The following is a 55,454-nucleotide window of genomic DNA, read 5'->3' on the forward strand; positions in this document are numbered from 1 at the left end:
AATCTGGAATGGGCGCTTTATGCTGATGGGGTAGACCCGGAAGATATCTATGAAGTGCTCAGCACTCCAGAAGGTGTGGACCGTGCCTTTGCCAAGCTTGACACGATCAAGGATCACATCATCTTCTGGACAGAAGGTGCGCAGGCACCACAGCTTCTGGCTGATGGCGAGGTTGCGTTTGCGACCGGTTATAACGGCCGTATGTTCGATGCTATCGAAGTCGAAGGTATGGACGCGGACATCATCTGGGATGGTCAGGTCGTCGAATGGGACGGCTGGGTTGTGCCTGCTGATGGCCCGAATGAAGAACTGGTGATGGAATACCTGTATTTCGCAACAGACACACAGCGTCTGGCAGATCAGGCCAAATTCATCAGCTACGGTCCAGCACGCGCGTCTTCGGCCGGTCTGGTGGGTGAGCATGCCGATCTGGGCATTGACATGGCACCGCATATGCCAACTGCGCCTGAAAACTATTTCGCGCCGATCGTTCTGGATAACGATTTCTGGGTCGACTATGGCGACGAACTGCGCGAGCGTTTCGCGAACTGGATGCTTCAGTAATCTGAGCAACCTTCAGCAGGGCGCGCTTTTGTGCGCCCTGCCTTCCTGCCTGATGAAAGGCAGCCTCTAGTTTTCACATTATGCTGCAAGGAGCGCAGACATGGCGATTCAGAGCGCAACTTCTGAAGAAGGTGCCATCGGGACGGCGACTGATAGTCGCGGCAGATTGGTGACTTCGGACGGCACGCCATTGCGCCGCGCGCTTGAACGCGCAAACAGACGCCGCAAACTGACCGCACTCGCACTGGTCGCACCGCTGCTTGCCTTTATCCTGATTTTCTTCGCCTTTCCCATTGCACAGATGATGTGGCGATCCGTCGATAACCCGCAGATCGTGAACGCCTTGCCGCGTACCCTTGTTGCGCTGGAAGACTGGGACGGGCAGGGTGTGCCCGATGAGCCGGTCTTTGCCGCGCTTCATGCCGATATGATGGAAGATCTTGACCGCCCGCGCCGTGAACAGGCAATCGGTCCGCTTGGTATCCGCCTAAATTACGAATTGAGCGCAGCGCGCAGTGCGATTTCACGCACGGCCCGAAGCGTTCCAAACTTCGAAGAACCCTACCGCGACGCGTTCACCGATGCGCACAGGCTATGGGGACAACCCGAATTATGGCAGATCATCAAACGCGAAGGGCGACCACTGACCCTGTCCTATTACGTGGCAGCGCTTGACCGTGAATATGATGCAGATGGCAATATCGTAAAACGCCCCGAAAACCGCCAGATCTATGTCTCGTTGTTTGGGCGCACCCTGGCGCTCAGTGTTGCGATCACTTTCATGACCTTCATTCTGGGTTTTCCGATTGCCTATTACCTGTCCACCTTGCCGATGCGCTATGCAAATCTGCTTATGATTGCTGTCTTGCTGCCGTTCTGGACTTCGCTGCTGGTGCGAACCTCGGCCTGGATCGTGCTATTACAACAACAAGGGGTCATCAATAATGCACTGGTTGGCATGGGCTTCATTGGCGATGATGGGAGGTTCAGTCTGATCTACAATCAGACTGGGACAATCATTGCCATGACGCATATCTTGCTGCCCTTCATGGTTTTGCCGCTGTATTCTGTAATGCGCACCATCCCGCCCAGCTACATGCGCGCCGCCAAGAGCCTTGGCGCACGGCCATGGACCGCATTCCGCCGCGTATATTTCCCGCAAACATTGCCGGGGATCGGGGCAGGGGGTGTTCTGGTGTTCATCATTTCTATTGGCTACTACATCACGCCCGCGCTTGTGGGGGGACAATCCGGGCGCATGATCTCGAACGAGATTGCCCGCCATATCCAGCAATCCTTGAACTGGGGCTTGGCGGCCGCGCTTGGGACCATGCTGCTGGTTGGCGTGCTGGTGTTGTACTGGCTGTATAACCGGCTTGTCGGCGCTGACAGCCTGAAACTCGGGTAAGGGAGAAACGCAATGTCCATGCCCGCCTATTACACGGTAAAAGACAAGATTTGGCATTACACCTTTCGGGTGATCTGCTATGCAATCTTCTTCTTCTTGCTTGCGCCGATCCTGATCATGATCCCGCTCAGCTTCAATGCGCAACCTTTCTTCACGTTCACGCGTGAGATGCTGACCCTGAACCCGGATGGTTATTCCCTTCGCTGGTATCGGGACTTTCTTGGCTCTGAAAGCTGGATGCGGTCTATCCGGAATTCGTTCAGCATCGGGATTGCCGCAACCATCGTGTCAACGACATTGGGAACATTGGCCGCCCTTGGCCTTTCCCGTTCGGAAATGCCCGCCAAGGGGCTGATCATGGGGATCCTGATTTCCCCGATGATCGTACCGCTGATTATTTCGGCGGCCGGGATGTTCTTCTTTTTCTCGTCGATCAACATTGCCCAGACCTATCTGGGGGTGGTGCTGGCCCATGCTGCACTGGGTACGCCCTTTGTGGTGATAACCGTGACGGCAACGCTGGTGGGCTTTGACCAATCGCTGATCCGTGCTGCGGCCAATCTTGGGGCCTCGCCGACGCGGACATTCTTCAAGATCACCATGCCGCTGATCCTGCCGGGTGTTGTGTCGGGTGCGCTGTTTGCCTTCATCACCTCCTTTGACGAGATTGTGGTGGTGCTGTTTGTTGCCGGTGTAGAACAACGCACGATCCCACGGGAAATGTGGTCCGGTATCCGCGAGGATATCAGCCCGACTATTCTGGCTGTGGCGACTATTCTCGTGATGATCTCAATCGCGTTGCTGACAGTGGTCGAATTGTTGCGTCGCCGTGGCGAAAGATTACGGGGCGTGACGCCCGGATAGATCTGGGACTATCAAATCAGACCAAGAAAATGCCGGGCAATCTGCCCGGCATTTTCTTTGTCTGAATGGTGTATTGCGCGAAGAAATAGCGGATGCCGGGGCAAGCCCGGCATCGCATTAAAGCAGGGACTTGACCTTTTCGGCCACAGCCTGCGCCGTAATGCCGAATTGCTTGTATAGTTCCGGTGCTGGGGCAGAAGCCCCGAAATCATGCATCCCGACGAAGCCGGATTTCTCGCGCCGGCCACGTTCACCATACAGCCACCGATCCCAGCCAAAGCGAATGCCTGCCTCAATCGCGACCCGCACAGGCCCTGCGGGCAGGACCTTGCGGCGATAGGCCTCTGGCTGATCCTCGAACAGCTCCCAGCAGGGGAAAGATACGACGCGCGTGCCAATACCTTCGGCCTGTAGCAACTCTCTCGCCTGCATCGCAATCTCGACCTCGGAACCCGTTGCCATCAGCAGCGCCTGACGCTTGCCCTCTGCATCGGCCAGAACATAGGCACCCTGTGCCGTCAGGTTCTTGACCTTATGCTCGACCCGGTAGGTCGGCAGGTTCTGACGTGTTAGCGCCAGAACCGACGGGGTGCGCTCACTTGTCAATGCCAGTTCCCAGGCCTCGGCCGTCTCGACCGTGTCGCAGGGGCGGAATACATGTGTGTTCGGTGTCGCACGCAGCATGGCCAGATGCTCGATCGGCTGGTGGGTTGGGCCATCTTCGCCAAGCCCGATGGAATCGTGGGTCATGACATAGGTGACCGGCACACCCATCAAGGCAGACAACCGCATCGACCCGCGCGCATAATCGGTAAAGCACAGGAAGGTTCCACCATAGGGCTTCACGCCACCATGCAGCGCCAAGCCGTTCATGGCGGCTGCCATGCCATGTTCGCGGATGCCGTAATAGACATAGCGGCCCTTGCGATCCTCAGAAGAGAAGACACCCAGACAACTTGTCTTGGTATTGTTGGAACCCGTCAAATCGGCGGAACCGCCCAGTGTTTCAGGCATGACCTGATTCACCACTTCCAGCACCATTTCTGATGATTTGCGCGTTGCCACGCTGGGGGCGGTTTCCGAAATCTGCTTTTTCAACGCGCGGATGGCGGATTCGAGCTTTTTCGGGGCCTGACCTGCCATCCGGCGGGTGAATTCGGCCTGCTTGGTGCCTGACAGCTTGGCGAACCGCTCTTCCCATGCCGCGCGTGCAACGCCGCCGCGTGCACCAATGCTGCGCCACGCTTTAAGCACCTCATCAGGGATTTCGAATGCCCCATAGGGCCAGCCGTAAATCTCCTTGGTGACCGCAATTTCTGCATCGCCAAGGGGAGAGCCATGCGCCCCGGATGTGTCGGCCTTTTTCGGGCTGCCAAAACCGATGATCGTCTTGCAATCGATCAATACGGGGCGGTCAGACCCTTTCGCTTCCGTCAGGGCGCGGTCAATATCTTCCGGGTCATGCCCGTCACAGGCCAGGACCTTCCAGCCCGCTGCAGCAAAGCGCGCGCGCTGGTCAGTGCTGTCGGACAGGCTGACGCGGCCATCAATGGTAATGTCGTTGTTGTCCCACAAGACGATCAGGCGACCAAGTTTCTGATGTCCGGCAAGGCCAATCGCTTCATGGCTGATGCCTTCCATCAGGCAACCATCGCCCGCGATGACATAGGTGTAGTGATCGACCACTTTCGGTCCGAATTCCGCACGCAGTTTTTCTTCGGCCATGGCAAAGCCGACCGCGTTGGAGATGCCTTGTCCCAGAGGGCCGGTTGTCGTCTCGACGCCTTTGACATGGCCGTATTCCGGGTGCCCTGCCGTGATTGCGCCCCATTGGCGGAAATTCTTGATCTGATCGAGGGTCATGTCTTCGTACCCGGTCAGATACAGCAGCGCATAAATCAGCATTGAGCCGTGACCAGCGGACAGGATAAAACGGTCGCGATCGGCCCAGTCAGGGGCGGCAGCGTCGAATTTCAGATGCCGCTCAAACAGTACAGTTGCAACATCCGCCATTCCCATCGGCATGCCGGGATGGCCAGAATTTGCGGCCTGAACTGCATCCATCGCCAAAGTGCGAATAGCGGTTGCCTTGTTCCAGTGATCGGGGTGCGCATCTCTCAGGGCAGCAATATCCACGTTGGGTGTTCCTTGTCTGGCCAATCTTTGCGGCGTCATACCAGCCCCAGCGGCAAGTTCAAGCAAAGCGATGCCGTCACGCGACTCAATTCATGACAGCTTGTTGGAAAGCGACAGGTTTGAGGTTAGGCTAAGAGCGCTTGCGTCTTGTGTCACTGGTGTGGTGATTCGGGATTGCGGCTGGTCAAAAGTGCATTGAAGCAGGAAGCGATAAACGCATGAGCAATGTGTCAGACCTCGAGCGCCGCCTGGGTCGCGCGCTTGATCGGATTGCGAAGAGTGCCCAGAAGCTTGGCGCAGCCCCCACGGAGCCAGAGGGTTCCGCTGAAGTTGATGAACTGCGTCAAAAGCTTGAGGCAGAGCGCGCAAAAACCGCGCAACTGTCAGAGCGTGTGAATGCGGTTCGTAATCGACAGGAAGGGTCTTTTGCAACCCTGGAGCGCCGCTTGGCGCGGATGACAGAACAGCTGGATTTGCAAAGCCTTGAAATGCTGCGCCTGAAAAAGGCGAATACAAAACTGATCGAGGCAAATCGTCAGCTGCGCGAAGGGTCCGAGGCAAAAATCATCGAACCCAGCACCATCAACCGCTCTCTGTTGGCAGAACTGGAGGCGCTACGCGCTGAACGCGCCGCTGAAATGGCCGAGATGGAAGATGTGCTTGGCGAATTGAAGCCGCTGATTTCCTCGGAGGATGCAAATGCCTGATCAGATCATAACCATCGGTCACAAGGAATTTACGGTTGCCTGCCAGCCGGGGGAAGAGCAATACCTGATTTCCGCTGCTGAAATGCTGGATGCCGAAGCGCGGACGCTTCTGAACCAGATTGGCCGCGTCCCCGCTGAACGCATGTTGCTGATGTCAGGGCTGATGCTGGCCGACAAGACCGCAGAAGCCGATGACAAGCTCAAGGCCGCGCAAGCTGAAGTCGCGTCACTTCGTGAAGAAATATCGCGCCTTCATTCGCGCCCTGACCCGCAGCCACGACGGGTTGAGGTGCCTGTAATCCCCGCAGATGTGACCGATGCGTTGACAGAACTCGCTGCGCGGGCGGAAGCTGTTGCCGAAGATCTGGAAGCGCGCGCGAAAGTCTAGTCAGACACAGCCGAAAGGGCATTGCGCAATTCACCCGGGAATTCCGGGTGTGAATAGATGTCGTTATGTCCGGCCTGAAGTCGCGATATTGCTGCAATGGCACGGTCGCGCGCTTGTAGCCCATCAATCAGCGCTTCGGCGCGGGCAGGCGGGATCACCTCGTCTCGGCTGGCGAGGATGAGGGCGACCGGCGCAGGCGAGGTTTTTAACGCCTCCAACGTGTTCATTTCATGCCGGAACAGCAACCGGATCGGCAGCCAGGGCATGGTCTGCTTCCCAACGGCAACAAGGCTGTCAAATGGTGTTACAAGCACGGCCCCATCTATAGGCCGCTCCGAACTCAGATATGCTGCAACGCCGCTGCCAATACTGAATCCTACTGCAATCATGCCATTGGGTGCATCCGGCGCAAGATGGTCATGCAAGGCCAGCGCATCCGCTTTCAGCGCATTCGCTGACGGGCGTCCCGTGCTGGGCGCGTAGCCGCGGAAATGGAACGCCGCAACGGGGTATTCGGGAGCGATGCTATGCACGAACAAGGCAACTGCATCGGCATTCCAGGCATTGCCTCCAAAGGCCAGGATCAAAGGCTTGGTTGGATCTTGGCCGGGGATAAGGCTGCCTTGCAAAACGCTCCCATCGGGACGTGTCAGGCTAAGCTGTCTGCTCTCTTGCGGCAGTGATGGTGATGGCCCGACAAGGCTTCGTGGAAACACAATCGCACCCTGCATCACCGTGAATAGCAGCGCTACAAAGACATATAGACCCGCAACTGAGAGTGCAAATTTAACCAGCCAAGGCAATATGTTACCTCCTGATCTTCAGTCGGGAACGCGGTCGGCTTGTGGCATATGCGGTTTGATGTCAATCAGCGGTGTTCCGTCAATCGCGTCAATGGCATCAATGCGGACAACCCCTTGCGAGGCGTCAATCCCGAGCACTTTCACAATCCCCATCCCAATCGGGTTCGGTCGTGCGGGCGAGCGCAGGTTGAAGGTTCCCGTCCCCTCACTTCGGTGGCGCGGTGTCTGATGGATAAGGTCGCGGGGGGCTTCACTCATCCAGTAGAGTAGAACCAAAGCGTCACCAGCCTCGATCCCTGATAGTCCGGGTCGAAACAGCGGATCAATGTGCACTGTGGCGTCTTGTCCGGTTTCGCGCGCTTGCCTCAGGTTCTTGGGGCAGTCCTCCAAGCTCCACGGGCTGGTGATATGACCGATAAAAGTGACCTGCGCGTGGAAAGCGGGCTGCGCATCAAGGCGTCTTTCACCTTGGCGTGTGTCGAAACGCCCTGTCATTCCTCTGCGCCTTTGGGTAGACCTCTGAACCCTTGCGCAACAACATATTTCTCTGAACTATCTGCACGGCTGGCCGGGGGCTTCACATTGGCGACTTTGCGGAAATGCTGCTTCAGCAGGCGTTGCAAATCGCCTTCGGCACCGCCGGCCAGAACCTTGGCGACGAATGTGCCGCCTTCATCCAGCACGTCAAACGCGAAATAGGCCGCCGCCTCGCAGAGCGCCATGATCCGCAAATGGTCGGTTTGCTTATGCCCGGAAGAGGCGGCCGCCATATCCGACATAACGACATCGGCCTTGCCACCAAGCCACTCCTTGACCTTTTCTTCGGCGCCATCGTCGAGGAAATCAAGCACATGCGCCTCTGCACCGGCCAGTGGTTCCACCTCTTGCAAATCTACCCCAAGCACAGAACCTACGCGTTTGCCCGACTTCTCACCCAAGGCGTTCACACGCGCGACCGCGACTTGCAGCCACCCACCGGGCGCACAGCCCAGATCGACCACGCGCGCACCGGGCACCAGAAAGCGGTATTTGTCGTCAAGTTCGATCAGCTTGTAGGCCGCCCGACCGCGATAGCCGTCACGCCGCGCTGCCAGCACATAAGGGTCATTCAACTGCCGTTCCAGCCAGCGGGTGGAACTGAGCTTGCGCCCGCGTGCCGTCTTGACCTTGACCTTCAGCTCTCTTTGGCCGCGCCCGGATGTATTTTTAATTTTCATGGTGTTACGGGTTTCTCTTAAGGTATAAGGTTAAGTGCGCCATCGCTGCTCATTTGCGCGAATAGCAGTCCCTCGCGCAGTCCGCGATCCGCGACAGACATTCTGTCGGTTGGCCAGACGCGCATCAGGGCCGTCAGGATGGCCGCACCAGACATGATCTGGGTGTGCCGTTCCCGCCCGATGCGCGGGTCCTGACGTCGGCCAATTGGCCCAAGCGCCAGATATTCCCGGATCACACTGTCGACTTGGTCCGAATTCATGACAAGCCCATCAACCTTGTTCCTGTCATAGCGTTTCAGCCGAAGATAGGACGCAGCCACTGTCGTGATGGTGCCAGAAGTGCCGATAACCTGAAATGCCCTATGTGCCTTGGCATCACGATAGGGGGTGAAGGCTTCGAGTTGTTCCTCGAAATACCAACTCATCAAGGCAAAGCGCGCGGCGTCATCATCAACCTCGCGGAAATAGTCCTTCAAGGTCGCAACCCCCAGCGGCACGCTGATCCAGTCCACGACCTGCGGCTTGTCATCCTCCGGCTCCCCCATGAACGCGCCGCGATGCATCGACATGATGGCATTGCGCCGCTTTTCAGGCGCGACGCGCGACAGGTCGATCCAGACAAGTTCGGTAGAGCCGCCGCCGATGTCTATGACCAGCAACTGCTCTGTCTCGGGCGCGACAAGCGATGCGCAAGACACCACCGCAAGGCGCGCCTCTTCCTCTGCGGTGATGATTTCCAGCTTCAAGCCGGTCTCCATCTGGGCGCGCCGAATGAAGTCAGGGCTGTTTCGCGCGCGGCGGCATGCCTCTGTCGCAACCAGCCGCATCTTGCGCACATTGTGCTGATCCAGTTTCGACCGGCATATGCGAAGTGCTTGCAACGTGCGTTGCATCGGGCGATGCGACAGCATCCCCGAAGTTTTCAATCCGGTTCCAAGCTCTACAGCCTTGGAAAAACTATCCACCACTTCGAAATGCCCGCCCGCTGGGCGCGCAATCAACATGCGGCAACTATTTGTTCCCAGATCAAGCGCCGCATAGAGTTGCGGGTCTGACCCAGGTCGGCGCGCGGCCTTTACCGATTTCGGGGCAGCACCAAAGGGGCGTCTGCCAATATCATTCGGGGAAGCGGCCACGCCTGTGGGACGCTCGGGCGTCATAATCGCCCTCCAATTTCGTGTTACATTTGAAGGTAATCAACACGGCTGGCATAAGCAAGCTTTGACATGCGTGAAAAGCGATGACTGAGGTTCTTGTCATAATGAACTTGAGGAAAATGACGCTGGCGCACTCTCGTCTTATGGGGGGAGAATGCTGTATCTGTGCGTCGTGATCCCTTGGCGAGGTGTCGGTTTTCACGCGGGCATACGTTGGATTCACGCCTAAATGGATATCGTTGTCCAAACAAAAGGTGGCATATGGCGCAGCTTGTGATTGTATATTGGCGGGATATTCCGGCGCAAGTGATCGTGGGCAAGGGGCGCCGCGCTCACAAGATCCAGTTGTCAGAACGGTTCGAGCAAGCCATCGACCGATGTGCAATGAAGGTCGGTGCCAGGGATGCAGACGCCTATCTGGGCGAATGGCGCAAGGCTGCGCCGGTCGAGGTCGCTGGAAGTGATGAAGATGTCGCGAAAACCACCGCAGCGCGGCTGGAAGCAGAGTATGACGCGGACAGGTTGAAAGCGTTGATCGCCAGTAATGGCTGGGCATAAGGAGCTTTCAAGTGTGACCCGACCCCGTCTGATGGAGCGTATCATGTCGCTATTGAATTTTCGCCGCACTTCCCCGTCCACTGCGCCACAGAATGCACAGGTCGAAGCTCTGCTACAGGGGTTCTCGATAGAAGTGATGCCGCGCACGGCAGATAAGATTGCTGATTTCCGCGCAGTCCTGCCCGCCGGAACGCGTGTTTATATCGCGCATATAGATGGTACGCCTATCGCCGATATGGTTGCAACTGCTGCCCGCCTGCGCGCAGAAGGCATGGAGCCGATGCCGCATTTCCCAGCGAGAATCATCGCCAACCGTGCTGAATTGGCAGATTGGATTGCGCGTTATCAGGGCGAGGCAGATATTCGTGAGGCGCTAATGTTGGGCGGGGGCGTCGCGACCCCAAAAGGCGATTATGACAATTCCATGCAGTTGCTTGAAACTGGTTTGTTCGACGGCTTTCGCCGTCTGCATGTTGCCGGGCATCCAGAGGGCAATCGCGATATTGCCGCAGACGGGGGGCAGGAGATCATCCTGAATGCCTTGCAATGGAAGCAGGATTTCGCCCGCGAGAAAGGTATCGAGATGGCAATCGTTACCCAGTTTGCGTTTGAGGCGCAGCCGATCATTGCATGGGTGCAGCGCTTGCGCGATCAGGGAATCGAACTGCCTGTGCATCTGGGTGTGGCAGGGCCAGCAAAGTTGCAGACATTGATCAAATTTGCGGTCGCTTGTGGCGTTGGCCCATCGCTCAAGGTTCTGCAAAAACGCGCGAAAGATGTCTCAAAGCTGCTTGTTCCGTTTGAGCCGACTGGGCTGGTCACTGATATTGCGGCCTATAAGGCAGATCACCCGGATTTCGGTGTCGAACGGCTGCATTTCTTCCCGCTTGGTGGGATCAAGACGAATACAGACTGGACCATCGCACAGGGCGGCGCATCTGGTCGGCCTGCGATTTAACCTAGAACTTCTGGAGAGAATATGACCCGTACTGTCCTTGAATCCGCGACCAAAACTGTCGTGATCGGTTTTGACGAACCGTTTTGCGTCATCGGTGAGCGCATCAATCCGACTGGCCGCAAGAAACTGGCTGCTGAACTGGAGCTGGATGATTTTTCGACAGTCGAGCGTGACGCCTTGGAGCAGGTTGCTTGCGGGGCGATGGTTTTGGATATCAATTCTGGGGCCGTATTCTCGAACAAGATGGCCAAAGACCCGCGCTATGCAGACAACAACTTTGTCGAACCACCACTGATGCGCGCCTTGTGTGAACGCGTGCAGGCGCTGGTCGATGTGCCGCTTTGCATCGACTCTTCAGTGCCAGAGGCGCTGAAAGCCGGGCTTGAAGCCTGCAATGGCCGCCCCTTGCTGAACTCCGTCACAGGCGAGGAGGAGCGGCTGGAAGCGATCCTGCCGCTGGTCAAGAAATACAACGTCCCGGTTGTCGCCATTTCGAATGATGACACAGGTATCTCTGAAGATCCTGAAGTCCGCTTTGCCGTTGCGAAGAAGATTGTTGAGCGTGCCGCCGATTTCGGCATTCCCGCGCATGACATTGTTGTTGACCCACTGGTAATGCCAATTGGCGCAATGGCAACGGCCGGGCAGCAGGTCTTTGCGCTCGTGCGTCGTCTTCGTGATGAGTTGGGGGTCAATACCACCTGTGGCGCGTCGAATATCAGCTTTGGCTTGCCAAACCGCCACGGGGTGAATGCAGCTTTCCTGCCGATGGCCATTGGTGCCGGTATGACCAGCGCGATCATGAACCCTGTCCGCTCGGTCGAGATGGAGGCCATTCGCGCCGCCAATATGCTGATGAACCATGACCCGAATGGTGGTGCGTGGATCGGGCTTTCAAAGGTGCTGGAAGCGGTCAAGGATGGGGTCAGCTTTGCCGAAGCCTCGCGTGCGGCAATGGACGCGGGCGCACGCACTGGTGGGCGCCGCGGCGGACGGCGCGCACGCGGATAAGCTGTTCAGGGCGATGACAGATAGAAAGGCGGGGGAATCCCCACCTTTTTGCTGTGTAGGGCGGGGTATTGCAGGACAAGAAAAAGGGGGCACAGGCCCCCTTCATTGTTTTGTGACCGAGCCCGAGTCGTCAGCCGACACTCGCGGCTGCTTTCTTTGCGTCGGCATAGATGATCAGCGGTTTTGCTTCGGAGTTCACCGCTTCTTCATTCACCACGACCTCGCTGACATTTTCCAGCCCGGGCAGATCGAACATGGTATCCAGCAGGATATCTTCCATGATCGACCGAAGGCCGCGCGCACCGGTCTTGCGGGCAATCGCGCGCTTCGCAATCGCGCGCAGCGCCTCGTCCGTAAAGGTCAGATCAGCACCTTCAATGTCGAACAGCTTCTGATACTGCTTGACTAACGCATTCTTCGGCTCTGTCAGAATGGTAACAAGGGCATCCTCGTCCAGATCCATAAGCGTTGCGACAACGGGCAAACGCCCCACAAATTCAGGTATCAGGCCAAATTTCAGCAGGTCTTCGGGTTCAAGCTGCTTGAGCGAGTCGCCAATTGTCTTCTGGCTTTCGTCTTTCACATCCGCTCCGAAGCCGATTGCCGACCCTTTGCCGCGCATATTGATGATCCGATCCAGACCGGCAAACGCGCCACCACAGATAAACAGGATATTCGTGGTATCGACTTGCAGGAATTCCTGTTGCGGATGCTTGCGGCCACCCTGAGGGGGAACACTTGCGACAGTGCCTTCCATCAGCTTCAGCAGCGCTTGTTGCACCCCTTCGCCCGAGACATCGCGCGTGATCGAGGGGTTGTCTGATTTGCGCGTGATCTTGTCGACCTCGTCGATATAGACAATCCCGCGCTGCGCACGTTCGACATTGTATTCAGACGCCTGCAACAGCTTCAGGATGATGTTTTCAACATCTTCCCCGACATAGCCCGCCTCGGTCAGTGTTGTGGCGTCTGCCATTGTGAACGGCACATCGAGGATGCGCGCAAGGGTTTGCGCCAGCAGGGTCTTACCACAACCTGTTGGCCCGATTAGCAGGATGTTTGATTTTGAAAGCTCAACCTCGCCAGCTTTGCCAGAGTGGTTCAGGCGCTTGTAATGGTTGTGCACCGCAACAGACAAAACGCGTTTTGCCTGAAGCTGGCCGATGACATAATCATCCAGCACATCGCAAATCTCGCGCGGTGTGGGCACTCCGTCTGTCGCTTTCAGCCCGCCGGACTTGGTTTCCTCGCGGATGATGTCCATGCACAGCTCAACACATTCATCGCAAATAAAGACGGTGGGTCCGGCGATCAGTTTGCGAACTTCATGTTGGCTCTTGCCACAGAAGGAGCAGTACAGGGTGTTCTTGCTGTCGGAATCGGATGTCGGCATTTCAAACCTCTGTGGTCTTTACTGCGGCAGGCATGGCCCAGATAGGGAAGTGACGGCCTTGATTCATTAAAGGGTAGGTCAGAGCGGAAGCAGGGACAATGCAAAACTGCACTCTGTTTGACATTTCCCTGCCTCGTCTGCCCTGATATCCTTAGCTTGTGCCTGTTTCAGCGCGTGAGGTCACGATATCGTCAATAAGACCCCACTCCTTGGCCATCTCTGCAGTCATGAAATTGTCACGCTCCAGCGCGTCTTCGACCTTTTTCAGGGTCTGGCCTGTGTGTTTGACATAGATCTTGTTCAGCCGCTCTTTCAGTTCCAGAATCTCGCGCGCGTGAATCGAGATATCTGTTGCTTGCCCCTGAAAACCGCCTGATGGCTGGTGAACCATGATGCGCGAATTCGGCAGTGAGAAGCGCATACCTTTCTCGCCCGCACAAAGCAGCAATGACCCCATAGAGGCGGCTTGCCCCACGACCAGAGTCGAGACTTTCGGTTTGATATATTGCATCGTGTCATAGATCGACAGGCCGCTGGTCACGACACCACCGGGCGAGTTGATATACATCGAAATCTCTTTCGATGGGTTTTCTGCCTCAAGGTGCAGTAGCTGCGCCACGATCAGGCTGGCCATACCGTCATGTACCGGGCCGGTCACAAAAATGATCCGCTCCTTCAACAGGCGCGAAAAGATGTCATAAGCCCTTTCGCCACGGCTGGTCTGTTCGACCACCATGGGCACCAGGTTCATATAGGTATCAATCGGATCTTGCATGTGCCTGCCTTTATTTACTGACCAGTCTGGTCGGTTGATATCTCAAAACTCTTGAGGGAATCTTAGTGCTACGATTTGGGAGCCGCAAGGGGCGGGCAGGAATTTGTCTTAGCCCTCACTGCCCAGTGCCTTACCCAGACGCGGCAGTTTCGCGCGTTTCAGTAGCGGTCGCACAGGCTGCGCGCGCCCCGATGCGGCCTCTGTCGCGTGTTGCGCCTCTCGTACAGCGGCCTCCACGATGTCGTGCGCGCTTAACCACATCTCCATCAGAAAATCATCCGGGCTTTGGGCGCGCAGTCCTTCAGAAGCGAGGGTGCGCGCGGGAAAATCCTTGAGGTTCAGTGTAACAATTCTGTCAGCCTGCGCTGAAATCGCAGTGGCCAGAACATGCGCATCTGCAGGGTCAGGCAGCCACAAGCGGACTTCCAGCTTCATATCGGCAGGTATTTCTGCACGTGCCCACTGGCTGCGAAGGCGCACAATCTCACCCGTGGCGATTGCGGCGGCCTCTGCGCCCAAGCGGCTGGCCGCGCGTTGCCACTCGCCTAGAATGCGCGCGGACCACAGCGGCTCATATCCGCCGCGCGCTGCGACACCAATCAGGATTTCGCGCAGAACACTGGGAAAAAGGACACAGGCGTCCAGCACGACCTTCATGCGTTCAGGCGGAAGAAAACGGCCTTGAGGTAGCCGCTTTCGGCCAGTTGTGGCAGTTGCGGGTGGTCCGGCCCAGCGAAACCTGTGTGAATCATCTGTGCCTTGCGCCCCGCGCGCCCGATGCCGCGCGCGCTGGCATTGCGAAACGCCCCAAGGTCAGCAGCATGAGAGCAAGAGCACAGGCCAAGATAGCCGCCCGGTGCCACCAACGGGGCCGCAAGCTTTGCAACCCGCTCATAGGCGCGCAACCCTGCATCAAGCGCCTGCTTGTTGGGCGCAAAGGCGGGGGGATCGCAAATCACCAGATCAAACTGCGCATTTTCTTGATGTAGCGCTTCCATCACGGCGAAAGCATCGCCCTGACGGGTCTCGAGTCGTGCCGCCACATCACTGGCTTGCGCGCCGCGCGTTGCCAGTTCCAGCGCAGGGGCAGAGCTGTCGACAGCCAGCGCATGAGTTGCGCCCGCCGCCAGTGCTGCAAGGGAAAACCCTCCAACATGGCTGAACACATCGAGCACGCGTGCGCCATGTGCAAGGCGGGCCGCGAAGGCATGATTTGGTCGCTGGTCGAAAAACAGGCCTGTCTTCTGCCCGCCCAGCAGGTCGGCCATATATGTCGCCCCGTTCATCAGCACGGGCACAGGCCCGTCAAGCGAACCTTGCAGGACTGAGGTGTCTTCGCCCAACCCCTCAAGGCTGCGGGCACGGCCGGAGCCATTCTTGACGATACATGTGACCCCCGTCACGGACTGCAAGGCATCGGCAAGAAGCGCGATATGCGTTTCTGCCCATGCCGCGTTGGGCTGAATGACAGCAGCCTCTCCGAAACGGTCTATCACAACACCGGGCAGGCCATCTGCTTCGGCATGGATCAGGCGATAATAGGGCGTGTCATGCAGTCGGGTGCGGTGTTCCAGCGCACGGCGCAGCCTTGCGCTGATCCAGTCCTGATCAATGGCAGTTGCCGCGTTGCGGTCCATCATCCGGCCAATGATCTTGGATCCGGGGTTGACCGTGACCAGCCCAAGCGCGCGGCGCTCTGCATCCTCAAGCACTGCAAACGTCCCGGGTGTCAGCGCGCGGGTGCGCCTGTCTGTGACCACCTCGTCAGCAAAAACCCAAGGGAAGCCGTGGCGAATGGCGCGGGCTTCGGCCTTGGGTTTCAGGCGAATCGTCGGGTAGTCGGGCATGATGGCAATCCTTGATGGCTCTGGACCGTGCAATAGGCCAGTCGCCACCGTTTGGAAAGCCTGCCTCTTGCTATGTATCAGCTGCGGGCGGTTGTCCCGAATGCACCGGCAAGCAAGCGCGCGATTTTTTGCCCTAGGGCCGACAGCCCCTGAGCGACGACTTCCGCACGCATCCGGCGCGCTTCTGCTTCGATTTGAAGTGTGTCGATGATGATCGGTTCTGATTTTGTCATGTCATACATGGGTTTTGCTTTCGTTTTTTCCTGACCCCAAAATATGTGCTGCGCTGCAGCATCGCCATAATTAATTCGGAAACTCCGTCATGCGATTTCTGCATGGCTTCAGGGTGATTGAATTGTTAGCGCTAACTGGCTATATGCAGCCCAAGCCGAGGATTCATCTTGCACGATGGAGGAGCCAATCATGCCCCTGAACCCCAGAATAGAAGCCGTCACAGAGCGTATACGCACGCGCTCGGCGCAGCGCCGAACAGCGTATCTGGACCGAATGCGTGCCGCCGCGCAGGCAGGGCCTGTACGCGCGCACCTGAGTTGTGGGAACCAGGCACATGCCTATGCGGCGATGGAGGCGGATAAATCCACCCTCGCGGAAGGGCGCGCACCCAATCTTGGCATCGTCACAGCCTATAATGACATGCTCTCGGCGCATCAGCCTTTCGAGCATTACCCAGAGGTTATCCGCCGCGCAGCGCGCGGGGCAGGCGGGACGGCGCAGGTTGCGGGCGGCGTTCCCGCCATGTGCGACGGGGTCACCCAAGGGCAGCCGGGGATGGAATTGTCCCTGTTCTCGCGCGATGTGATTGCGCTTTCGGCGGGGGTGGCCATGTCGCATAACTGTTTTGATGCGGCAGTGTGGCTCGGGGTGTGTGACAAGATCGTGCCGGGCTTGGTCATTGCGGCGGCGACTTTTGGCCATGTGCCTTCGGTTTTTATTCCGGCGGGGCCAATGACCAGTGGTCTGCCCAATGACGAGAAAGCAAAGGTGCGCCAGAAATTCGCCCAAGGCGAGATCGGGCGAGAGGAGTTGATGGCCGCTGAAATGGCCAGCTATCATGGTCCCGGCACCTGCACGTTCTACGGCACTGCGAATACCAATCAGATGTTGATGGAATTCATGGGGCTGCACATGCCGGGCGCGGCCTTCATCAATCCAGGTACACCCTTGCGCGAAGCGCTGACCGTAGCTGCGACCGAGCGCGCGCTTGCGATTACCGCCTTGGGCAATGATTACCGACCGGCCGGACAGGTGCTGGATGAACGTGCCTTTGTGAACGGGATTGTCGGGCTGATGGCCACGGGGGGGTCTACCAATCTGGTCCTGCACTTGCCTGCCATGGCGCGTGCGGCCGGGATCGAGCTGACGTTAGAGGATTTCGCCGAGATTTCGGAAGTCGTGCCCCTGATGGCCAAGGTCTATCCGAATGGTCTGGCAGATGTGAACCATTTTCATGCGGCGGGCGGCCTGGGCTATATGATCGGTGAATTGCTGGGGGCAGGCTTGTTGCATGACGATGTCAGCACCATCGCGGGCGACGGGCTGCGCCGCTATGCGCAGGAACCCAAATTACGAGACGGGGCGCTGGTCTGGGAAGACGGTGCCGGTCAAAGCCTCAATGATCGGATATTGCGCCCGGCCGCGGACCCGTTTCAGAACAGTGGCGGGTTACGCCAGCTTGCGGGCAATCTGGGGCAAGGGGTGATCAAGACATCTGCGGTGGACCCGTCGCGCCATGTGATCGAGGCGCGCGCACGCGTTTTCCACGATCAGATCAGCGTCAAGGCGGCCTTTCAGGCTGGTGAAATCACTGAAGATACCATTGTCGTCGTGCGGTTTCAGGGGCCGGCGGCGAACGGGATGCCGGAACTGCATTCGCTTACCCCCATTCTGTCGGTCTTGCAGGATCGCGGGCTGAAAGTCGCGCTTGTAACAGACGGGCGCATGTCAGGTGCCAGCGGCAAGGTGCCCGCCGCCATCCATGTCGCCCCAGAGGCCGCCAAGGGTGGCCCGCTTGCACGGCTGCGCGACGGTGACAGGGTTCGGCTTGATGCGGTTGCGGGGCGACTGGATGTGCTGGAGAGCGACTTCGAGACACGCAGCGCGGTTCAGGCGGACCTCAGCGCAAATGAATTCGGGATTGGGCGCGAATTGTTTGCAGCCTTCCGCGCGACAGTTGGCGATTCTACCGAAGGGGCCGGAGTGGTGGTCTGATACGCGCGCAACCGGAGGGTGCTAGTCCCGACGCGGCCCGCCGCCCCCTCAATGGGGGCAAGGGGCGCGCCCCTTGTTTGGCTTCTAGCCCTCGGGTGACAGCTTCCAGCGCTGTTCGTTTTCCTCGATTGCGCGAATGCGCTCTTCCGATTTGGGGTGGCTTAGCAGCCAGGCTGGCGCGCCACCGCCCATCCCGACCAGTTTTTCAAGTTTGCGAAACAAGGATTTCTGCGGCTCCAGCCCGATACCTGCCTTGACCAGCAGAGCGGAGGCATAGGCATCCGCCTCATATTCATCGTCGCGGCTCAGCCGCGCCATGAGCAAGGTTGTGATGAAATTGGCGATGATCACACCCAGCCCGGGAATGAAGCGGTTGAACACTGTCGCAAGTGCCATCCGGATCGCGTTGGTGCCCGAAAAGTCGATCATCCGTTTGCGGGTGTGGCCAAGGGCGACATGTCCCAACTCATGCGCAATGACACTCGCCATCTCTTCGGCGGACACTTCGCCTTGACGGTATTTGTTGTAAAAGCCGCGCGTGATAAAGATGCGCCCGTCTGGGGCTGCCAGCCCGTTCACAGGCTCAATCTCATATATATGCACAACAACCCGGTCCACGCCCACGGCCTCTGCCATGCGGTCTGTCAGCTTTTTCAGGCGCGCATCTGCAAGCGGGGATGATTTCGTGTCCAGTTCCTGCTTGGTGCGCCAGGCAGAGAACCAGTACATGACCAGACCATAGGCCAGTAGGATCAGGAAGGGGGTCAGTTTCAACATGCGCCAGATATGGGGCAGGGCAGGGCGCAGGGCAATGGCTGATTACCCTAAAACCAGTGTGACCCCCATCATTGCAGTAAAGGCCAGCGTGACGATCACGCCGACATTCGCGCTTTCGACCCCTTCAGTCGCTTCGGGCAGCAATTCCGAAAAAATCATCCACAGCATTGCGCCCGCCGCCAGCCCCAGTCCGACAGGCAGGACCGGCGCAAATGCAAGAACGAACAGAAAGGCAGGAACGGCCAGCAGCGGTTGCGGGGCAGAGGACAGAATTGCCCACCACCCGGCCTTGGCCACACTGGCCCCGCGCGGCACCATGACCAGTGCAATCGCCAACCCTTCGGGCACGTTGTGCAGCGCAATTGCAATGGTGATGAAATCGCCCAATTCGCGCCCGCTGCCATAGGCGACCCCGACCCCCACGCCTTCGGCGGCGGAATGCACGGTCATCACGCCCATGATCAGCAGGATCTTCAGGGCATCAGCGCCATTTGTATTGGCAATTGACACATCATCCTTGCCGTCAAGATACATCTTTGCCAGCCAGATGCCGCCCAAGCCAAGCAGCAGGCCAAGGATGGTGCGCGGACCGGAGAATTCGAACCCCTCGACCACCAGCGAAAACGTCGCAGCTAGCATCAGGCCTGCGGCGACCGCATTGCCATAGGCCAGCGCGCGCGGTGTCACCTCTCGAAGCGCCAGAAGGGGTAGGGCACCCAGGCCTGTCGCGATGGCGGTAATCGCGGCTGCGATCAGCACAAGAAGAACTGTCGGGTCTGACATGGCACACCTTTTAGAATAATTCTAAAATATGTGCCGGATGCGGCAAGTCAAGCGTGTTTGTACTTTGTTATATAGCGGGCATGTGTGCCGGTGAAATGCTACCCGCGTCCCACAAAGGGCATATCTGTCGCCATGATGGTGCTGAATAGCACATTCGCCTCGGGCGGGAGGGCTGCCATATGTGCAACCGCGCGGGCGACATGGGCAACATCCATCACCGGCTCGCTTCTGCGCGAGCCGTCAGGTTGCAAGACACCCTCAACCATCGCTTCAGTCATATCGCTGGCGGCATTGCCGATATCTATCTGGCCCACGGCGATCCCGTATGCGCGCCCGTCCAGTGCGGCCGATTTTGTCAGGCCGGTCATTGCGTGCTTTGTCGCTGTATATGGTGCAGAATGTGGTCTTGGCGCATGGGCCGAGATAGAGCCGTTATTGATAATACGTCCGCCGCGCGGGTCTTGCGCTTTCATCACGCGAAACGCAGCTTGCAGGCAATAGAACGCAGCATTCAGGTTGACATCCACCACTGCACGCCATGTCGCTAGGTCAAGCTCCTCAAGCGGGACGACAGGTGGAAAGACGCCCGCATTGTTGAACAGCAAATCAACCCGGCCCCACTGTGTCACCACCGACTCGAAAAGCTGCGCCACCGCCGCCGGGTCGGTCACATCCGCAGCATGGACCAGTGTCTCGCCTTTTGTTGCCTGCGCAGTTTCTTCAAGCGCTGCCTGTCTGCGCCCGGTCAGGGCCACGGACCAGCCCTGAGCTGCCAGTTCCAGCGAAACCGCACGCCCAATTCCACTGCCCGCGCCTGTTACAATTGCGGTTTTTCGCATTCTTTACCTCTGCTTTGATCCGGCTGGCATAGTCTGTGGTGAATATTGTGTAAAGTGAAGCACGAGATGTTATCCGCGCGGTGATGGTATAGGCATCAGTTGAATGTTATGTTCCGTGTTCTGGTGCCGGATCCCTGCCAGTGCTAGCAACCAGACGAAAAGTTCCTGCGCCACACGCGATGCTTTCACGAGGGGCGGCTATGCGGGACTTTGCCGTCATTCGGTTGTGCGGAATCGAGGCCGAAGGCCGCCGCGACTCAAAGGGCCGCCCCCACGGCACGGCGATTTGGCTGCCCCAAGCGCAAATATCTGATCTTTCGCGGATTTGGCCAGTATAAAGCGCTACAGATTTGACCGTGGATCGCCGCACCGCGGCCCAACGCTGCGCGGCTTGTCAAAACCTTCCACCGACCGCAAAACCGCCCCAAGCAGTAATCAGGTATCTTGTGTCTGGTGGCAAACACCAGGTTGCTGCGATAGACTAGGGGCCGCGCGACCTGATTTATTGTGCAGGCGCGGATTGACTGAATTTCGTCACATATTTGTATCGCTTTGGCGCAATGCCGCAACGGCTCTGGCAAGTTTTCGCCCGACCAGATATAGCAGGATATTTATTGATATAATGAGGTTGCCTTGAGCCTTCCTGCCACCCCTGACACTGCTTTGCGCGATGATCGCGCTGCTGCCAAGGTGCGCGTGACGCGCGACGGTCAGGGCTGGGTCTTGTCGGGGAGTGTGACAGTCAGGAACCTGAGCGATGCGGCGTCTGCATTGCGCCAGATTGAAGGTTCGGGCGATATCGAGCTTGATTTGTCGCAGCTCGAATCTCTCGACACGGCAGGCGCTTATGCGCTGCAAAAACAACGCCAGAAGCTGGCGGCGGTCGGCGCTGCCTTGCAATTCGTTAACCTGCGGGCGGATCACCAGGCGCTGATCGACCGCGTAGAAGCGGCTATGCCGAAACCAGAGTCTGTGCCAGCCGCGCGGCTCTCCGTAATCGACCTGCTGGAGAAGCTTGGCCGCACAGTTACGGGGGCTGGCCGGTTCTTGATCGATCTGGTCGCCATGCTGGGTTTGTTTCTGGCGCGTCTGGGCTATTTGCTGCGTCACCCGTCCGAGTTTCGCGTCACTGCGCTGGTGCATCATTGCGATCAGGTCGGCTGGAAAGCCGTGCCTATCGTCGCCTTGATGGGGTTTTTGATTGGTGTGGTTCTGGCCTTTCAGGGCTCGGTGCAACTGCGCCAGTTCGGGGCCGAGATTTTTGTAGTCGATCTAATTGCCATCTCGATCCTGCGCGAATTGGGAATCCTGCTGACAGCGATTATCGTGGCAGGGCGCACGGCGTCCAGTTTCACAGCGGCCATCGGGTCCATGAAAATGCGCGAAGAGATTGACGCCATGCGCACCCTGGCAATTGATCCTGCGACAGCGCTTTTTGTCCCGCGCATTCTGGCATTGCTGATCACGCTGCCAATTCTGGGCGCAATTGCCAATGTCATGGGGTTGTTTGGCGGGGCCATGATGGCATGGATCGAGCTGGGCATTTCGCCAGGCATGTTCCTGACCCGCCTGCTGGAAGATACCAGCGTCGACCATGTGCTGGTCGGTTTTGTGAAAGCGCCTGTCTTTGCCATGATCATCGGCGTTATCGGCTGTCATGCGGGGATGCAGGTGGGCGGCAATGCCGAAAGCCTTGGCGCGCAGACCTCGGCGGCTGTGGTGCGTGCGATTTTCATGGTCATCGTGGCAGATGCGCTGTTCTCGGTCTTTTTTGCGATCATGGGGATCTGATGACGCGTGAAGTGGTCATATCGCTGCGGGGCCTGCGCAACCAGTTCGGCGCGACCGTCGTGCATGAGAATCTGGACCTTGATGTATACCGGGGTGAGGTTCTGGGCGTGGTTGGCGGATCGGGGACAGGCAAATCGGTCCTGTTGCGCTGCATCGCAGGTCTGCGCCCACCGCAAGGTGGCCAGATCGAGATTTTTGGCAAGGAAGCGCTGAATTGCTCAGAGGCTGAACGCCGCGCGATAGATCAGCGCATGGGCGTCATGTTTCAGGACGGGGCGCTGTTTTCCAGCCTGACAGTGCGGGAGAATGTCGAAGTCCCCATGCGGACCTTACCGGGCCTTGATGCGGGAATGCGACGCGAACTTGCAGACCTGAAGATTTCCATGTCGGGCCTGCCCTATGCTGCGGGCGACAAATACCCTTCCGAATTGTCGGGCGGTATGCGTAAGCGTGCCGGACTTGCGCGTGCGCTTGCGCTGGACCCCGAGATTGTCTTTCTGGACGAACCGACAGCAGGGCTGGACCCGATCGGCGCGTCTGCTTTTGACGAATTGATTAGCGCCTTGTCGGAAACGCTTGGTCTGACTGTTTTTCTGGTCACGCACGATCTGGACACACTGCACGCGACATGTGATCGCATCGCGGTTCTGGCAGAAAAACGTGTGCTGTATACAGGGACAATGGCTGATATGTTAACAATCGAACACCCTTGGGTGCATGAATATTTTCATGGGCCGCGCGCGCGCGCCGCCGTCGAAGCACAGGAAAGGACAGGCTGAGGCATGGAGACTCGGGCCAATTACGTTCTGATCGGTATTTTCGCTTTGCTGGGGTTTCTTGGGGTGCTGGGTTTCTTCCTTGCCTTCGGGAAATTTCAGCTGGACCGGCAATTCGCATATTATGATGTAAGATTTGACGCCGTTTCGGGCCTGTCGCGGGCCGCTGATGTCCGGTTTGCAGGGCTACTGGTTGGACAAGTTGTCGATGTGCGCTTGTCCCCCGATGGCGATGGCACGGTACTGGTGCGGCTGGAAGTGGACCGCGATACACCTGTGCGCGCCGACTCTGTTGCAACCGTCGACAGTTCGGGCATTACGGGGGTGTCTTTCGTGGCCATTTCCACCGGCACGCAAGCCGCGCCCCTTATCAATGATCGGACCGATATCCCGGAGCTGGAAGCCGGCCGCTCGACCATCCAGTCGCTGACCGAAGGGGCACCACGCATTCTTGCCGAAACGCTTGAAGTTCTCGAACAGGTCAACCGACTGCTGGGAGAGGAGAACCAGACCAAGGTTTCGAACATCCTGACAAATGTCGAAAGCTCGACCGGGGAATTGTCGCGCGCGCTGGATAACTTCTCTGGCTTTACGGACACGATCGCCGAAGCCACGGAAACATTCGCCGAATTCAGCAATAATCTGGAACCGATCCTGTTGCAGGCGGAAAAAACTGTCGAAAGCCTGCAATTTGCGATTGATGAATTCGCGCTTCTGGCGACGGAGTCGCGCATCACCTTTGAGACGGGCACGGCCACATTGCAAACTGTCGAGACTTTTGTTGAAACCGACCTTGACGCGATGGTGACTGATTTGCGCAGCGCGGCCGATCTGGTCGGGCGCGAGATCGAAGCCTTCTCGCGCGAGGCACAGACCATGTTTGGCGAATTCAGCCGCACAGGCGCGGCTGCGACGCAGCGTATTGAAGCACTTGATCCGGCCTTGGCACGGTTGGAGCCGTTGCTGGCGCGCGCCGATACGACATTCGAGACGGTCGAACGCATGGCTGGCAATGTTGATACGCTGGTATCCGGGGATGGGGCGGCGCTTGTGGCCGAAGCACGCGAGATGGTGGCGCTTGCGCGGGATGCTGCGGCGTCAGTGGCAACTGTGGCAGAGAATGACCTGCCGGTCATTATGGATGATGTGCGCGCGGCTACAGCCGATATCCGGCAGGTGGTCAACACAGTTGGCGAAGATCTGTCACAAGTGTCTGGCCGCGTTGAAGAGTTGAGCGCGGGTGGCCTGCGCACGCTGGATCAGGTGACCGAAACTTTTGCAAATGCCAATACCACGCTGGGCGCTATCAACCGGGCGCTGGAAACCAGCGAAGGGGCCATTCAGGCGGCAGAGCGCGCCTTTATCGGGGCTGACCGTGTGATCAATGAAGAAGTGGGCCAGATCACGGAAGACCTGCGCGATGTGCTTGGGCGGCTGGGGCGTGCGGTGGATTCGGTGTCCGAGGATATTCCGGAAGTTACCGCCGATCTGCGCCGCACGGCGGAGTCTGCGGCCCGCGCCTTTGATGATCTGGGACGCCTTGTGCGCGAAAGCTCTGGCCCGGTGCGCGACTTTACCACTTCAGGCTTGCCCAATATCACCCAGCTTGCCCGTGAAACACGCGGCCTAATCACAAACCTCGACCGGCTGACCCGCCAGATCGAACGTGATCCCGCGCGCTTCCTTCTCAATCGCCAGACGCCGGAGTTTAGAAGATGACAGTGACACGACGTAATTTTGTAATCGGGGCAGGGTCTATGGGGCTGCTGTCTGGCTGTGGGGCATTATCCGCAATTGGCGATGCCACAACACCGCTGGACGCTTACGAATTGCGCGCGCCTGCCTTGCCACAGGCTGGGCGGATGCTGGCGCGCGCGCTTAGCGTCGAGCTGCCCACCTCTTCTGGCGCGTTGGAAACCGACCGCATCCTGATTAAACCCAATCCTGTGCAATCGCTGTATCTGCCCGGCGCGCGCTGGTCCGATCAGGCACCTGCAATGTTTCAGACCGTGATGTTGCGCGCCTTCGAGGATACGGGCGCGCTGTCCTATGTCGGGCGCAGACCCCTGGGGGGATCAGGCGATTTCGCCCTGATTTCCGAGATCACGGATTTTCAGGCCGAACTGTCCGAAGATGGCAATTCTGCCATTGCCCGCATTCGTCTGACCGCGCGCATGGTGCGCGAATCCGATGCGCGCGTGATGGCGCGGCGCAGTTTTCAGGCATTGGCACCCGCCCCATCCACCGAAACACTGGATATTGTGCAGGCTTTCAATGTAGCCTCTGACGAGGTGCTGGGGGATCTGGTCCGCTGGGGGCTAGAGGTGATCGGGCTTCGCTTGCCAGTGAGTTGATCTGATGGCGGTCGGGTGCCAGCATGTAACGAATTGATTGGATGATCAGGCGTGTTGCGCTCGCTCTACGATTGGACACTTTCGCTCGCACGCCATCCGAACGCCTTGTGGGCGCTGGCCGTGATTGCGTTCGTCGAAAGCTCTGTTTTTCCGATACCGCCGGATGTGTTGATGATTGCCATGATCGTGGCACGTCCGTCGCAGGCCTTTGTCATCGCAGGGGTGGCGACAGTGGCTTCGGTAGCAGGCGGTCTGGCTGGATATTGGATCGGTTATGGCGCTTTCGAGACATTGGGCCGACCTGTGCTGGAGTTTTATGGTAAGGACGCCTATTTCGCAGAGTTTCAGGCGCGCTACAATGAATGGGGGGCCTGGGCAGTTTTGATCGCGGGGGTAACCCCATTTCCCTACAAGGTGATTACAATCCTGTCCGGCGCAACGGCCTTGTCGCTGCCGGTGTTCATGCTGGCCTCGGTCGTGGCGCGCGGATTGCGGTTTTTCATCGTTGCGGCCCTGCTGCGCAGATATGGCGCACCAATTCGTGATTTCATCGAGAACCGCCTTGGGCTTGTGTTTAGTGTCTTCATGGCGTTGCTTCTGGGCGGATTCGTTCTGACGAGGTATTTGTGATGCGCAGGCAGTTGCAGATTCTGGCGCTTCTGGGTTCGGTCGGGCTGCTGCTTGGCGCGTTGGCTTTTGAATACATTGGCGGCATGGCACCATGTGCGCTGTGCATCTGGCAACGTTGGCCGCATGTCGTGGCGCTTGCCGGGGCTGGGGCGCTGGCCTTGCCTGGAGTGTTCTGGCCGCTGATCGGGGCAGGGGGGGCAGCCGTGTCCGGGGCGATCGGCGTGTACCACACCGGGGTGGAACGGGCATGGTGGCCTGGACCGACGTCATGCAGCGCAGGCGGTGACCTGAGTGGCATGAGCGCCGAGGAATTGCTGGCCCAGATCATGGCCGCGCCTGTGGTGCGCTGCGACGAGGTGCCGTGGGAAATGCTGGGCCTGTCCATGGCAAGTTGGAACGCAGTCGCGTCATTCGGGATTGCCGGTCTTTGGCTGCTTAGCCTGCGCCAAGGGGGCAAGTGGTCGTTCGCTGCTCAGAAATAGGCCCGCATGCTTTGAGGATTAATCCGCTTGAGCTTTTCTTTTCGTAGCGGGCATACAATCCGTCACTGGGACCGAACGCACGCATTAGCAAAATGGGTTCTGACGTCTTCAATTCAGGCGCATGCTGCGCTTGTTGAATTTGCCGACTTCAAACTCACCGACAACATTGCGCCACTGCCCGGCATCCAGTCGTTTCCTATGCGTAAACCGCACCGAATGCAGCGGCCCGTCAATACTGTCCTGCCAGAACTCTATGAATTTGAACAGGCGGGGATAATCAGGCGCAAGATCATAGTCCTGCCATACGAAGGTGTTCAGCACATGAATATGGTCAGGCATTCGATAGATCATTTCCGCTGTCGTCAGCCCATAGCCCTTCAGCATCAATTCGACCGGGTGTTTTTCCATATGGGACCTCTTCTTGTAGTTCCTGAAAAAATCATGCCAGAGCGAAGAATATTTTCAATAAAAACATGCTGTTGGCACCTTGGTGGCGTGGCTGCCAAATGATTGTCAGCACGACCATTGCACCCCATATCATGGTTCTGATAAAGTGCCTTCAACCATATCTAGAGTGGTGTGAACAGACGTGAGGGCCATGTGAGCGACAGTCCGGAAACCCCTGAAAACATGGATGAAATTCCACCATCAGGCCCTTCGGGGCCAAGCGTTTCCATCACGCATGAAATGCGCGCCTCGTATCTCGATTACGCGATGAGCGTGATCGTCAGCCGGGCAATCCCTGATCTGCGCGATGGCCTAAAACCTGTGCATCGGCGCATTCTTTATGCGATGCATGAGGCAGGCAATACGCATGACAAACCGTACCGCAAGTCAGCGCGTGCGGTGGGCGATGTGATGGGCAAGTATCACCCGCATGGGGATTCGGCGATTTATGACGCGCTGGTGCGGATGGCCCAGCCGTTTTCCATGTCTCTCAAGCTGCTGGACGGGCAGGGCAATTTCGGGTCCATGGACGGTGATAACGCCGCTGCCATGCGCTACACCGAAGTGCGCATGGACAAGGCCGCCGCTGCACTTCTGGCCGATATTGACAAGGATACCGTTAATTTTCAGGACAATTATGATGGCCGCGACAAGGAACCCACGGTTCTGCCCGCGCGCTTTCCCAATATGCTGGTCAACGGTGCGGGTGGTATCGCAGTTGGTATGGCCACCAATATCCCGCCGCATAACCTTGGCGAAGTGGCCGATGCGACCCTTGCCCTGATCGAGAACCCGGACCTGACCTCAGAAGATCTGATGGGCTATGTCCCGGCCCCGGATTTCCCCACTGGCGGTCTGATCCTTGGCCGTTCGGGCGCGCGAAAGGCTTATCTGGAAGGGCGCGGATCGGTCATCATCCGGGCGAAAACCCATATCGAGGAAGTGCGCAAGGACCGTTTCGCGATCATTATCGACGAAATCCCCTATCAGGTAAACAAATCGACGATGGTCGAGAAGATTGCCGATGCCGTGCGCGAAAAGCGGATAGAGGGGATTTCCTCGGTCGCGGATGAATCTGACCGGACTGGTGTGCGTGTGGTGGTCGAGTTGAAGCGCGATGCCACGCCGGATGTAGTGCTTAACCAGTTATTCCGTTTTACGCCGATGCAGACCAGTTTCGGCTGCAACATGCTGGCGCTGAATGGCGGGCGCCCAGAGCAACTGGCGCTGCGCGATTTCCTGACGGCCTTTGTCGGTTTCCGCGAAGAAGTCGTGACCCGGCGCACGGCGTTTGAGTTGAACAAGGCGCGCGAACGCAGCCATGTGCTGTGCGGTCTGGCTGTAGCGGTTTCGAATGTTGATGAAGTTGTGGCGACCATCCGCAGCTCCGCTGACCCGGCTGAAGCCCGCGAAAAGCTTATGACGCGGCGTTGGCCTGCGATGGATATCGCGCCCTATATTCGGCTGATTGATGATCCAAGCCATACGATGAATGACGATGGCACCTATAACCTGTCCGAGGTTCAGGCCCGCGCCATTCTGGAACTGCGCCTGCAACGCCTGACCGCAATGGGCGTCAAAGAAGTCACGGACGAGTTGGAGGCGCTGGCCGCCAAGATCAAGGATTATCTTGATATTCTGCGCTCGCGCGCCCGCGTGATGGAGATCATCTCGACAGAATTGCGCGATGTGCGCGATCAGTTTGCCGTGCCACGCCGGACCGAGATTGTCGACTGGGCGGGCGACATGGACGACGAAGACCTGATTGAGCGCGAAGACATGGTCGTGACCATCACATCGGGGGGGTATATCAAACGCACCCCGCTGGCCGATTTCCGCGCCCAACGTCGCGGTGGCAAGGGTCTGTCGGGCATGTCCACCAAGGATGATGATGTCGTCACCACCTTGTTTGTCGCCAATACCCATACGCAGCTTCTGTTTTTCACCACAGATGGCATGGTCTACAAACTGAAGACCTGGCGCTTGCCGCTTGCGGGCCGCAATGCGCGCGGCAAGGCAATGGTCAATATTCTGCCGATTGCCAGTGGTGTCAGCATCGCGGCCATCATGCCTGTAGAACGGCCAGAGGAAGAGTGGGAAAACCTGCAAATTGTCTTTGCCACTTCGGCAGGCGATGTGCGGCGCAACGCCTTGTCAGATTTTGTGAATGTCATGCGCAATGGCAAGATCGCCATGAAGCTGCCCGAGGGTGTCAGCCTTGTGAATGCGCGCATCTGCGATGAAGATGATGATGTGATGCTGGTCACAGCGTCCGGCCGTGCGATCCGTTTCCGCAGCACTGATGTGCGCGTCTTCAAGGGGCGAGATTCCACAGGGGTGCGCGGGGTCCGCTTGGGCGAGGGCGACAGCGTTGTCTCTATGGCCGTCATCCGCCATTTCGAGGCAACACCGGAAGAGCGCGCCACCTATCTCAAGATGCGTCGCGCCATGGCGGGTGTCACCGAGGACGATGGCGAAGACGAAGAAGACGCAGCCGAAGGCGCATTGTCGCCCGAACGCTATGCGGAAATGTCAGCCTGCGAGGATCTGATCCTGACCATTTCCGAAAAAGGCACTGGCAAACTGTCCTCCAGCCACAACTACCCTGTGCGTGGGCGTGGCGGCATGGGTGTGGCGGCGATGGACCGCGCCATGCGCGGCGGCGCGCTGGTCGCGTGCTTTCCGGTCGAAACATCGGATCAGATCATGTTGGCCACGTCCAAAGGGCAATCTATCCGTGTCCCGGTGGATGGAATATCGTTTCGCTCGCGCTCTGCTGGCGGGGTCAAGGTTTTTAACACGTCGAATGGTGAACATGTCGTATCGGTTGCGCGGATCGCAGAAACCGGCGACGAATCTTCCACCACCTTCGATGAGCCCGGCTCGGACAGTCTGGAACCATGACCGAAGAGGTGTCAGTGCGGCTTGAGGCCGCGCTGAACGATCTGGTGCAGCGCCGCCAATGCATCACTTACGGGGCGTTGGCGGCTCAGATCGGGTTTGATGGGCCGGGGCGCATCAGGCACCTGACAAACCTGCTTGAAGCGCTGATGGAAGTCGACATGGCGCAGGGCCGCCCCTTTCGGGCCGCAACAGTTATAAGCAGGGCGTCTGCTGGTTTGCCCGCACAGGGCTTTTTTATCAAGGCCAGCGCTTTGGGCCTTTGCCCGTACCCGTTGCCGCCCGTGGCCGCAAAAGCATTTCATGATACACAGCTAGAGGCACTCTTTTCTGGGATGTGACTGACTTGCGTAAAGCTTTTGGCAGGGTTTCGCTGCCAAGTTCAACGCTCTCAAATCCGAGGGTGTCATGACAACTTACCACTGTATGATCGATCTTAAACCCAACGCAAATGCGCTTGCATTCGCGCATGCCGTGAATCATTGGTTTGCTGCGCTGAAGGATGCTGGCAAGATTTCTGGTTGGCATCTGCAACGCCGCAAGCTGCATCTGGCAGGGCCCGGCTTCGGGGATTTCCTGCTAAGCATTGATGTGTTGGATCTGGCCCAACTTGATCTGGCCTTTGCACATCTTGGCGCGCGGGATGACAGCGCAACCCGCGCCTATGACCAGATGCATGGCATGATCGACAGGTTTGAGGTGGGCCTGTATCGCAGTTTCCCAGATCCGGTGCAGGCGGAGTGCCTTGCCTTGATCTGATCAGGCGCAACGCTCAACGCGTCCCCCGGTCCAGTGCGTCTTGCAGCACAAATACCCGGATCGCAGAGGCCAGACCAATATCACCGCGCGCAGCGTCAATCTCGCTTGCAAGCTGGTTCAGAGGTTGGCCGCGCGCTTCGGCAATGCGCCGAAATTCGCGCCAGAATTCATCCTCCAGCGAGACAGAGGTTCGATGACCGCGCAAAGTCAGCGAATGCTTGACCGGGCGCGCAATCATGGTTCGCGCCGGTGCGCATCCAGATGTGTTTCCAGCCTTGCGACCGTATCGGCATCGCGGCTGCGTTCGGCCTTGCTGCGCCCATGACGCGCGGCATTGGCATCGGCTTCGCGCCTTTTGTCCTGACGCGCGATTTGTTTCTTCACCGTCCTCAGATTGGTGATCTTGCTCATGGCCCGGCTCCGGTACAGATTTGCGGTCGCATATAGGCGCGCCCAATCACAGGCAAGCGCAGACCAAAGCAGAAAACAAGCGCCTCGTGTGACATCCATGTTCATTTTCTTGCTAAAATACTCAATACACGCTTGGACCAGTACGGACAGGTCAGTTTTTCTAGGGCTCTGCGTCGCCAATAACCATACTGCGCCCGGCTGCCCAGTTATCTATTTCACAAAAATCTCGCGCGGTGTCGTGCAAAGTGGCTCTGGTCCTTGCTCGGTGATCAGCACCGGCTCGGTAATCTCCAGCCCGCCATCCTCCAGCCAGAGGGCAGGCATGAAATGGATCACCATGCCCGGTTTCAATTCGGTCATGTCGCCGCGCCGCAAGGACAAGGTCCGCTCGCCCCAGTCTGGCGGATAGCTTAACCCGATCGAATAGCCGCAGCGGTTGTCCTTCTCGAATCCGCGCTTGTTCAGCGCGGCGTTGAACGCGTTGGCCACGTCCTCTGCCCTTGCGCCGGGGAAGCATTGTGCGAGCCCTGCCTCGGTTGCCTCAAGCACTGCTTCTTCGGCATGACGATACAGGTCAGGAACAGCGCCAAAGAACAGGGTCCGCGATTGCGGGCAATGGTAGCGACGGTGCACACCTGCAATCTCGAAAAAAGTCGCCTCGCCCGCGCGCATGGGGCGGTCATCCCATGTCAGATGCGCGGCTGTTGCATCCAGCCCGGAGGGGGCCATTGGCACGATTGCCGGGTAGTCGCCCCATTGTCCGTCCGCGCCTTCAATCCCGGCCTTGGCAATCTCGGCGACAAGCATGTTTTTTGCCATGCCCGGTTCGGCCACTTCAAGGATGACATTATGCATCCGCTCGACGATTCGCGCGGCGCGCCGCATATACAACAACTCGGATTCCGACTTGACCAGACGCTGCCAGTTCACCATGCCGGTCGCATCTTCAAACCGGGCTTCGTGCAGATGGTTGACAAGGGTCTGGTGGGCTGCGGCGGAATAATAGTAGTTATCCATCTCGACGCCGATCCAGCCCGTATTCCAACCCCGGTCGATGATCAGCGCTGCCAGCGCTTCCATCGTGTGTTTCTGCGGGTTCTGAACATAGGTGTCATCATAGGACACGATGCTTTCCGCCCGGCGCATGAAGACGGTACGCTTCGCGCCCGCCTCGTCAATACCGCGCCCCCACCAAACCGGTTCACCCTCCAATGGAAGCAATACCGCCTGATGCACATAGAACGACCATCCATCATAGCCGGAAATCCAGTTCATGTTGGACGGGTCAGAGATGATCAGCAGATCAATGCCGCGCTTTTCCATTTCGGCGCGGGTGCGTGTGATGCGCCCTTCATATTCGGCATCGGTAAAATTCGGGTTGGTGGTGGTCATGGCGCGGGGTCCGGCAAAAAGAGCATAGAAAAAAGGCCCCGCCGTTTTGGCGGGGCCGGTGCATTACATTGCGCCTGTCACGGCATCCAGCGCGTCGCGCGTGACTTCGACAACCTTGTCGGCTTCGGCTGGTGTCATGCATAGCGGCGGTGCAAAGCCGATGATCTCGCCCTGTGGCATTGCGCGCGCAATCACGCCGCGTTTGACCATCTCGCCCACCACCTGCGCCGTGACCTTTTCGGCCGCGTCGAAATCAACACCCGCGCCGGGGTCGCGCTGCAATTCGACAGCGGCCAGCATCCCGTCGCCACGCACGTCGCCCACGAAACGGTGATCTTTCAGCGCGGCCGCCATGGCATTGCGGAAATAGGCGCCTGTGTCGCGCGCATTCTGCACCAGTCCCAATTCATCGACCAGCTTCAGGTTTGCCACCCCTGCCGCAGCCCCGATGGGGTGGGCGGAATAGGTCCAGCCATGACCGAAGGGGCCGAATTTATCGGTGCCCTCTTCCAGCACCTTGTACAGATCATCACTGACGATGGAGCCGGAGAGAGGGGCATAGGCCGAGGTCAGACCCTTGGCAATGGTAATGATATCGGGTTTGATCCCGTAATGGGTGGAACCCATCATCGTTCCCATCCGGCCAAAGCCGGTAACAACCTCATCCGTGATCAGCAGAATATCATGCTTTTTCAGAATTGGCTGAATCGCGTCCCAGTAGCCTGCGGGTGGTGGAACGATACCGCCAGTGCCCAGCAGGGGTTCCGCGATAAAAGCGCCGATCGTGTCCGCACCCTCGCGCTCGATCAGCTCTTCCAGCTTGGCGGCGCAATGCGCCGTGAATGCATCTTCTGACATGGCAGGGTCAGGGCGGCGGAAATAATACGGCGCTTCAGTATGGACTACCTCGGCCATCGGCAGGCCGAATTTGTTGTGAAATGGCACCAATCCCGTCATCGAGCCGGTAATCAGCCCCGACCCGTGATAACCACGCCAGCGTGAGATAATCTTACGCTTTTCGGGGCGGCCCAGCACGTTCTGGATATACCAGACAAGTTTGACATTTGTTTCATTCGCATCTGATCCGCCCAGCCCGAAATAGACCTTGTTCATATGCGCAGGCGCGCGTTCGGCCACCATATGCGCGAGCGTAATCGATGCCTCGGTGCCGTGACCTACATAGGAATGATAGTAGGCCAGTTCATGCGCCTGTTTGGCGATTGCCTCGGCAATCTCGGTGCGGCCATAGCCGACATTGACGCAATACAGACCGGCGAAGGCATCAAGCAGCTTTGTGCCGTCCCGGTCCTCAATATAACAGCCCTTCGCTGTGGTTACGATGCGCGTTGCGCTTTCGCCGCGCCCATGCTGGCCGAAATGTGTAGAGGGGTGCAGGAAATTCTCGCGATCCCATTGGTTTAGCTGGTCATTGGTCAGCATGACACATCCTTTCTGGCAGCCCTTGGCAGGTGCCTTTTTCATAAAACTGTCGGGGGTGCGGCTGCACGATTCGGGCAGCCGTCTTGGCGCCACCCTGCCGGAGGCGCGGGGGCAATGTCAAATACAGCTTCCGCTGCATCACAGCATAGCTCGGGATGTTTGTCAGGGATGGTGCTTGCGGGCCTTCAAGCGGTAGCTGCCTTCGGGCAGATCAAGTGCTGCTGCCAGTTCGCGTAGCTGCGACAGCGACAGGGTTATGACCACATCATCCTCGCGCCTTGGATCGAACTGGCGCAGTGTCACGCAATCCTCGAATGCGGTGATGATGACATCATCGCGCAGTGCCTCGGGGCTGGCTGCGCCTTCATCCACAAGGGTGATGATTGTCGCGTCGAAATCATGCTCGATGGTAAACATAGGGCCAGCCTAAAGCAGGCCTGCATAGATGCAAGGAGAAAACCTGATCTGGCAGAAGTCGTGCCGCGCTGGACTTTTTGCAGATGGCGGAGGTATTGCCTCGCACAGGTTGTCTGCGGCTGCTTTCGGGACAAAGGGGACATAACGAGGCCGGGTGCACAGCCGCGCAGCGCAGGGCCGCGGTGCGGCGATCCAAGGTTTACTCTGTAGCGCTTTATACTGGCCAAGTCCCTGAAAGATCAGATCTGTGCGCTGGTCCCAGCCAAATCGCCGTGCCGAGGGGGCGGCCCGGCGATGCGCGGCGGCGCTTTGCGCCTTGATTCCGCGCCGGTCAAAGACTGCAACGCCCTCAATCCAGCCACTAACCCCTCATTGCGCCCGATTGTGTCAGCGCCAGACCACTAGGTCTGGCCTGAGAACTGCGCTTCCCATTCGGCGCGTTGGTCATCGGTGATCTTGGCAAACAGAACCTCTGGCACCGTGAACGCATGGCCAGCGGGCAACATGTTCAGCGCGCTTGCCACATCGTCCGGCCAGGACCAGTCATCGCAGTTGATCGCTTCCATGACGCGCGCAGCGGCATCAGGGATGAAAGGTTGAGAAATGACTGCATAAAACCGGATCAGGTTCAGCGACAACCGGATTTGCGCGGCTGCGCTCTCGGGGTCGGTTTTGAATGTTGACCAAGGCGCGGCCTCTTGCAGATATTCATTGCCCAGCACCCAGAGCGCGCGCAAATCCTGTGCCGAACGGCGCACCATCATTGCGTCCATGACCTTTTGGTAGCTGTCCAGACCTTTTGCAAGATCGTCCACAAGCTGCGCCTCTCGCGCGCCCAGTGCGCCCCCTTCCGGCACCACTTCGCCGAATTTGGAGCGGCAGAATTTTGTCACCCGGCTGACAAGATTGCCCAGCACATCCGCCAGATCCTTGTTTACCGAGGCTTGAAAATTCTCCCATGTGAACTCGCTGTCGTTGTTTTCGGGGGCATGTGACAGCAGCCACCAGCGCCAGTAATCGGCAGGTAGGATCGACAGCGCCTGATCCATGAACACGCCCCGTCCCAAAGATGTGCTGAACTGGCCGCCATCGTAATTAAGGTAGTTGAAGGATTTGATGTAATCCACCAGCTTCCAGGGTTCGGATTTGTCGAAATTCGCCCCCATCAGCGTCGCAGGGAAGCTGAGTGTGTGGAACGGCACATTGTCCTTGCCCATGAACTGCACATAGCGCACGTCATCTGCGCCCATATCTTCGCGCCACCAGCGCTGCCAGGCGCTGTCATCCAGCCCCTGTGCATCGGCCCATTCTGCGGTGGCGGCGATGTATTCGATAGGCGCGTCGAACCAGACATAGAACACCTTGCCGTCCATGCCCTGCCAGGGCGCACCGTCAAATTGCACCGGCACGCCCCAGTCCAGATCGCGCGTGATGCCGCGGTCTTGCAGGCCGTCCCCATCATGCAACCATTTCTTGGCAATCGAGGTGGTCAACACAGGCCAGCCCTGCTGGCTGTCAATCCACTGATCCAGTGTGTCGCGCAGCTTTGACTGGCGCAGGAACAGGTGTTTGGTGTCGCGCACTTCCAGATCGGTTGACCCAGAGATGGCAGAGCGCGGATTGATCAGGTCGATCGGGTCAAGTTGTTTGGTGCAGTTCTCGCACTGGTCCCCACGCGCGCGTTCATATCCGCAATTGGGGCAGGTGCCCTCGATATATCGGTCAGGCAGGAAGCGGCCATCTGCATTGGAATAAACCTGTTTCTCCGCGACCTCCTCGATCAGCCCGGCAGCGGCCAGTCTGGCGGCCAGATGCTGGGTCAACGTATGGTTACGCGCGCTGGATGATCGGCCGTAATGGTCAAAAGACAGCTTGAACCCATTCGCCAACTCTGTCTGCACCGAATGCATCTCGGCGCAGTATTGCGCGACGGGCTTTCCCGCCTTTGCCGCCGCCAGTTCTGCAGGGGTTCCATGCTCGTCTGTCGCGCAGATGAACATCACCTCATGGCCCCGTGCGCGGCAATAGCGCGCATATAGGTCTGCTGGCAACTGACTGCCGACAAGATTGCCCAGATGCTTGATTCCATTGATATAGGGCAGGGCAGAGGTGATCAGGATACGCGCCATTTTATTCCCCGGATTGCAGATTTGCACCCGTTTAGTCCAATTCGCTACCCATGTGAAACACGTTTTCAGCCTTTGCGCGCTGCTTTGGTGCCGGGCGGTTGCGGTGTCGGCGGCTCAAGGCACTTTGCCAGCCGGGCAAATGACTGTTTGATCCCGCCGGGGGCCGCCTCGCCTATGAAGGAATCCAGCAGCGGCCAGACCTGAACTGCGCGATCCACACGCGGATCGGTTCCCTTTTCATAAAGCCCGGCCTGGATCATCATCTCGGCGCGGTCATAGGCCCCAAGCAGGCGCCTTGCCTCGCTGATGCGCGCGTTTTCTTCAGGGCGCGCACAATGCGGCAGCGACCGACTGACCGAGCGCAGCACATCAATAGCCGGAAAGCGCCCGCGTTCGGCAATCGCACGGTCCATAACCACATGCCCGTCCAGAACCCCGCGCAGGATATCGGCAACCGGTTCTTCCATGTCCGAACCCGCCACCAGAACCGTCATGATAGCCGTGATTGCGCCCACCCCGTCATGCCCCGGCCCGGCACGTTCTGCCAGCGCCGTGATCTGATGTGCGACCGAAGGCGGGTAGCCGCGCAAGCTTGCGTCCTCTCCTGCGGCAAGTGCGACTTCCCGGTGCGCTTCTGCCATGCGGGTAATACTGTCGGTCAGCAGAAGGACATGCTTGCCCTGATCGCGGAAATGCTCTGCAACGCTCATAGCAGCAGGCGCGCAGCGCCGCCGCGTCAGGGGTGGCTGGTCCGAAGTGGCTGTAATCACCACTGCGCGCTTCAAGCCGTCTTCGCCCAGCACATCCTCCAGAAACTCGCGCAATTCGCGCCCGCGTTCGCCCACCAGCGCGATGACCACGACATCGGCCTGCATCTGGCGGGCAAGATTGCCCAGCAGCATGGTTTTGCCAACGCCCGAGCCCGCAAACAGCCCAAGGCGCTGCCCTTCCACAACCGGCAGGATCGTGTCGAATACACACATGCCTGTCTCCAGCCGAGAACCCAAACGGCCGCGCCGTGCTGGCTCTGGTGGCTGCGCGCTCAGATCGCGCGTGACGGCCCCGTTCAAAAGTGGGCGGCCGTCCAGCGGGGTCCCGAACGGGTCGATAACGCGACCGATCCAACTGTCATCGGGGGAAATGCCGCGCGCTGGGCGATATTCCGCGCGGTCGCCGATGGCCAGCCCGTCGCGTGGTCCATTGGGTAAGGCCAGCGCTTCGTCTTGCGTCAAGCGCAGGATTTCGGCGCCAATGCGTGCACCGCAGCGGGTATCAATGTCCAGCCAGTCCCCAATGCGCGCCGCATCTGTCAATCCGCGCACGGCGACAAGTTGTCCGTCAATTCGGGTGATCCGCCCAGATACTCTTATCGGGCGCAGATGGGCGATTTGCGCGCGCATATCATCAAAAAGATTCATCCGATTCCCTCTGCTCAGACACTCAGTTGCACTGTGGTTACCGATCCTTAAGCGAATCGGTCTTAAAGACTGGTGTATAGCTTGATGGGAGAAACCCTGATGTTCGACATACCAGATGTGATGCGCACGGCGCAGGGCATGGCGCGCCATGCAGCCGCCCGACAAGTGGTGATTGCCGAGAATATCGCACATGCCAATACACCGGGCTATCGCGCCCGTGATCTTGCTGATTTCTCTGCCACCTATGCCGGGGCTGGCAAGATGCTGGCGACCAGACCCGGACATTTGGACGCTGGGTCGCAGCATCAGGCGGCCCTCGTCACAGTTGATAGTGATGCGCCCGCCCGTTCGCCCAATGGTAACACCGTGTCGCTGGAGCGCGAAATGATGCGCGCCGCGCAAAACCGCCAAAGCCATGATCTGGCCCTTGCTGTCTATAGTTCCGCGCGCGGTGTTTTGCGCGCGGCGCTTGAACGATAAGGGGGCGCGCAGATGTCTGACCTGTTCAGCAGTTTCTCAATCGCCGCTTCGGGCATGGAATCGCAGGCGCGTCGCCTGCGCCATGTTTCGGAAAACATCTCGAATGCCGACACGCCGGGGTATCGGCGAAAAACAGTGAATTTTCATGCAGAAACCGACCGCGCAACTGGCGTGTCGCGGGTGCAGGTGGGGCCGGTGCAACTGGACCCACGTGAATTGCCCCGGATTTATGATCCCGGCCACGCCCTGGCGGATGAGAACGGGTTCTACAATGGCTCCACCGTCGATCTGATGATCGAGGTCGCCGACGCACGCGAAGCAGGCCGCAGCTATGAAGCGAATTTGCGCGTCTTTGACCAGACAAGACAGATGGCGCAAGGGCTTCTCGATCTTCTCCGCCGCTGAGTGACACGCAAGGATCATGACAATGACCATACACCCGACAATCGCATCGAACGCCTATAATCACGCACGGATGGCAGCCGCCCCCGCGCCAACGCAGCCCCCAGTGCGAAGTGAGGCCAGCTTTGGTGCTTCGCTGGGCAGTTTTGTCGACAGCCTGCATCAGGCAGAAATGACGGCCACCAACTCGATGGTATCTGGCGCAGACCCACATGCACTGGTCGAGGCGCTGGCAGCCACTGAAATTGCTGTCGAAACAGCCGTGGCCGTGCGCAACAAGGTGGTCGAGGCTTATCTCGAAATCCTCAGGATGCCGGTGTAAGTCATGGATGAAACCCAGCTTTTTGACACGCTTCGCATGGGGCTCTGGGTCGCAACCCTGATTTCTGTGCCAATCCTGAGCGCCGCGCTTGTCTCCGGACTCGTGGTCGGTCTGTTTCAGGCATTAACCTCGATTCAGGAAATGACCCTGACATTCGTGCCCAAGCTGGCCGCCATCGTTGTCGTCTATTGGGTCTCGATGAGTTTCATGACTTCGACATTGGTCGATTTCTTTCAGGCCGAGATCGTGCCGCGGATAGCGGGGTTCTGAACATGGATAATGCCGCCTATATCACATTGACGCGCATGTCGGGCCTGCGGCGCGAGATGCAGGTTGTGGCGAACAATATCGCCAATGCAACGACAGCGGGCTACCGCCGAGAAGGGATGATTTTCTCGGAATATGTTGTGCGTGCTGACCGCGACGAACCTTCGCTTTCGATGGCGCTGGGCAATGCGCGCCACAGCTTCCAGATGCAGGGTGCGCTGTCGCAGACGAATGGGGCATTTGATTTCGCCATCGAGGGGGAGGGGTTTTTCCAACTCGAGACCGCGCAAGGCCCACGGCTGACACGGGCAGGCATCTTCACCCCGAACGAGGCGGGAGAGCTGGTCAATATGGACGGCCATCGGTTGCTCGATGCGGGTGGGGCAGCGATATTCGTTCCCCCCGATGCAAAATCAATCGAGATGGCGCGCGACGGAACCCTGTCAGCAGATGGGCTGCCTTTTGGCCAGGTGGGGCTTGTCCGACCCGTTGATCCGGTCACGATGAGCCGGGCAGCCGGCACCATGTTCGAGGTTGACGGCCCGATAGAGCCGGTCGAGGCGCCGGTTTTGTTGCAAGGCTTTATCGAGGAATCGAATGTCGATCCGGTCTTGGAACTGACCCGCATGATCGAGGTGCAGCGTGCCTATGAGCGCGGCCAGAGCCTGCTCGAACGCGAAGACGAGCGCATCAAATCCGTAATCCAGACGCTTGGCCGCTGATTTTTCAGGAGAGACAAATATGAAATCACTTCAGATCGCCGCGACCGGGATGAGCGCGCAGCAAATGCGGGTGGACACGATTGCCAACAACCTCGCGAATATGAACACCACGGGTTATAACGCGCGGCGCGCGGATTTTGCGGATCTGCATTATCAGCAATTCGCCCGCGCGGGTTCAATCGCGGCCTCTGATGGAACTGTCTTGCCAACAGGTGTGCAAGTCGGGCTGGGGGTGCGCCCGGCCTCGGTCAGCATGCAGATCCAGCAAGGCGCGTCTCTACAGACAGGCGGTGATCTCGATATTGCAATCGAAGGCAGGGGCTATCTGGAAGTGACCTTGCCTGACGGTCAGGCCGGATACACCCGTGACGGCGGTTTGAAACGAACCGGTGAGGGTTTGATCGTGACCGCGGACGGGTTCGAAGTTGTGCCCGGAATTGTCATCCCGAATGATACGCGTGCCATTTCGATCAACGCGCAAGGTGAGATCTATGGCTATTTCGCAGGCCAGGTCCAGCCTCAGATGTTAGGCCAACTCAGCCTCGCCAGCTTTGCAAATGAAAAGGGGCTGGAGGCGATAGGCTCGAACCTTTTTCTTGAGACAGCGGCCTCGGGTGCTGCGGTTGTTGGTGTGCCGGGAACCGACGGGCTGGGCACATTGCGCCAAGGCTATCTTGAAGAAAGCTCTGTCGATCCGGTGCGCGAAATGACCGAATTGATCAAGGCGCAGCGCGGATACGAGCTGAACTCCAAGGTCATCTCGGCAGCAGACCAGATGATGGCCGCAACCACACAGGTGCGCTGATGAAATGGGTCATGCTTATTGTCTTGCTCTGGTCCCCTGCTTTGCAGGCCGAAACACTTGTTGCGACCCGCCTGATCCGGGCGACCGAAGTGATCGGCTCTGGTGACGTGATGCTGCATGAGGCGCATGTGCCGGGCGCTGCAACACGGGCAGAGCAGGTTGTCGGGCTGGAAGCGCGCGTTGCGATCTATCCCGGAAGGCCGGTCCGATTGTCTGACCTTGGTCCGGCAGCGGTCGTCGAACGGAATGAAACCGTGCGCATGGTTTACCGGCAAGGCACGCTGACGATTCTGTCAGAGGGCCGCGCGCTGGAACGTGCGGGACTCGGGGATTCGCTGAATGTGATGAACCTTGCCTCTCGGCAGACCGTGCAAGGCATTGTCAATTCAACGGGTCTGGTCGAGGTTTTCGGGTCTTCTGACCCGTTTGGCCGGGGACAATAGACTGGTCATGATCACCGCGCTGGCACCCTCAACCGAAACACGCGCAAAGCGGCGGCTTTATTTTCGGCACCCCTTTGCTTCCCATCATCTGAAAAGGAATTCCGCCATGACGCGACTGTTCGCGCTGCCGCTTGCCGTGATGGCTCTTGTGGCCTGTCAGCCATTGGGTGAAGTGGGCCGGGCGCCAGCCTTCAGCCCGCCAGAGACAACGACAGAACATGCGGCATTATATCGGATGCCATTGCCTGACAGGGTTGAAAGCCAGCGTAGTACCGATCAGGCGTCGCTGTGGTCCGCCGGGCAACGGTCACTTCTGGGCGACCGGCGTGCCAGCCGTCAGGGCGATATTCTGACGGTCGTCATCGAGATTAACGACAGCGCCGAGATTTCCAACAACACCACAAACGGGCGCAGTGGCTCCAGCAATATGGCGGTTCCCCAGTTCTTTGGCATACCGCAGCTGGTTGATCGCCACTTGCCCGGTGGGCTGGCCGTGGGGGCGGGGATTGAAACCAACAGCAACAGCACCTTCACTGGCTCAGGCTCGGTTCGGCGCAATGAAAAGCTGACCCTTCGCGTTGCCTCTACTGTTGTCGAGCGTTTGCCCAATGGCGTGATGCGCATTGAGGGGCAGCAGGAAGTCCGGGTGAACCATGAATTGCGCCAGTTGCTGGTGACGGGGTTTGTGCGTGCGGAAGACATCTCGCGGCAAAATGAAATCACCTATGACAAAATCGCGGGCGCGCGTATTTCCTATGGGGGGCGTGGCATCATCTCGAATGTCCAGCAGCCCAGATATGGTGCACAGATCGCCGATATCATCGCCCCGTTCTGACAAGTTGCTTTCAAGATGTCCTTTAGGAGGCACCGCTGATGGGTAAGCTCATTCCTGTAATTCTGATCTTGCTGGGTATCGGTGCCGGGCTTGGGGCCGGGTTGGCGCTGCGCCCGGTTCCAGAGCTTGACCTGCAAGCCGAAGATGACCTTGCCCCCCCGCCATACCCGTCGCTGCCGGAGGGAAGCGAGATCGGTGTTTTCGAGATTCCCAATCACTTCATGGTTCCGCTCATCATCGAAGAGCGGATATCGAGTGTATTGCTGGTCTCGCTGGCGCTTGAAATCGATGATGCACAACGCGAGCTTGTTCAAACCAGCCTGCCGCGATTGCGCGATGCCTTGCTGCAGGTTCTGTTTGATCATGCGAATTCCGGCGGCTTTTCAGGATCGTTTACAACAAATACCTCGCTGGGGACCCTTCGAACCGCCTTGCTGGAGGCAGGCCAGAGGACGGTCGGTCGTGACGTTGTGCTGAAAGTGCTGATCACAGATATCATGCGAAGCGGGGCCTGACACTTTGGATGGGGGGCTTGACCTTGCGTGCAAGCTGTCCCAGCGTGGGGAAAAGTAAAGGAGAGACGTTTCCCGATGCCTCAGGACACAACTATGCTGCAAAGCGGACGCCATGATCATGCGGTTCTTGATCCGGGTTTGCTGGATGGTCTGGCAGAACTTGCGGTGCGTGTGGGCCTGAACCTGCAACCAGAGCAGGATCTTGTCATGACCACCCCGGTATCCGCCTTGCCCTTGGCCCGTGCCATTGCGCGTGCGGCCTATCGCGCGGGTGGCGGGCTGGTCACACCTGTCATTACAGACCGGGACATGGTTCTGGCGCGGTTTGAACATGGCGCGGAAGCGGGCTTTGATCGTGCGGCAGGCTGGCTCTATGAGGGGATGGCCAAGGCCTTTGAAGGTGGCGCTGCGCGGCTGGCGCTTGTTGGCGAAGACCCCCTGTTGCTGAGTGAACAGAACCCGGTGCATGTCGGGCGCGCAAACCGCGCGAATGCGCGCGCCTATAGTCCAGCCTTGGTGGCAATAGCGGGGTTTCACATCAACTGGTCAATCATCTCCTGCCCGACAGAGGATTGGGCCGGACGTATTTTTCCGGATCTGCCTGCATCAGAAGCTTTGTCGCGCCTTGCTGAAGCGATCAGCGTGACCGCACGCCTTGACCAGCCTGACCCTGTCGCTGCATGGAAGGCGCATAACGCCGAACTGGCAAGGCGCTGCAAGATGCTGAATGCAGCCCGCTTTGATGCGCTGCACTTTCAGGCCCCGGGAACGGATCTGACAGTTGGTCTGGCTGATGGGCATGCATGGCTTGGCGGGGCGACAGAGGCGCAGAATGGGGTGGTTTGCAACCCCAATATACCCACTGAGGAAGTGTTCACGACACCGCACGCCGCGCGGACAGAAGGCTATGTGCGCGCGACCAAGCCGCTTTCGCATCAAGGCAGTTTGCTGGAAGAGATCGAGATGCGGTTTGAATACGGGCGCGCCGTTTCGGCCCGCGCAGCACGCGGAGAGGATGTCTTGCGCGAAATGCTGGGAACGGATGACGGTGCCGCCCGATTGGGCGAGGTGGCCCTTGTGCCGCATTCGTCGCCCGTGTCACAAACCGGATTGCTGTATTTCAACACCTTGTTTGACGAAAACGCTGCGTCCCACATCGCTATGGGGCAGTGCTACGCATCCTGTTTTGAGAACGGAGCGTCACTAAGCAAGGCCGAAATATCAGAGCGCGGCGGTAATGAGAGCCTGATCCATGTGGACTGGATGATCGGATCTGATGTGATGAATGTGGACGGGATCCGCGAAGGGGCCGAGCCTGTGGCGCTGATGCGCAAGGGCGAATGGGTCCGCGATTAAGGCTTTGATGTGCCGCGCTTGATCAGACGCGCGACAGCTTCGGCACGGCCGAAACTGCGCGCGGATTTTCTTTGCTGTTCCATCATGGCCGCACGTTGCCGTGCGAGGACCTGGTTTAACTGCATCCGTTGTGTTGCGGCCCATCGCAAATGCGCTTGCTGAATTGCGATCATCGCTGCATCTGAGCTTGCCTGGACATCGGTCGGGAGTTTCGCCAGTTTGTCACGGGTTTGGTCCGCTGCGCCGGCAAGTCGGTTCAGTTTTGCCAACTCGTGATCCCGCACCATACCGGCCAGCCTCTCTAACTTTTGCAGCCGCGTTTTTTCACTCATCCCCAGTCCTTTTTATTTGATTTCACGCGCATGGCCTCGGCGAAGCGGATAGCGGCCGCCACCGCGCCGTAATGCTCGGCATGGATCTCCTGATCCACGTCTACTGTTGCGTGCAGCGCGCGTGCTGTGGGCGGGTCGGAATGAATGGGAATGCCCGCTTCTTCGGCACGCTCGCGGATACGTGCCGCAATTTCATCAACACCCTTGGCAACGCATACTGGCGCGCCCAGATCGGTAGGGGACCATTTCAGCGCGACGGCATAATGCGTGGGGTTCACGATAACCACACTGGCCTCGGGGACTGCATCAAGCATACGGTTGCTGGCAATTGCGCGCCCGCGCCGCGCGCGCTCGCCCTTGGCGTGCGGGTCGCCTTCGGATTGTTTGTGTTCGTCACGCATGTCTTTGTGCGACATTCGGTTGCGGCGCAGATGCTCGGCGCGCTGCCAGAAGAAGTCGATCGCGCCGACGGATAGCTTGACCACAAAGACAAGCGTCAGGAAGCGGATCACCAGCGACAGCAATTCCGAGCTGGCTAAGGCAGGTGTCAGATGCATACTTGTCAGGATCAAGGGCAGATTGTGCATCAAAAACTGCCACAAGACGACCGATATCACCGTCAGTTTGATGGTGCTTTTCGCAAATTCGAACAATCCGTTGCGTCCGAACTTGTTCTTGGCATTCGAGATCGGATTTATGCGCGACAGCTTCGGCTTCAGTTTTTCTGGTGCGAAAATGACAGCGCGTTGCGCGAACAGCCCCGCCCAGACCAGCAGAAACGGAATAAGCAAAAGTGGCAAGACCGCGCTGGCGACATGGCCGATCAGGGCGCCAATCACAGGGGTGGCGTTATCGCGGATCAGGGCGGAATGTCGTTCGGCCTGACCCAGCAGCACAACCCCGGTATTCCCCAGCCGTGTGATCGCATACTGTCCCATTGCCAGCGCGCCAATAAGCAGCCCCAGAAAGGCGGCTGCCGTGTTCAGGTCGGTTGAGCGGGGAACCTCGCCCTTTTCGCGCTGTTGCTTCAGCTTCTGTTCGGTCGGCTCGAATTCCTTCTCGCCGCTTTGATCGTCTTCGCTCATTGGGGCATTCCTGCGGGGTCAAAGAGGAATGCGGAAAATGCCTCGTGCCAGATGGGAAGCATGAGCGGTGCTGTCAGCAACAGAACAGCCAGCCCCGCCCATGTGATTGCCGGTGCGCCGACCAGCGCGACCATAAGCTGTGGCATTGCCTTGTTTATGGCGCCAAGCGCCACATAGTAGACAAGCGACAGGATGACGAAGGGCATGGCAAGTGTGAAGGCAAGCGTGAACGCGCGTGCAATATGCGCAACACCCCATTCCGCAAGGCTGGCGGCATCGGGGAAGCGGGCTGGCGGGAAAAAGCTGTAGGACAGGATAATCAATTCTGCCAATGCGGTATGAAGCCCCAGAGTAACTGCCAGTGCCAGCCCTGCCATGACCAGAATCTGCGACATGGCAGGTTGCGGATCTACGCCTGCGCCGCCAAAAAACTGTGAAAGCGATGTAGCTTGCGCCGCGATCGAGCCCGCTGTCTGCAATACGATCGTGAACAACCGCAATCCGATGCCCAAGGCTAGCCCCGCAAGTGCCTCTGCGGCGATGAGTGTAAAAAGGGGGGCCGGATCAGCAGTTGCCTTGGGCATGATCGGCGCAAGAGCGGGGGCTGTAATGGCGGTGAAGGCCAGCGTTACCCCAAGGCGGATGCGGACGGGTATGACCTGCTCTCCAAAAGCGGGCACCAAAGCCATCATGGCGCCAACGCGGATGAAGACCCCAAGGCTGCCCGCCGCGGTGTCGGCGAGCTCCGCGCTCAGGGCTTCGAGAATCTGGAACAGTTCACCACTCATGCGGGGATGGTTCCCACCAGAGCGGGCCGCGCATCGAGGCCGATTTCCTCGTAGGACAGCACAGATGCCGAAAGGCCCTTGGCCGAAAGCGCCGTGCGCAAGAACCGGCGACGGCGTGCCGACGTGACAAGGGCCGGGCTGATGCCGCTTTGCCCAAGATCACCAAGTTTGCGCGCGACCTGTTCAGTCAGGCGCGTGAAGTCTTCGGGCGGCAGTGCCACATCGCCCGCGCCATACTCCCCGGAAATCTGGTAGGTCGAGAAAATCTCTTCCCAATCTGGTGCAAGCTGGATGAGAGGCAACGTTCCGTCTGCGCGTTTCAGCGGGGCAACCAACTGAAAGCCCAGGCGCTGGCGGACATGTTCGCAAACGGCCTCGGACCCTTGCAACAGGCTGCGTACTTCGGACATCGCCTCTAGGATCAAAGGCAGGTTGCGGATGGATACGCGCTCATCCAGAAGCAGCCTGAGAACGCCCAGCAGCAGGTCGACCGGCACCTTGTCGGGGATCATGTCGTTGAGCAGACGTTTGTTCGCATCGGCGCGTGCGGCGTCGGACACGCTGGTAAATTCGTCCAGAATACGGTGCAGGCTTTTGAAGGTGAGCAGCCGCGCAAAATTGGATTTCAGGACTTCAAGAAGATGCGTTGCCAGGACTTCTACCGGGCTGACAACCGTCGTGCCAGACAGCGTGGCGTTTTCTTGCTGCGCCGGATCAATCCAGCGGGCAGGGGCCTGATAGACCGGCTCTTTCACGGCTTCACCGGTAATCTGGAATGTGGCGTCATCCTGCACCAAAGCCAGCATCTTGTTTGGACGCAGCAGATCGCGTGCCTGTTCGACCCCGTGAATCAGAATGGCATATGTGCCTTCTGGCAGGCTGGGGTCATCGGTCAGGCGGATTTCTGGCAAAATCAGCCCGAATTCGCGCGCGACATGGTTGCGGATATTCGATATCCGCCCATCGAGGCCCAAGGCCGGGTCCAGCACCATTGGAACAAGGTCTGGCGCGAATTGCACATGGATTTCATCGAGGTCGAGAATATCGCCAAGGCCCCGTTTCGGCGGCTCTGGCAGTGTTTCGGGTGGCGTGGCCGCCGCTATTTCTGCCTCGTTAATCCTATTTTGTGCTAGCCATGCCAACCCGATCAGAACGCCGGCCCCGATGACGAAGGGAATAAAAGGCAGGCCAGGAATGAAGGCGAACATGGCCATCAGAAAGCCGACAGTGGCGATCGCAGAAGGGTAGCGGCCAAGTTGTTCGAAAAGCTGGGTGTCGGTCGCGCCATTCGCCCCGCCGCGCGCAAGCAAGAGCGCCGCGGCGATGGAAATGATGACCGCAGGGATCTGGCTGACTAGCCCATCCCCGACTGTCAGGATCGCGTATGTCTCAAAGGCGGCACCAATGCTCATGCCATGCATCATGGTGCCATTGATCAGCCCCATGACAATATTGAGCAATGTGATCAGCAGGCCCGCGATTGCATCGCCTTTCACAAATTTCGACGCACCATCAAGTGAGCCGTAGAAATTCGTCTCGGCCTGTTCTGTCTCGCGTCTGCGTCTGGCCTCTGTATGGTCGATGGCGCCGGCTGACATATCGCTGTCGATGGCAAGCTGTTTGCCGGGCATCCCGTCCAGCGCAAAGCGCGCGCCGACTTCGGCCATACGTCCCGCGCCTTTGGTGATCACAATGAAATTGACGATCAGCAATACCAGAAAAATGACCACGCCCAGAAAGACAGAGCCACTCATCACAAAACTGGCAAAGCCCTGAATAACGCCACCTGCCGCATGTGTGCCGGTATGCCCTTCGCCAATGATCAGTTTGGTCGAGGAAACATTCAGCGACAGCCGCAACATGAGCGAGGCAAGAAGCACTGTCGGGAAAATGGAGAAATCCAGCGGGCGCTGGATGAAAAGGGTGACTGTGAACATCAAAATCGCAAGCGCGAAAGATGTGGCCAGTCCAAGGTCCAGAACCCATGCGGGAATGGGCAGAATCATCATTGCGATGACCGCCATCAAGGCAAGGGCCAGCAGGATTGTGGGCTTGAAAATCGCTTCGGTGCTAAACATGGTCAAGGCTGCCCGTGTGCAAGGTCGATCAGCCTGACACCACGGCCCAGCCCGTCAATCTGGACAAGTGACCCCAGTCTTCCGCCACCCGCAGGCGTCAGCAAACTATACTGGTTTTCCCGGGCATTGGTGGTGTGTGAGGGCTGATCCTGTTGGCGCAGAACTGTTTTTGCGTGCATTTCACGGAATCGGGCGATGTAGCGTCGCGCATGTTGCGGCGTTGCGGAGTGATAGGCCCCTGCTGCGAGATCCCAAGTCCCCAGCCGGGCCTTGTGCGCGGCAAGCAGTCGCGCGGCATAGTCTGCATTCTTTGCCGGGTCCATCATCGCTTCGACCGAGGAGAACTCTTCCCCATGCCAGCGATAATTGATCTGGAAACACCCCAGATCGACATTCCGATACCCTGCATTCAACCGGCCCTTGGCATAGGCGGTGGCTTCGGCGCGGCTGTCAAACCAATGCCCTTGTCCGGCGGAATGAATGGCCCAGGGCCAGGGTTCCCACTGTCCGGCGCGCGCGCGGCCTGTTTCGACCAGCGCCACCGCGCGCAGGACATCCAGCGGCACGCCGTGGCGGGTTGCTGCCTGTTGCGCGGCATTTTCGCACAGAACTGCGGGTTGTGAGGCCGTGGCACAGCTGGGCCAGAGCAGCATGTTGGCGAAAATCATTGCCAACGCGGCAAACCATACCTGCGGTACCAAATTTCGGTTTATGTGGTCGAAAAATCCGGCCATGCTTGCTCCTGCAATCCGACAGCGCGTTCGCGCGCATCTCGACGGGAGTAAGCGTGATTCTGGTTTATATTCGGTAACCGTACTTCGGATTAACCTAAGTTACCTTGGCGCGTTGATGAAACTCGGGTCTGTTCCAACGGCCATCTGCCATAATGGCGCAGAGTTTGTCGGCAGCCAGCGCAACATCTTGTTGCGACAAATACAGCGGGGTGAAGCCGAATCGTAGGATGTCAGGCGCACGAAAATCCCCAATGACGCCCTCGGCGATCAGGGCCTGAATGATCGCATAGCCATGTTCGTGCCGAAAACTGACCTGAGAGCCGCGCTGCCCCTCCTCTCGTGGCGATGCCAGCAAAAGGTCAGGGCATTTTGCCGCTACCCGGGTGATAAAGGTATTTTGCAACTCCAGCGACCGTGCGCGCAGATCGGCCATATCGACCCCTTCCCAGACATCGAGCGCGGCATCGAGCGCGGCCAGTTGCAGGATTGAAGGGGTGCCAACGCGCATTCTGTCTATGCCCGCACCGGGGCGATAGTCGAGGTCGAAAGCGAAGGGTGCTTCATGTCCCAACCATCCTGACAGGGCTGGGCGCACTTTATCTGCAAGCCGTGGCGCGACATAGATGAAAGCCGGGCCACCGGGGCCTGAATTGAGGTATTTGTAGCTGCATCCGACAGCAAAATCCGTGCCGGCACCTGATACATCTACCGGAATTGCCCCCGCAGAATGCGCAAGATCCCAGACAACCAACGCGCCTGCATCATGTGCGCGCTTGATCAGTCTTGCCATATCGTGTTTCCGCCCGGTGCGATAATCCACTTCTGTGATCATCAGCACAGCGATGCTTTCGTCAATCGAGTCCGCTACGGCCTCTGGTGCGACTGTCTTGAGGCGATAGTCCGGCCCCAGAGTGCGGCACAGCCCGTCTGCCATATACAGGTCCGACGGGAAATTCCCTGAATCAGACAAGATGACAGTGCGGTCCTTGCGCAATTCAAGCGCCGAGGCGAGTGCCTGATAAACCTTGATCGAGAGAGTGTCGCCCATCACGACAGTGCCAGAGGGGGCGCCGATCAGCTTGCCGACCCTGTCACCCACCCGCGCGGGCAGATCCATCCATCCCGCCTTGTTCCAGCCGGTAATCAGCATCTGGCCCCATTCGTCACGAATGGTCTTCTCGACCCTTTCCGGAACAGCGCGGGGCAGGGGGCCAAGCGAATTTCCATCCAGATAGATCACCCCTTGGGGCAGGTCGAACATGGCGCGGGTGGCTGTGAAATCGGTCATGGAATCTGCTCCCTCGGCTTGAAGTGGTATCGGTGCCGGTTTCATGCGCCGAGGTCAAGGGCACGGCAAGAAGCTTGAAATTGAAATGCAGATAATCGAATGTGATTTTATTTGGAGGAGATACCCGATGCGCGCCATTCTCGCTTACTGTCTGACTGCCAGTCTGGCCTTCGCCGCGCAGGCCGATGCCAATGATCTGGCGGACGAGCTTGGCGCCTATCTGGATTTCGCCGGTTACACCGAGGGGGTGATCATGGTCGAGCAACTGACCCCCGATATCTTGCCCGATGTGACCTTTGTCGATGCGCGCAGTGCTGCTGAATATGCCGAAGACGGGGTAGAGGGCGCGCTGAACATCGAATGGCGCGAGATTGTCGAGCGCCTGGGCGAAGTGCCGACCAGTGGCATGGTGGTCGTGTATTGCAACACGGCAGTGCTTTCGACCCAAGCGGTGCTTGTCGCACGGCTATTGGGGCGTTCGAATGTGCTGGTCCTGCAAGGGGGACTTGCGGCTTTAAGTGCCTCGGGCCTGTAACGGCAGAGTGGTCGGGACATGTTGCGCCATATTGATTACCCGCCGATCTGGTTACTTTTTGCGCTGGGCATTGTCTGGATTGAGACGGTGCTTGCGCCACAGCTACTCGGCCATGCTCTCATTCAGGGTTTCGGAACACTGACCGTCGCACTTGGCGTGGTGTTGTTTGCGCTGGCCGGTTGGTCATTTCTGCGCGCGCGATCTACGATCATACCGCACCAGACCCCTCAGCAGCTGATTACCACAGGTATTTTCCGGCTTTCGCGCAATCCGATCTATCTGGCTGATGTGCTGATCCTTGTTGGTCTATCGCTGCGCTGGGGGGCGCTCAGCGGGCTGATACTTGCGCCAATCTTGATGCGCGTCTTGCTTGTGCGCTTCATCCGGCCTGAAGAGGCCCGGATATTGCAACAGTTCGGCCCAGCGGCGCAGCGCTATTTCGCGCAAACCCGGCGCTGGCTGTAAGTCGGGGCTTTTCGCCACTGCCGTGTCGTTTCGTCGCGTGCGACAGGGGCAACACCATGCGCGTGTTACTTATTATTGCCCGCTTGTGAAAGAATGTTGCGCGGGTTATGGAAGCGCGGTGCGATCGTGCCATGTTTGCACATGCAGAACATGGTAAACCTGAAGGAAAGGGGGACGACACGTGAAAGTCGGGGCGTTAAAGGAAATCAAGCCGGGCGAGGCGCGGGTTGCGCTGACGCCGGAAAGTGCGCTGCAAATCCAGAAACTGGGACATGAGTGTTTTGTCCAGTCGGGCGCAGGGGCAGCGGCGGGGTTCAGCGATGAGCTGTATGAAAAAGCCGGTGTTACCGTTGTGAAGGACGCAAGCGCGCTGTGTCAGGCGGCTGATGTTGTCATCAAGGTGCGCGAGCCCGAGGTGGACGAAATCAAACTGTTGCACGCGGAGCAGACGCTGATCTCGTTCTTCTGGCCTGCGCAGAATGAAGCGATGCTGGACGCAGCAAAGGCGCAAGGCGCGACCGTTATCGCAATGGACATGGTGCCACGCATTTCGCGCGCCCAGAAAATGGATGCGCTGTCCTCCATGGCGAATATTGCCGGCTACCGCGCGGTGATCGAGGCAGGCAACAATTTTGGCCGCTTCTTCACTGGTCAGGTTACTGCAGCGGGCAAGATCCCGCCCGCGCGCGTTTTGATCGTTGGTGCAGGCGTGGCTGGTCTGGCCGCCATTGGAACCTCGACCAGCCTCGGCGCAATCACGATGGCGTTTGACGTGCGTCCCGAAGTGGCCGAACAGATTGAGTCGATGGGCGCTGAATTCGTGTTCCTTGAATTTGAGGATAACGCCACAGACGGGGCGGAGACAGGCGGCTATGCGGCCCCTTCCAGCCCTGAATTCCGTGAAAAGCAGTTGGAAAAATTCCGCGAACTGGCCCCCGATGTGGACATCGTGATAACCACAGCGCTCATCCCGGGCCGCCCTGCACCCAAACTCTGGACCGATGATATGGTCCAGATGATGAAGCCCGGTTCGGTCATTGTGGACCTTGCGGCTGAAAAGGGCGGGAACTGCGACCTGACTGTCATGGACGAACGTCTGGTCACAGAAAACGGTGTGGTCATAATCGGTTACACGGATTTCCCGTCACGCATGGCGGCCCAATCCTCGACGCTCTATGCGACAAATATCCGCCATATGCTGCATGATCTGACGCCACAGAAAGATGGTGTCATCAATCATAACATGGAAGATGATGTCATCCGTGGCGCGACAGTGACCCATGAGGGGGCAATCACGTTCCCGCCGCCGCCACCCAAGGTAAAGGCCATTGCGGCAAAGCCGAAGGAAAAGGTCAAGGAACTGACGGCGGAGGAAAAGCGCGCGAATGAAATCGCGGCCTTTAAGGCGCAGACGACAACACAGGTCGCGCTTCTGGCCGGTGGTGCAGCGTTTGTGCTGGCTGTCGGTCTGGTTGCGCCTGAATCTTTCATGCGCAATTTCATCATTTTCGTGCTAGCGGTCTTCGTTGGCTTCCAGGTGATCTGGAAAGTGTCTCATTCGCTGCACACCCCCCTTATGGCCGTGACCAACGCGATTTCCTCGATCATTATCGTGGGCGCATTGTTGCAGATCGGGTCCAGCTCGGTCCTGATCACGCTTCTGGCGGCGCTCGCCTTGCTGATGGCGGCGGTGAATATCTTTGGTGGCTTCATGGTAACACGGCGCATGCTCGCCATGTTCCAGAAGTCCTGACGGCAGGAGGAATAAGAGATGGATTTCGGTTTTACAGTTGCGGCCTATGCGGTTGCGACAGTTCTCTTTGTCCTGTCGCTTGGCGGTCTGTCAGGGCAGGAAAGCGCCAAGCGCGCTATCTGGTACGGCATTGCAGGTATGACTGTGGCCGTGCTGGCCATGCTGGTCGGTCCCGGCTCTGGCTTGTGGGGGCTGACACTTGTGCTGATCGCCATCGGTGGCGTGGTCGGCTGGCAGTTGGCAACACGCGTACAGATGACGCAGATGCCCGAGCTTGTGGCCTTCATGCACTCGCTGGTCGGTTTGGCCGCCGTGTTGGTCGGCTTCAACGCGCATCTGGAGATCGACCGCGTTGCCGCGGCCTTTGCCAGCGCAGAGCTGCCCTTTCCACAACCTGCCGGGCTGATGTCAGTTCCTGCCTATGAATTGTGGCTGAGCCTGTCCAATTTCGCAGCCATCATCGGCAAGAAAACAGCCGTCGAAGTAACGATCCTGCGTGTGGAATTGATGATCGGGATCTGGATCGGGGCTGTAACCTTTACCGGCTCGATCATTGCCTATGGCAAACTTGCCGGTCGAGTGGATACAAGCGCAAAACAACTACCTGGCGGGCATATGCTGAATGCAGCCGCAGCGGTCGCGTCAGTTGTGTTCGCAGGCTTGTATCTTGCCTTTGCCGAAAGTGCAGGCGCGTCAATTTTCATGCTGATCGTGCTGACTGCCCTGGCCCTGTTCATTGGCTATCACCTGATCATGGGAATTGGCGGGGCTGACATGCCGGTCGTGGTGTCCATGCTCAACAGCTATTCAGGCTGGGCAGCCGCAGCTATCGGTTTCAGCCTTGGCAATGAATTGCTGATCGTGGTGGGCGCGCTGGTCGGGTCTTCTGGTGCGATCCTGTCCTATATCATGTGCAAGGCGATGAATCGCAGCTTTATCAGCGTCATTCTTGGTGGTTTCGGCGGCACTTCTGGTCCGCAGATGGAAGTCGAGGGCGAACAGATCGCGATCAACGCCGATGGCGTGGCGACTGCGCTGAACGAGGCCGATAGCGTGATTATCGTTCCGGGCTATGGGATGGCTGTCGCGCAGGCGCAGCAAAGCGTGTCGGAACTGACCCGCAAACTGCGCGCCAAGGGCAAGAATGTGCGTTTTGCCATTCACCCTGTGGCAGGGCGCTTGCCGGGCCATATGAACGTGCTGCTGGCCGAGGCCAAGGTGCCTTATGACATCGTGCTGGAGATGGACGAGATCAACGAGGACTTCCCCTCCACAGATGTGGTGATCGTCATCGGTTCGAATGACATCGTGAACCCCGCCGCACAGGAAGACCCCAACAGCCCCATCGCTGGGATGCCAGTGCTGGAAGTGTGGAAGGCGAAACAGGTGTTCGTCTCGAAGCGCGGGCAGGGGACGGGCTATTCGGGTATCGAGAACCCGCTGTTCTACAAAGACAACACCCGCATGTTCTACGGCGATGCGAAAGCATCTGTCGACAGCCTGCTGCCGCTGATTGACTAAGCAGCCCAACGAGATGACAAACTTAACCCGCCCCGGTTTCCGGGGCGGGTTTATTTTTTGCATCTGCACCTGTCCTGTTGCACAATTACAAGTGTGCAATTGCATATCACAATCAGACTTTCATTCGCTGCGATGCAGAATATGTTTTTCTGTATCTAGCTAATAAGGCAGCCAATCAGATGAAGCCGATCGAGGACCACCCCGAGCGCTACACACTTGTGAACGAATTGCACGCACGCCCCGCGCCAAAAGTGACGGCCCCGGGGGTTGCAGTGTTCCTTGCAATAAAGCCAGCGCGCGACGCATCGAGGCGGGACAGGGGGGCGGACCGTAAACATCTGCTGTCATTGCTGGACCGGCATGGGGCGGGCCACCCGTCGCCGGGGGCGACGCATCACTCAGCAGAATTGGGCCGCCATCACCTGAAATGGGAAAGCCATACGGAATTTGTAACCTACACGACTTTCGAACAAGGTGTCGCGGAACGTTCTTTTGATCCGTCCGCCTTTGATGTGTTTCCAGAAGCATGGCTCAAAGATGCGCCGGGAACGCGGCTGACTTCGATTCTGTTCCAGATCGAGGTGATGAGCGATGACCCGGCTGAAATGAATGAGAAACTGCTGGATTGGTTTGTCCCCGAAAGTCTGGCGGCGTCTTACGTGCTGGATGAAACGGCCATTATCGCCAGCGACTTTCGCATAGATCGCGCGGGTCATATCCGTATGGCGGTGTTCGTAAAACCGGGCACAGGGGGGCGGCGTGTGGGGCGCATCTTGCAGCGCCTGTGCGAGATCGAGACATACAAGACCATTTCGATGTTGGGTTTGTTGCGCGCGCGCGACCTCTCGCCGCAAATGTCCGCGCTTGATGATGAACTTTCGCGGATCACCCATGCGATGATGGAACCTGACAGCCGTTCGGAAGAAACGCTGGATGCGCTGTTGCACATCTCGTCCGAGTTGGAAAA

At 58.4% G+C, this 55,454-nt stretch carries 59 protein-coding genes and 1 pseudogene (2 of these 60 only partly in view); 33 read left to right on the forward strand and 27 right to left on the reverse strand.

The features are described 5' to 3' along the window. The 3 genes from EV660_RS10995 to EV660_RS11005 form a co-directional block, all read left to right on the forward strand. Positions 1-564, forward strand: the 3' portion of a protein-coding gene (locus EV660_RS10995; protein WP_071480503.1) for an ABC transporter substrate-binding protein. The gene continues 540 nt to the left of window position 1, outside the view; only the last 564 of its 1,104 coding nucleotides appear in the window; its start codon lies beyond the left edge, outside the window; it ends in the stop codon at positions 562-564. A gap of 100 nt (positions 565-664) precedes the next feature. Then, a complete protein-coding gene (locus EV660_RS11000) occupies positions 665-1,972 on the forward strand; it encodes an ABC transporter permease (protein ID WP_084634847.1) in 1,308 nt (435 codons plus the stop codon). 12 nt (positions 1,973-1,984) lie between these two features. After that, on the forward strand, positions 1,985-2,836 hold the full coding sequence (locus EV660_RS11005) for an ABC transporter permease (protein ID WP_071480504.1): 852 nt from the start codon (positions 1,985-1,987) through the stop codon (positions 2,834-2,836). A 117-nt stretch (positions 2,837-2,953) separates the two neighbouring features. Here EV660_RS11005 and tkt read toward each other — a convergent pair whose 3' ends face one another. Beyond that, the gene (tkt, locus tag EV660_RS11010) at positions 2,954-4,972 is read right to left on the reverse strand and encodes a transketolase (protein ID WP_071482054.1); all 2,019 of its coding nucleotides are present in this window, start codon (positions 4,970-4,972) and stop codon (positions 2,954-2,956) included. Between the two features lie 218 nt (positions 4,973-5,190). Between tkt and EV660_RS11015 the strand changes: the two genes are divergently transcribed. Both EV660_RS11015 and EV660_RS11020 read left to right on the forward strand, forming a co-directional pair. Further along, entirely contained in the window at positions 5,191-5,679 is a 489-nt protein-coding gene (locus EV660_RS11015) for a hypothetical protein (RefSeq protein WP_071480505.1), read from the forward strand. Next, the gene (locus tag EV660_RS11020; protein WP_071480506.1) at positions 5,672-6,067 is read left to right on the forward strand and encodes a cell division protein ZapA; all 396 of its coding nucleotides are present in this window, start codon (positions 5,672-5,674) and stop codon (positions 6,065-6,067) included. The genes EV660_RS11015 and EV660_RS11020 overlap by 8 nt, the downstream gene beginning before the upstream one ends. Here EV660_RS11020 and EV660_RS11025 read toward each other — a convergent pair. From EV660_RS11025 to EV660_RS11040, 4 genes are read right to left on the reverse strand one after another with little or no spacing between them, the layout of a single operon-like run. After that, the gene (locus EV660_RS11025; protein ID WP_100319140.1) at positions 6,064-6,870 is read right to left on the reverse strand and encodes an alpha/beta hydrolase; all 807 of its coding nucleotides are present in this window, start codon (positions 6,868-6,870) and stop codon (positions 6,064-6,066) included. The genes EV660_RS11020 and EV660_RS11025 overlap by 4 nt on opposite strands. 18 nt (positions 6,871-6,888) lie before the next feature. After that, positions 6,889-7,365 carry an SAM-dependent methyltransferase gene (locus EV660_RS11030; RefSeq protein WP_071480508.1) on the reverse strand — a complete coding sequence of 159 codons (477 nt, stop codon included), beginning with the start codon at positions 7,363-7,365 and terminating at the stop codon, positions 6,889-6,891. Then, positions 7,362-8,087, reverse strand: a complete 726-nt coding sequence (locus EV660_RS11035) for an RlmE family RNA methyltransferase (protein WP_071480509.1) — start codon at positions 8,085-8,087, stop codon at positions 7,362-7,364. The genes EV660_RS11030 and EV660_RS11035 overlap by 4 nt, the downstream gene beginning before the upstream one ends. A 17-nt stretch (positions 8,088-8,104) precedes the next feature. Continuing rightward, entirely contained in the window at positions 8,105-9,247 is a 1,143-nt protein-coding gene (locus EV660_RS11040) for a Ppx/GppA phosphatase family protein (RefSeq protein WP_071480510.1), read from the reverse strand. Between the two features lie 258 nt (positions 9,248-9,505). On the opposite strand from EV660_RS11040, the gene EV660_RS11045 reads away from it, so the two are divergent. Genes EV660_RS11045 through EV660_RS11055 form a run of 3 tightly spaced genes read left to right on the forward strand, consistent with a single transcriptional unit; the run spans position 9,506 to position 11,771 of the window. Next, entirely contained in the window at positions 9,506-9,802 is a 297-nt protein-coding gene (locus tag EV660_RS11045; protein ID WP_071480511.1) for a virulence factor, read from the forward strand. Between the two features lie 43 nt (positions 9,803-9,845). Further along, the gene (locus tag EV660_RS11050) at positions 9,846-10,760 is read left to right on the forward strand and encodes a methylenetetrahydrofolate reductase (RefSeq protein WP_071482055.1); all 915 of its coding nucleotides are present in this window, start codon (positions 9,846-9,848) and stop codon (positions 10,758-10,760) included. 21 nt (positions 10,761-10,781) lie between these two features. After that, positions 10,782-11,771, forward strand: a complete 990-nt coding sequence (locus EV660_RS11055) for a methyltetrahydrofolate cobalamin methyltransferase (protein WP_071480512.1) — start codon at positions 10,782-10,784, stop codon at positions 11,769-11,771. Between the two features lie 130 nt (positions 11,772-11,901). On the opposite strand, the gene clpX is transcribed toward EV660_RS11055, so the two are convergent. From clpX to EV660_RS18635, 5 genes are all read right to left on the reverse strand, one after another. After that, complete coding sequence (gene clpX / locus EV660_RS11060; RefSeq protein ID WP_071480513.1) at positions 11,902-13,164, reverse strand: ATP-dependent Clp protease ATP-binding subunit ClpX; 1,263 nt, start codon at positions 13,162-13,164, stop codon at positions 11,902-11,904. 151 nt (positions 13,165-13,315) lie between these two features. After that, positions 13,316-13,939 carry an ATP-dependent Clp endopeptidase proteolytic subunit ClpP gene (gene clpP / locus EV660_RS11065; protein ID WP_071480514.1) on the reverse strand — a complete coding sequence of 208 codons (624 nt, stop codon included), beginning with the start codon at positions 13,937-13,939 and terminating at the stop codon, positions 13,316-13,318. Positions 13,940-14,047: 108 nt separating this feature from the next. Then, positions 14,048-14,596, reverse strand: a complete 549-nt coding sequence (locus EV660_RS11070) for an RSP_2648 family PIN domain-containing protein (protein WP_071480515.1) — start codon at positions 14,594-14,596, stop codon at positions 14,048-14,050. Continuing rightward, on the reverse strand, positions 14,593-15,786 hold the full coding sequence (locus EV660_RS11075; RefSeq protein ID WP_071480516.1) for an RSP_2647 family RNA methyltransferase: 1,194 nt from the start codon (positions 15,784-15,786) through the stop codon (positions 14,593-14,595). The genes EV660_RS11070 and EV660_RS11075 overlap by 4 nt, the downstream gene beginning before the upstream one ends. 77 nt (positions 15,787-15,863) lie before the next feature. Continuing rightward, positions 15,864-16,019, reverse strand: a complete 156-nt coding sequence (locus EV660_RS18635; RefSeq protein ID WP_168800303.1) for an RSP_7527 family protein — start codon at positions 16,017-16,019, stop codon at positions 15,864-15,866. Between the two features lie 190 nt (positions 16,020-16,209). Between EV660_RS18635 and edd the strand changes: the two genes are divergently transcribed. Then, a complete protein-coding gene (edd, locus tag EV660_RS11080) occupies positions 16,210-18,015 on the forward strand; it encodes a phosphogluconate dehydratase (protein ID WP_071482056.1) in 1,806 nt (601 codons plus the stop codon). Between the two features lie 84 nt (positions 18,016-18,099). Here edd and EV660_RS11085 read toward each other — a convergent pair whose 3' ends face one another. The 3 genes from EV660_RS11085 to EV660_RS11095 all read right to left on the reverse strand — a co-directional run bounded on the left by EV660_RS11085 (position 18,100) and on the right by EV660_RS11095 (position 20,414). Then, positions 18,100-18,792, reverse strand: coding sequence for a M48 family metallopeptidase (locus EV660_RS11085; protein ID WP_071480517.1), 693 nt, complete (start codon positions 18,790-18,792; stop codon positions 18,100-18,102). 42 nt (positions 18,793-18,834) lie between these two features. Next, positions 18,835-19,575, reverse strand: coding sequence for a ZIP family metal transporter (locus tag EV660_RS11090; protein ID WP_071480518.1), 741 nt, complete (start codon positions 19,573-19,575; stop codon positions 18,835-18,837). A 98-nt stretch (positions 19,576-19,673) separates the two neighbouring features. Beyond that, positions 19,674-20,414, reverse strand: coding sequence for an SDR family oxidoreductase (locus tag EV660_RS11095; RefSeq protein WP_071480519.1), 741 nt, complete (start codon positions 20,412-20,414; stop codon positions 19,674-19,676). Positions 20,415-21,104: 690 nt separating this feature from the next. On the opposite strand from EV660_RS11095, the gene EV660_RS11100 reads away from it, so the two are divergent. From EV660_RS11100 to EV660_RS11125, 6 genes are read left to right on the forward strand one after another with little or no spacing between them, the layout of a single operon-like run. Beyond that, a complete protein-coding gene (locus tag EV660_RS11100) occupies positions 21,105-22,205 on the forward strand; it encodes an ABC transporter permease (RefSeq protein WP_375781723.1) in 1,101 nt (366 codons plus the stop codon). After that, a complete protein-coding gene (locus EV660_RS11105) occupies positions 22,205-22,984 on the forward strand; it encodes an ABC transporter ATP-binding protein (protein ID WP_071480520.1) in 780 nt (259 codons plus the stop codon). The genes EV660_RS11100 and EV660_RS11105 overlap by 1 nt, the downstream gene beginning before the upstream one ends. Positions 22,985-22,987: 3 nt before the next feature. Further along, a complete protein-coding gene (locus EV660_RS11110) occupies positions 22,988-24,700 on the forward strand; it encodes an MlaD family protein (protein WP_071480521.1) in 1,713 nt (570 codons plus the stop codon). Further along, positions 24,697-25,335: an ABC-type transport auxiliary lipoprotein family protein gene (locus EV660_RS11115; RefSeq protein ID WP_084634849.1), complete on the forward strand. Its 639-nt coding sequence runs from the start codon at positions 24,697-24,699 to the stop codon at positions 25,333-25,335. The genes EV660_RS11110 and EV660_RS11115 overlap by 4 nt, the downstream gene beginning before the upstream one ends. Positions 25,336-25,386: 51 nt before the next feature. Continuing rightward, a complete protein-coding gene (locus EV660_RS11120; RefSeq protein ID WP_071480523.1) occupies positions 25,387-25,965 on the forward strand; it encodes a YqaA family protein in 579 nt (192 codons plus the stop codon). Beyond that, a complete protein-coding gene (locus EV660_RS11125) occupies positions 25,965-26,447 on the forward strand; it encodes a disulfide bond formation protein B (RefSeq protein ID WP_071480524.1) in 483 nt (160 codons plus the stop codon). Before EV660_RS11120 ends, EV660_RS11125 begins: the two co-directional genes overlap by 1 nt. Positions 26,448-26,555: 108 nt before the next feature. On the opposite strand, the gene EV660_RS11130 is transcribed toward EV660_RS11125, so the two are convergent. After that, positions 26,556-26,855, reverse strand: coding sequence for an usg protein (locus tag EV660_RS11130; protein ID WP_071480525.1), 300 nt, complete (start codon positions 26,853-26,855; stop codon positions 26,556-26,558). Positions 26,856-27,047: 192 nt separating this feature from the next. Here EV660_RS11130 and gyrA point away from each other — a divergent pair, with 192 nt between their 5' ends. From gyrA to EV660_RS11145, 3 genes are all read left to right on the forward strand, one after another. Continuing rightward, positions 27,048-29,798, forward strand: a complete 2,751-nt coding sequence (gene gyrA / locus EV660_RS11135) for a DNA gyrase subunit A (protein ID WP_184409750.1) — start codon at positions 27,048-27,050, stop codon at positions 29,796-29,798. Further along, positions 29,795-30,136 carry a hypothetical protein gene (locus EV660_RS11140; protein ID WP_071480527.1) on the forward strand — a complete coding sequence of 114 codons (342 nt, stop codon included), beginning with the start codon at positions 29,795-29,797 and terminating at the stop codon, positions 30,134-30,136. Before gyrA ends, EV660_RS11140 begins: the two co-directional genes overlap by 4 nt. Positions 30,137-30,203: 67 nt before the next feature. Further along, positions 30,204-30,554: a DUF6614 family protein gene (locus EV660_RS11145; RefSeq protein ID WP_071480528.1), complete on the forward strand. Its 351-nt coding sequence runs from the start codon at positions 30,204-30,206 to the stop codon at positions 30,552-30,554. A gap of 13 nt (positions 30,555-30,567) precedes the next feature. Here the strand turns inward: EV660_RS11145 and EV660_RS11150 are convergent, their stop codons facing one another. From EV660_RS11150 to EV660_RS11180, 7 genes and pseudogenes are all read right to left on the reverse strand, one after another. Beyond that, the gene (locus EV660_RS11150) at positions 30,568-30,792 is read right to left on the reverse strand and encodes a ribbon-helix-helix domain-containing protein (RefSeq protein ID WP_071480529.1); all 225 of its coding nucleotides are present in this window, start codon (positions 30,790-30,792) and stop codon (positions 30,568-30,570) included. 65 nt (positions 30,793-30,857) lie between these two features. After that, positions 30,858-31,070 (reverse strand): annotated as a pseudogene (locus EV660_RS19095) (DUF4169 family protein); the annotation flags it as partial. A gap of 105 nt (positions 31,071-31,175) precedes the next feature. Beyond that, on the reverse strand, positions 31,176-32,357 hold the full coding sequence (locus EV660_RS11160; protein WP_071480531.1) for a M24 family metallopeptidase: 1,182 nt from the start codon (positions 32,355-32,357) through the stop codon (positions 31,176-31,178). A gap of 63 nt (positions 32,358-32,420) precedes the next feature. After that, on the reverse strand, positions 32,421-33,797 hold the full coding sequence (locus tag EV660_RS11165) for an aminotransferase class III-fold pyridoxal phosphate-dependent enzyme (RefSeq protein WP_071482058.1): 1,377 nt from the start codon (positions 33,795-33,797) through the stop codon (positions 32,421-32,423). Between the two features lie 162 nt (positions 33,798-33,959). Further along, positions 33,960-34,214, reverse strand: a complete 255-nt coding sequence (locus tag EV660_RS11170; RefSeq protein ID WP_071480532.1) for a hypothetical protein — start codon at positions 34,212-34,214, stop codon at positions 33,960-33,962. Positions 34,215-34,615: 401 nt separating this feature from the next. Then, the gene (gene metG / locus EV660_RS11175; protein WP_071480533.1) at positions 34,616-36,343 is read right to left on the reverse strand and encodes a methionine--tRNA ligase; all 1,728 of its coding nucleotides are present in this window, start codon (positions 36,341-36,343) and stop codon (positions 34,616-34,618) included. 65 nt (positions 36,344-36,408) lie between these two features. Further along, entirely contained in the window at positions 36,409-37,761 is a 1,353-nt protein-coding gene (locus EV660_RS11180) for a FliI/YscN family ATPase (protein WP_071480534.1), read from the reverse strand. Positions 37,762-37,845: 84 nt separating this feature from the next. Here EV660_RS11180 and EV660_RS11185 point away from each other — a divergent pair, with 84 nt between their 5' ends. From EV660_RS11185 to EV660_RS11230, 10 genes are all read left to right on the forward strand, one after another. Beyond that, positions 37,846-38,241, forward strand: coding sequence for a FlgB family protein (locus EV660_RS11185; RefSeq protein ID WP_246028977.1), 396 nt, complete (start codon positions 37,846-37,848; stop codon positions 38,239-38,241). Positions 38,242-38,253: 12 nt separating this feature from the next. Beyond that, positions 38,254-38,646 carry a flagellar basal body rod protein FlgC gene (flgC, locus tag EV660_RS11190; protein WP_071480535.1) on the forward strand — a complete coding sequence of 131 codons (393 nt, stop codon included), beginning with the start codon at positions 38,254-38,256 and terminating at the stop codon, positions 38,644-38,646. A 22-nt stretch (positions 38,647-38,668) separates the two neighbouring features. Continuing rightward, positions 38,669-38,965 (forward strand): flagellar hook-basal body complex protein FliE, encoded by a 297-nt coding sequence (gene fliE / locus EV660_RS11195; protein WP_071482060.1) that lies wholly within the window; start codon positions 38,669-38,671, stop codon positions 38,963-38,965. Positions 38,966-38,968: 3 nt separating this feature from the next. Further along, entirely contained in the window at positions 38,969-39,235 is a 267-nt protein-coding gene (locus EV660_RS11200; protein ID WP_071480536.1) for a flagellar biosynthetic protein FliQ, read from the forward strand. A 2-nt stretch (positions 39,236-39,237) separates the two neighbouring features. After that, complete coding sequence (locus EV660_RS11205) at positions 39,238-39,954, forward strand: flagellar hook-basal body complex protein (RefSeq protein WP_071480537.1); 717 nt, start codon at positions 39,238-39,240, stop codon at positions 39,952-39,954. Between the two features lie 19 nt (positions 39,955-39,973). Next, the gene (gene flgG, locus EV660_RS11210) at positions 39,974-40,759 is read left to right on the forward strand and encodes a flagellar basal-body rod protein FlgG (protein WP_071480538.1); all 786 of its coding nucleotides are present in this window, start codon (positions 39,974-39,976) and stop codon (positions 40,757-40,759) included. Beyond that, positions 40,759-41,202, forward strand: a complete 444-nt coding sequence (gene flgA, locus EV660_RS11215) for a flagellar basal body P-ring formation chaperone FlgA (protein WP_071480539.1) — start codon at positions 40,759-40,761, stop codon at positions 41,200-41,202. Before flgG ends, flgA begins: the two co-directional genes overlap by 1 nt. Before the next feature lie 106 nt (positions 41,203-41,308). Beyond that, complete coding sequence (gene flgH, locus EV660_RS11220) at positions 41,309-42,037, forward strand: flagellar basal body L-ring protein FlgH (RefSeq protein ID WP_071482061.1); 729 nt, start codon at positions 41,309-41,311, stop codon at positions 42,035-42,037. A gap of 38 nt (positions 42,038-42,075) precedes the next feature. After that, the gene (locus EV660_RS11225) at positions 42,076-42,552 is read left to right on the forward strand and encodes a flagellar basal body-associated FliL family protein (RefSeq protein WP_084634851.1); all 477 of its coding nucleotides are present in this window, start codon (positions 42,076-42,078) and stop codon (positions 42,550-42,552) included. Positions 42,553-42,645: 93 nt separating this feature from the next. Continuing rightward, on the forward strand, positions 42,646-43,908 hold the full coding sequence (locus tag EV660_RS11230; RefSeq protein ID WP_071480541.1) for an aminopeptidase: 1,263 nt from the start codon (positions 42,646-42,648) through the stop codon (positions 43,906-43,908). Here the strand turns inward: EV660_RS11230 and EV660_RS11235 are convergent. The 6 genes from EV660_RS11235 to kynU all read right to left on the reverse strand — a co-directional run bounded on the left by EV660_RS11235 (position 43,905) and on the right by kynU (position 50,213). Continuing rightward, on the reverse strand, positions 43,905-44,240 hold the full coding sequence (locus tag EV660_RS11235) for a hypothetical protein (protein WP_071480542.1): 336 nt from the start codon (positions 44,238-44,240) through the stop codon (positions 43,905-43,907). The two genes, EV660_RS11230 and EV660_RS11235, sit on opposite strands and share 4 nt — an antisense overlap. Continuing rightward, entirely contained in the window at positions 44,237-45,325 is a 1,089-nt protein-coding gene (locus EV660_RS11240) for an EscU/YscU/HrcU family type III secretion system export apparatus switch protein (protein ID WP_071480543.1), read from the reverse strand. The genes EV660_RS11235 and EV660_RS11240 overlap by 4 nt, the downstream gene beginning before the upstream one ends. Then, positions 45,322-46,113, reverse strand: a complete 792-nt coding sequence (locus EV660_RS11245; RefSeq protein ID WP_084634852.1) for a flagellar biosynthetic protein FliR — start codon at positions 46,111-46,113, stop codon at positions 45,322-45,324. The genes EV660_RS11240 and EV660_RS11245 overlap by 4 nt, the downstream gene beginning before the upstream one ends. Next, entirely contained in the window at positions 46,110-48,191 is a 2,082-nt protein-coding gene (flhA, locus tag EV660_RS11250; RefSeq protein ID WP_071480544.1) for a flagellar biosynthesis protein FlhA, read from the reverse strand. The genes EV660_RS11245 and flhA overlap by 4 nt, the downstream gene beginning before the upstream one ends. A 2-nt stretch (positions 48,192-48,193) precedes the next feature. Next, positions 48,194-48,859 carry a transglycosylase SLT domain-containing protein gene (locus EV660_RS11255; RefSeq protein ID WP_071482063.1) on the reverse strand — a complete coding sequence of 222 codons (666 nt, stop codon included), beginning with the start codon at positions 48,857-48,859 and terminating at the stop codon, positions 48,194-48,196. 160 nt (positions 48,860-49,019) lie between these two features. After that, positions 49,020-50,213 carry a kynureninase gene (kynU, locus tag EV660_RS11260; RefSeq protein ID WP_071482064.1) on the reverse strand — a complete coding sequence of 398 codons (1,194 nt, stop codon included), beginning with the start codon at positions 50,211-50,213 and terminating at the stop codon, positions 49,020-49,022. A 127-nt stretch (positions 50,214-50,340) separates the two neighbouring features. Here kynU and EV660_RS11265 point away from each other — a divergent pair, with 127 nt between their 5' ends. From EV660_RS11265 to EV660_RS11285, 5 genes are all read left to right on the forward strand, one after another. Further along, complete coding sequence (locus EV660_RS11265) at positions 50,341-50,748, forward strand: rhodanese-like domain-containing protein (RefSeq protein ID WP_071482065.1); 408 nt, start codon at positions 50,341-50,343, stop codon at positions 50,746-50,748. Positions 50,749-50,766: 18 nt separating this feature from the next. Beyond that, on the forward strand, positions 50,767-51,213 hold the full coding sequence (locus EV660_RS11270; RefSeq protein ID WP_084634856.1) for a methyltransferase family protein: 447 nt from the start codon (positions 50,767-50,769) through the stop codon (positions 51,211-51,213). A 181-nt stretch (positions 51,214-51,394) separates the two neighbouring features. Continuing rightward, positions 51,395-52,966, forward strand: coding sequence for a Re/Si-specific NAD(P)(+) transhydrogenase subunit alpha (locus EV660_RS11275; protein ID WP_071480545.1), 1,572 nt, complete (start codon positions 51,395-51,397; stop codon positions 52,964-52,966). Positions 52,967-52,984: 18 nt separating this feature from the next. Beyond that, entirely contained in the window at positions 52,985-54,487 is a 1,503-nt protein-coding gene (locus EV660_RS11280; protein WP_071480546.1) for an NAD(P)(+) transhydrogenase (Re/Si-specific) subunit beta, read from the forward strand. Positions 54,488-54,666: 179 nt separating this feature from the next. After that, positions 54,667-55,454, forward strand: partial view of a DUF3422 family protein gene (locus EV660_RS11285; RefSeq protein ID WP_071482067.1) — the 5' portion only. It continues 496 nt past the right edge of the window; the window shows 788 of its 1,284 coding nt (coding positions 1-788); its start codon is at positions 54,667-54,669; the stop codon falls past the right edge of the window.

Source organism: Roseinatronobacter bogoriensis DSM 18756 (assembly GCF_004366635.1).
GTDB lineage: Bacteria > Pseudomonadota > Alphaproteobacteria > Rhodobacterales > Rhodobacteraceae > Roseinatronobacter > Roseinatronobacter bogoriensis.

Excerpts from the sequence above, each read along its gene's own strand:
- EV660_RS11130 (WP_071480525.1), bottom strand. The coding sequence starts at position 26,855 with ATGGAAAAACACCCGGTCGAATTGATGCTGAAGGGCTATGGGCTGACG.
- EV660_RS11015 (WP_071480505.1), top strand. The coding sequence starts at position 5,191 with ATGAGCAATGTGTCAGACCTCGAGCGCCGCCTGGGTCGCGCGCTTGAT.
- EV660_RS11150 (WP_071480529.1), bottom strand. The coding sequence starts at position 30,792 with ATGATTGCGCGCCCGGTCAAGCATTCGCTGACTTTGCGCGGTCATCGA.
- EV660_RS11040 (WP_071480510.1), bottom strand. The coding sequence starts at position 9,247 with ATGACGCCCGAGCGTCCCACAGGCGTGGCCGCTTCCCCGAATGATATT.
- EV660_RS11005 (WP_071480504.1), top strand. The coding sequence starts at position 1,985 with ATGTCCATGCCCGCCTATTACACGGTAAAAGACAAGATTTGGCATTAC.
- clpX (WP_071480513.1), bottom strand. The coding sequence starts at position 13,164 with ATGCCGACATCCGATTCCGACAGCAAGAACACCCTGTACTGCTCCTTC.
- EV660_RS11125 (WP_071480524.1), top strand. The coding sequence starts at position 25,965 with ATGCGCAGGCAGTTGCAGATTCTGGCGCTTCTGGGTTCGGTCGGGCTG.
- EV660_RS11045 (WP_071480511.1), top strand. The coding sequence starts at position 9,506 with ATGGCGCAGCTTGTGATTGTATATTGGCGGGATATTCCGGCGCAAGTG.
- EV660_RS11280 (WP_071480546.1), top strand. The coding sequence starts at position 52,985 with ATGGATTTCGGTTTTACAGTTGCGGCCTATGCGGTTGCGACAGTTCTC.
- EV660_RS11030 (WP_071480508.1), bottom strand. The coding sequence starts at position 7,365 with ATGACAGGGCGTTTCGACACACGCCAAGGTGAAAGACGCCTTGATGCG.
- EV660_RS11180 (WP_071480534.1), bottom strand. The coding sequence starts at position 37,761 with ATGAATCTTTTTGATGATATGCGCGCGCAAATCGCCCATCTGCGCCCG.
- EV660_RS11105 (WP_071480520.1), top strand. The coding sequence starts at position 22,205 with ATGACGCGTGAAGTGGTCATATCGCTGCGGGGCCTGCGCAACCAGTTC.
- EV660_RS11020 (WP_071480506.1), top strand. The coding sequence starts at position 5,672 with ATGCCTGATCAGATCATAACCATCGGTCACAAGGAATTTACGGTTGCC.
- flgC (WP_071480535.1), top strand. The coding sequence starts at position 38,254 with ATGTCTGACCTGTTCAGCAGTTTCTCAATCGCCGCTTCGGGCATGGAA.
- EV660_RS11145 (WP_071480528.1), top strand. The coding sequence starts at position 30,204 with ATGACAACTTACCACTGTATGATCGATCTTAAACCCAACGCAAATGCG.
- EV660_RS11265 (WP_071482065.1), top strand. The coding sequence starts at position 50,341 with ATGCGCGCCATTCTCGCTTACTGTCTGACTGCCAGTCTGGCCTTCGCC.
- flgG (WP_071480538.1), top strand. The coding sequence starts at position 39,974 with ATGAAATCACTTCAGATCGCCGCGACCGGGATGAGCGCGCAGCAAATG.
- EV660_RS11090 (WP_071480518.1), bottom strand. The coding sequence starts at position 19,575 with ATGTCAGACCCGACAGTTCTTCTTGTGCTGATCGCAGCCGCGATTACC.
- EV660_RS11085 (WP_071480517.1), bottom strand. The coding sequence starts at position 18,792 with ATGTTGAAACTGACCCCCTTCCTGATCCTACTGGCCTATGGTCTGGTC.
- EV660_RS11170 (WP_071480532.1), bottom strand. The coding sequence starts at position 34,214 with ATGTTTACCATCGAGCATGATTTCGACGCGACAATCATCACCCTTGTG.
- edd (WP_071482056.1), top strand. The coding sequence starts at position 16,210 with ATGCCCCTGAACCCCAGAATAGAAGCCGTCACAGAGCGTATACGCACG.
- flgH (WP_071482061.1), top strand. The coding sequence starts at position 41,309 with ATGACGCGACTGTTCGCGCTGCCGCTTGCCGTGATGGCTCTTGTGGCC.
- EV660_RS11200 (WP_071480536.1), top strand. The coding sequence starts at position 38,969 with ATGGATGAAACCCAGCTTTTTGACACGCTTCGCATGGGGCTCTGGGTC.
- EV660_RS11165 (WP_071482058.1), bottom strand. The coding sequence starts at position 33,797 with ATGCTGACCAATGACCAGCTAAACCAATGGGATCGCGAGAATTTCCTG.
- EV660_RS11245 (WP_084634852.1), bottom strand. The coding sequence starts at position 46,113 with ATGAGTGGTGAACTGTTCCAGATTCTCGAAGCCCTGAGCGCGGAGCTC.
- EV660_RS11255 (WP_071482063.1), bottom strand. The coding sequence starts at position 48,859 with ATGATTTTCGCCAACATGCTGCTCTGGCCCAGCTGTGCCACGGCCTCA.
- EV660_RS11095 (WP_071480519.1), bottom strand. The coding sequence starts at position 20,414 with ATGCGAAAAACCGCAATTGTAACAGGCGCGGGCAGTGGAATTGGGCGT.
- EV660_RS11110 (WP_071480521.1), top strand. The coding sequence starts at position 22,988 with ATGGAGACTCGGGCCAATTACGTTCTGATCGGTATTTTCGCTTTGCTG.
- EV660_RS11075 (WP_071480516.1), bottom strand. The coding sequence starts at position 15,786 with ATGCCCGACTACCCGACGATTCGCCTGAAACCCAAGGCCGAAGCCCGC.
- flhA (WP_071480544.1), bottom strand. The coding sequence starts at position 48,191 with ATGTTTAGCACCGAAGCGATTTTCAAGCCCACAATCCTGCTGGCCCTT.
- EV660_RS11050 (WP_071482055.1), top strand. The coding sequence starts at position 9,846 with ATGTCGCTATTGAATTTTCGCCGCACTTCCCCGTCCACTGCGCCACAG.
- EV660_RS11055 (WP_071480512.1), top strand. The coding sequence starts at position 10,782 with ATGACCCGTACTGTCCTTGAATCCGCGACCAAAACTGTCGTGATCGGT.
- clpP (WP_071480514.1), bottom strand. The coding sequence starts at position 13,939 with ATGCAAGATCCGATTGATACCTATATGAACCTGGTGCCCATGGTGGTC.
- EV660_RS11225 (WP_084634851.1), top strand. The coding sequence starts at position 42,076 with ATGGGTAAGCTCATTCCTGTAATTCTGATCTTGCTGGGTATCGGTGCC.
- EV660_RS18635 (WP_168800303.1), bottom strand. The coding sequence starts at position 16,019 with ATGACAAAATCAGAACCGATCATCATCGACACACTTCAAATCGAAGCA.
- EV660_RS11240 (WP_071480543.1), bottom strand. The coding sequence starts at position 45,325 with ATGAGCGAAGACGATCAAAGCGGCGAGAAGGAATTCGAGCCGACCGAA.
- EV660_RS11115 (WP_084634849.1), top strand. The coding sequence starts at position 24,697 with ATGACAGTGACACGACGTAATTTTGTAATCGGGGCAGGGTCTATGGGG.
- EV660_RS11230 (WP_071480541.1), top strand. The coding sequence starts at position 42,646 with ATGCTGCAAAGCGGACGCCATGATCATGCGGTTCTTGATCCGGGTTTG.
- EV660_RS11160 (WP_071480531.1), bottom strand. The coding sequence starts at position 32,357 with ATGACCACCACCAACCCGAATTTTACCGATGCCGAATATGAAGGGCGC.
- flgA (WP_071480539.1), top strand. The coding sequence starts at position 40,759 with ATGAAATGGGTCATGCTTATTGTCTTGCTCTGGTCCCCTGCTTTGCAG.
- EV660_RS11205 (WP_071480537.1), top strand. The coding sequence starts at position 39,238 with ATGGATAATGCCGCCTATATCACATTGACGCGCATGTCGGGCCTGCGG.
- EV660_RS11270 (WP_084634856.1), top strand. The coding sequence starts at position 50,767 with ATGTTGCGCCATATTGATTACCCGCCGATCTGGTTACTTTTTGCGCTG.
- EV660_RS11235 (WP_071480542.1), bottom strand. The coding sequence starts at position 44,240 with ATGAGTGAAAAAACGCGGCTGCAAAAGTTAGAGAGGCTGGCCGGTATG.
- kynU (WP_071482064.1), bottom strand. The coding sequence starts at position 50,213 with ATGACCGATTTCACAGCCACCCGCGCCATGTTCGACCTGCCCCAAGGG.
- fliE (WP_071482060.1), top strand. The coding sequence starts at position 38,669 with ATGACCATACACCCGACAATCGCATCGAACGCCTATAATCACGCACGG.
- EV660_RS11070 (WP_071480515.1), bottom strand. The coding sequence starts at position 14,596 with ATGAAGGTCGTGCTGGACGCCTGTGTCCTTTTTCCCAGTGTTCTGCGC.
- EV660_RS11000 (WP_084634847.1), top strand. The coding sequence starts at position 665 with ATGGCGATTCAGAGCGCAACTTCTGAAGAAGGTGCCATCGGGACGGCG.
- metG (WP_071480533.1), bottom strand. The coding sequence starts at position 36,343 with ATGGCGCGTATCCTGATCACCTCTGCCCTGCCCTATATCAATGGAATC.
- EV660_RS11035 (WP_071480509.1), bottom strand. The coding sequence starts at position 8,087 with ATGAAAATTAAAAATACATCCGGGCGCGGCCAAAGAGAGCTGAAGGTC.
- EV660_RS11185 (WP_246028977.1), top strand. The coding sequence starts at position 37,846 with ATGGGAGAAACCCTGATGTTCGACATACCAGATGTGATGCGCACGGCG.
- EV660_RS11140 (WP_071480527.1), top strand. The coding sequence starts at position 29,795 with ATGACCGAAGAGGTGTCAGTGCGGCTTGAGGCCGCGCTGAACGATCTG.